Origin of the sequence: Shewanella sp. P1-14-1 (assembly GCF_001401775.1) — a bacterium.
Lineage (GTDB): Bacteria > Pseudomonadota > Gammaproteobacteria > Enterobacterales > Shewanellaceae > Shewanella > Shewanella japonica.
The window spans coordinates 1-57,671 of record NZ_LKTL01000007.1 but is presented as its reverse complement, the minus strand read 5'-3'; the positions used below and the strand labels follow the sequence as shown (position 1 = coordinate 57,671).

Genomic DNA, 57,671 nt, shown 5'->3' with positions numbered 1-57,671 from the left:
ACTGGCACTGGCGCCCTAATACTTTTTGGTTCAGTGCAATTAACGATGATAGCCATATCGCTTTTATTTGGTACACGTTTATATCTTGCCGAGTGGGTTGGTATTTTGATGGCGTTTTCAGGGTTAATTTATCTTGTGTTACCTGACGTCAGTTCACCGTCATTTAATGGCTTTATTTTGATGACTCTGTCAGGTGTTGCATGGGGAGTTTACACCCTTAAAGGGCGACATTCTCAAGCGCCAATTATGGATACAGCTTATAACTTTGCTCGTACATTACCTTTGGTTTTAGTGCTAATCATCGTGGCCTTTGATAGCTTACATTTAACTCATCAGGGGATAATATTGGCTGCCATGGCTGGTGGGTTAACTTCAGCGATAGGATACAGTATTTGGTATATTGCGCTAAAGGGGTTAAGTGCTACCCAAGCTGCAGTGATCCAATTATCAGTGCCGATAATTGCTGCGATAGGCGGGGTGATATTTGTGGCAGAGCCGATAACTTATCGTCTAATGATTTCATCTTTAGTGGTATTAGGTGGCATTCTGACAGTGGTAATAGGTCGATACTATTCAATAAATGCAGCAACTAAAACCACAAACGAGACAAGGTAGCCACAATCTAATTAACAAGCAGCCTGTGATGCGATATAGGCTGCTAAATGGGTTTAAATGAAGCTATTCGTGATTAACTATCTCGATATTAACTATTTCGATATTAACGACTCAGTATTAATGAGTGCCCCATAATCTTATTGCTAAACCTGATGCCCTTAAAGTGACTTGTTGACATGCTTTTTCAAAAACATAAGGCGAGCCTAAACAAATAAAGTGTTCTTTAGCACGAGTGATTGCGGTGTAAACAAGTTCTTTTGTAAGCAATTGCCATTGAGCGTTGCTGGGCTTTTGCGGTAATACAAAAGCCACTTGTTCAAACTCACTGCCTTGGCTTTTATGTACGGTCATCGCAAAGCAGGTGTCGTGGTTAGGTAAGCGAGCTGGCTGTACTTTTAATAAGCTACCGTCGGCTTTAACAAAATAAGCCATTAAGCGTTCTGGTTTTTGCTCGTCTTGTAAAATAAGCCCGATATCACCGTTAAATAAGCCTAAGTTGTAATCATTACTTTGAATGATGATTGGGCGACCTAAGTAAAACTCTTGGCTTGGCTTGATCCATTGATTTTCTTTAAGCACATTGGTCATCGCAAGGTTCATCCCATCTACGCCAAACTCGCCTGAACGCATCGCACATAAAATGCGGTATTGGTTAAAACTGTCGATAATGGCTGTTGGGCTATGTAAGTTTCCCAACGCCGCTGAGCTAGATTCAAGTTGCGTATAGGCATATTGGTTATCAAGGATCATTTGCAAGTACTGACCATAAGCTGCAACAGATACCTGTAGCAGTTGCAGACTTTGCGTATTTGCTTGGGTTTTACTCGTGCTTGCTACAGGTGAATGTCCCTGAGTTGTAGCTTGAGCCTGATGTTCAATCCAAGTGAGCTCTTGGTGACCATGCTGCCATTCTCGGCGAATACCCGCAATATCGACATAATTAACAGCACTCGCTAATAAACCAATACCTGCATCGCCTTTAAACCTGTGGCTGTGCATTAACATACAAAGGTTGTCACCAATCATAGGTTGGGGGTGAACGAATTGGCTGGTGGGTTGATGGGTCAGTTTTTCAAGCAACTGAGCTTGCTCGGCAGAGTAACGCATTTGCCAAGGCTGAGTCGCAGTGTTTGCATTTACTTGATGCTGTTGAAGGCCAGAACAGATATCAGCAAGGACTGCGCCAGCTTCAACAGAGGCTAATTGATCTTGATCGCCCAATAAAATTAGCCGTGCATTGAGTGGTAATGCACTGAGCAATTTATGCATCATGGGTAAGTCCACCATGGACGCTTCATCTACGACTAATAAATCTAATCGCAATGGATTGGCTTTATTATGGCGAAAGGTGTGAGAATTCGGAATCACGCCTAATAACCGGTGCAAAGTCGCTGCTTCTTCAGGGATACGTGTTAGCGCATCTTTAAGTTCCTGTTTACCAGTCTGTTCTACCTGACTTGCTAGCCTTGCTTTTGACGCTTTAATTGATTCACTTAATCTTGCGGCAGCTTTGCCTGTTGGCGCCACTAACTTGATGGTCAATGATGACTGAGTTAATAGCAATAATAATAGTTTGGTGACTGTGGTGGTTTTACCGGTTCCAGGCCCGCCAGTAATTACCGCTAAAGATTTAGTTAATGCGGTTGCTGTAGCCACTTTTTGCCAATTGATGAGAGGTTCATTCGTGTTGTTCTGTTTACTATTTACTTGCTCATCAAACAAATCATTAAGGTAGGCTGGCAGTAACTCAGTATTGGACACTAAGTTGATAGCTGCCATTTGATTTAGCCGTTGAGCAACTTCAGCCTCGAAATGATAGTATTTGTTTAGATACAGGCGACCATATTCAATGATTAATGGCAAATTATCTTCGGGCTCACCAACACAACTTAGTTGTTTGATTTCATCCTCTAACTGCCCATGATTAATTTTTATTTGGCATAAAGCCAGTTGTTCACATAACGGGTTTTCGAGGTTGATATCACTGATCACTAAACAACTGTGTTGGCTAGACAGTTGCTGGCTTAATAAGGCGCATATAAACAGTAAAAAGGCTTCATCTTGCTGGCTATGACTGGCATCAACATAGCTACGCTGCATTTTTACCATTTCTAACGCAAAATGTCGGTCAAGAGGCGTTATAAGACCCTGTTGTTGCCAGTGTTTGAGTAATTGTTGAATGGGGGCTTGTAATTGGAGTATTGAATTCATTTTAGCGACTCCAAGTAGGCGTCATCACCCTGTTGAAATAACCTGTCTAATGCGTCTATAAGCGCTTGAGGTGGCTTATCAAAAAAGACGCCAGATTGAGGCTCATGTGGTGTCATTCCACGTAAAAATAGATAGAAGCAACCGCCAATATGTGTATTGTAATCATACTGCGGAAGCCTTAATGCTAAGTAACGGTGCAGCGCTAAAGTGTACAAAATATATTGCAGATTATAACGATGACTGCTGATGGCTTTTGCCATTGCATGAGTATCGTAATCACTAAAATTTTCACCTAAATGATTCGATTTGTAATCGGCAATATAAAAACGTCCCTGGTACTCGAAAGTTAAATCAATAAAGCCTTTGAGCATGCCTTGTAATTCATCAAACTCAAAGCCAGCATCGTAGCCAAATTGAGATAATATTGTATTTAACCCTTGGGCTTTAAGACGAGTAATTGGTAGATAAAACTCCATTTCAACCAATGTTTGTTTTGGCGTTAGCTCACTTAAGCTAATGATATTTCCATCTGAGTTCAGCAGTTGTTGATCATTGTCGATAAAGCCGGTGAGTAATGGAGTATGCAGTATTTGCTGGTACCATTCGGTTAAGGTATTCGTCCATGTCTCTTTATCAAAACCGTATTGCTCCATGGCTTTTTCTAGTGCAGGAGCAAGTTCAATATCGGCTTTGGTGAAGTCAAATAATTCCATTACTAAATGCATAAAGCTACCCGCATTGGCGCCACGCTCAAAGGTGAAGCGATTAATGGCATTAACTTCTGCTTCAGTATCAAATGGGTTGATGTCATTACTGGGTTCAAATGCAACTTGTAGCTCTTGGCTGAAATCTTCATCGTCAGCGCCAGGTGACACTTTCTCATGAGCTAAGTGTTTTACTAAACCTGAATAGCTTCCGACACGCCAAGGCGTATCGTAACCTCGATTGAGTGTATTGGCAGCTAAGGCTTTTAAAGACGTTTGGCTGTCAACAAATACGGACTCATCGATTTGATTAATTTCAGTGATACTGATTGCACAGCGGTATAGTTCATCATCCGACTCCAGATGCAGTAATTTTTGTGCTTGCTGTTCTAGCTGTTCAAAATCGCAATCTTTGCTGGTGATGCCAAGTAAATAACCGATTGCAGTCTCAAATAATTGGCTACTAATGCCTGCTTTTAACATACGGCTGTGATTGGCTATATAGAGATAGCATACATACACAGGGCGGGTTAGGGCGACGTATAACAAGCGTAAATCTTCAGCGAGGTTTTCTTGTTTGTATTGCTCCCAACCTTCTTTGGTGCCTTCTACATCCCAAATGAGTTGATCATCTTGGTGATACAGCATTGGTGTCGGCTTTCTGCGATTGTCACGGGCTAAACTGATAAAAGGCACAAAACAAACAGGGTACTCAAGGCCTTTACTCTTATGAATTGTGACAATTTGAACAAGATTCTGCTCGCTTTCTAATCTTAACTGTTGCTCATCACTGCCTTGAGCTTCAATTAATTGTTGCTCAAACCAATTAATCAGTGCGCTACTGCCATCAAGTTCAGTGGCTTTTTGCTGCAATAACTCAGAGAGATGACGAAAATCGGTTAAGCGTCGCTCACCACTCTCATGAAGTTGACTGATATCATTCTCAGACTCAATTTTGTTGTCAATTTTTGAATGACTATGACTATGACTATGACTATGACTATGACTTTGAGACAAAAAGCGTCGAATAAGCTGAGTTTCATTAGCCAATGATAACAGTGCAGGCATGATCCCATGCCTAGACCATAATTGGTGCCATTGTGCAAAGGTGTCTAATAAGGTTTGTCGCTGCTCTTCATCTTGATTGAACTGATGAATTTGCAAGGCGTTATAACCCATGAGTTCAGTCGCCATTGCGGCTCGCAAACAGCGTTCATCTTTTGGCGTGGCAAGGGCTCGCAGAATGATAGCGAGTTCAAAAGCTTCTTGGGTTTTAAAAACACTATCACGACTTAAAAAAACTGCGCCAATATTACGCTGACTTAATGCCTGTTTCATTACGGCCGCTTCATTTCTGTCTCTCACTAATACAGCAATATCTTTAGCCACGAGTGCTTTACCATTATGATGGCATTGTCCTGCTTGAGACTCAGTGAGCAGTCGTTTAATTTCACTTGCTGCATCACCAGCGAGTTGTTTTCTAGCGGTAGTTTTGTTTAACCCGCTTTCATTTTCAGATAATAACTTTATCCGAAGAGCTGAGCGGTCATTACTCGCTTCAGTAAGTATTTTTGTATCGGCGCTTTTTGGCGTGTTAACGACATCATAAGGAATCGCATCGCTGATAAAAGGATCATCGTGCTGGCTAAATAATTGATTCACCCCATTAACCAAAGCGGTTGATGAGCGATAATTCGTTTCAAGGTTGTAATGCGATTGAGTTTGTTTTCTTGCACTAATATAGGTATGAATATCGGCACCACGAAAAGCATAAATGGCCTGCTTAGGATCGCCAATCATGAGTAAACTCAGTTTTTCTAGTTGAGTCTGTTGCTGATAAATCGCTGAAAATATCGCAAATTGAAGCGGGTCAGTATCTTGGAATTCATCAATTAATGCGACAGGAAAGCGTGTTGAAATCGCTTTTGCTAATTGCTGTGCAGTTTGTGTATTTGATGCCAACGCCATGTCGTCAGATTCTGGGTCATTTTCTGAATTAGCTTCTGAGCTAGTTTCTAAGTTAATTTCAGAGTTAGTTTCGTTAGTGGCTACAGAATGAAGCGCTCCAGCTAAAGTCATCAGTAAGTCATCTGGTGTCATTAAGTTGCGCTGCGCTTTTTGCATAGCAAATCGTAACTTAATACCCTCTTTGGCTTTAACTAAAAAAGCCGGTTTAATTTGGTTAATTAAGTCGAATAAGCGCTCGATATGATCCAATAATGGTGCTTCAGAAGGTGTGGGTATTTCACCGCCTTTATTGAGTTTAAGTCCTGATAATGCCAGCATTTCAAGTTCTTTAATTGGCGGCAAACTCGCGTGCTCAGCACTAGCCCAATGAGTTAGTTTATCAAACATGGCTGCAAGCTTGGGGTAATCATCGGCTTTTTTACCAAATCTTGCGCCGTTTAAAGGCAAGCTGTGTAGTAATTCAAGTTCTGCTTCACTATCTGCTTTCCAGCGCATTTTAAAACGAGATAAGCTTTGACTTAGCTCTGCGGTGAGCTTGTTAAAGTCTTTAGTAACAAGAGAAGTATTGGCTTGGGTTGCACCTAATAATTGCCGTAATTGCTTCGCTAGTTCATCAGGGCTACCAAACTCATTTGCAATGACTTGGGCTAATACTGGCGGTAGTGGGTAACAGGCCTCACGCCAGAAATCTCGAACGGCATGATGTAAAAATTCACTGTCATCCAGAGTAAATTCAGACTCAAACAGTAAAGATGACTCGAATGCCATATCCGATAGAATGCGCTGACAGAAACCATGAATGGTAAAAATGGCTGCTTCATCTAATGATTTTAAGGCTAAATCTAATCGCCTTAATGCCATTGAATGTTCATCGACAGGCATTTGTTGATAAAGGGCATTGACGAAGGCATCGTCGGTTTCAAGACCAAGAAAGCATTTAAACGCCACTTGAATACGCTTACGAATTCGGTCACGAAGTTCTTCTGTTGCCGCATTGGTAAAAGTCACCACCAAAATTTGTTCACAAGTTAATGGCGCTTTGTCTCTATCACCTAATAGCAAGCGTAAGTACAAACCCGATATTGTGTAGGTCTTACCCGTACCAGCACTGGCTTCGATTAAACTACTGCCTGCAAAAGGTAAAGTGAGCGGGTCAAGCTTAGTGACGTTGGTCATTAGTGGCTACCCTCTGTGTTAACACTGGTGATCTCGCTAATGTATTCATCTAACTCTGCTAATGTCCCTTTGTGATACACACTCAGCATAGGACTCAATAATTGCATCGCTGTGTGGCCAAACTCAACTTCGGTAAAGTCATCTGGAAATTGAAATAATCGTTTGTTATGGGGATCGTTACCTTCGCCAAATTCAGTTTGCTCATCTATCCATTGGCTTTGAGCTGCTAATAACTTGTCAGCATGCTCGCCTTCGGCTTCAACGTAGGCAAGGGCGGTGCGAGGCATAAAGCATAATGGTTTGTTTTGACCATTAAGGTAACCTTGCACAAATTGCTGTAGCAGTGTGTGGGCTTGAGCCTGCTTTATGGCAGTAAAGGCATGAAAATGACCGATATCTAATAGGTAACTGTTTTTTTCAATGCCAGAAGCGTTGATACAAAGATGACGTAAGTACACTCGTAAAAAGTCACGACCATGGGCTGTGCCAGGTCGGTAATTAATTTGACCTTTAGGATAAATATTATCGATACGACCGACGACATTGACTTGAATGTTTTGCTGTTGATTCAACGGCATGTGGTTAAAGCACAAATCAACATCAACTTCTCGCGTGTTTTCTTGCTCTGCGGTTAAAAATTGAATTCGACCAATTAATGGAGCGATATCTCGCTGATATTGGTTAAGCAACAAGTCATCAAAAGGACGCATCGGAAGCTCGCCGCTGGCTTTTAATTGGGCGATAAATTCCATATCTGCGTGCTCTAACTGGTTACTAATCGCACTGTCTAGCAGGGACGATTGCAGTTTATATCGCTCGAGTGAATCTAAATTAAACGGCTCATCATTATCATCAGCTTGAATACGAAGATTGAAATCTACTTTTAAGCTGCGATTTAAAAAAAATTGTGCTGGGCTACGATAAAACCGAAGTAAGGCTGAAAGCTCAAGTGTGTGTCGGCCAATATCTGCATTAGGTACGTCCACTGTTACTTGGGCAGGCATTGCTTCTTCAAGCTGCCAATCAATATCGATGGTTTGTTTAGCTGCAATAAAAGGGCGTTGACTTTCTGCGCTGGGATCATGTTGTGGCGGACACCATTGATGATTATAACTTTGCATTAATGATGGCGAGCTATTTGTCGTGAGCTGTTCGCTTGGGGAAAATAACTTAGCGTCGAAAGGCTGTAATGGCTGCTGAATAATTAGATGTTCAATAATGGCGAGGTTAGCGTCATCGTTATTGATATCTCTGCGCTGTTTATTATTCGTGAGTAAACGATAATCCGCAAAATAACAAAGCTGATAATATTCAATTAATTCAGAGACTAACATTGACGGAATACGCTCAGCGTTATCACGTTCAGAATGGCCAATGTAACTAATATAAAGTTGTTGTCGAGCAGATAATAAGGCTTCTAAAAATAGGTATCTGTCATCTAAACGACGAGAGCGGTCACCTTTCATTGCGCCGTTATGCGCCATTAAGTCAAAGCCAACAGGGTGTTGAACTCGTGGGTAAACCCCATCGTTCATACCAAGTAAACAAACGACTTTAAATGGAATGGAGCGCATTGGCATAAGGGTGCAGAAGTTAACGCTGCCCGCTAGATAACGCTGACCCACACGGGATTCGTTAAGACGCTGATTAAACCATTGCTTTAATACTTCAATATCGAGCGAACCTTGATGGCCTGCAGCTTCTAACTCATCTTTTAAGGCGGTGAGTGCTTCGCGAATGGTTTGTACTTGTTCACGTTCGTCATCATCAGCTTCAAAGAATACTTCCAGCAGTTGATAGAGTTGCTCAATACGCTCAAGCGTAGGGCAAGGGGTTGCAAGTTGAAGTTGGTATTCGTCAATGGCTTCTAAAAAGTTGAGTAAAAACCCTAACGTTTGCGCTGACTGTCCTTCAACCCCTTTAACCAGCAAAGTGTCATGATAAATGGAGGACTCATCATTAAACGCGTAGCCTTGAATTAACCGTGTAATACCAAAAGCCCAAGAGTTTTGATTAAAGCCTGGCACGCCCTGTTGAACGCGGGTGTGTTCATCACGCCCCCAGCGAACGTTAGCATCATCTAACCAGCGCCTAATAAGCTGTAATCCGTCATCGTCGAGTTGAAATTTACGTAAAATGGCTGGCACTTCAAGAATGCTAACAATCTCAGTTAAGCCAAAGCGGCTTTGATTAATATTGAGTAAGTTTAAAAAACTATTGATTAATGGAGATTCTTGCGCAGCACCTCGGTCAGCTATGGCATAAGGAATATAGCGATTTCCATGTTGTTGCTGACTGTTTCCTGTGCCAAAAACAGCGTCGATGTAGGGGGCGTAAGCGGCCACATCTGGCATCATGATCACAATGTCTTTTGATAATAAGTCGGCATCATTTGATAATAAATGTAAAAGGTGGTCGTGCAGCGTTTCAACTTCTCGCAATGGACTATGACAGCTGCGCAATGTGATGGAATCGTCGCTTGAGTGCAATGTTCTTCGAGCTTCGGTGTTTTGATAAAAATGCGCATCTGGCCCTAATGGCTCACCTAAGGTTTCCATTTGCAAAATATCATATTGCAAACCATGTAGTAGGCTTAACTCATCGGTGGATTGGCTGGGTTCAACATAACAATCATAACTAAAATCAGTGTGCTCTGCAGGTAGCGCGAGCATTAAATCTAATAGCTCACGGCCCATTTTTCCGTTGTTCGCTAAGATAGGGTTACCGACTTCAAGTTTTTCTTCCCATTGCTCGCCTAGCTGCTTTTTATTGGCATACTGAAGCGCCATGCGAGCACGGGCTTTCGGGTCAACAATATCCCCCCAGTAATGCTGGCAAGGGCTGAGTGAGAACATAATAACTTCAATACGTTCTGCAAGGTGATATAGCACTTCTAACGTTTGCGGAGGCATAGATGAAATACCAAATACAAATAAACGTTCAGGTAGAGATTCGATTACCGTATTTGGGTTTTGCAGTGCTGTAATTAAATCTTGATGCAAGTTAGCTCTGTGATACAAACTGGCATTAACTTGATGTTGGTTGTATTCAATTAATGCTCGCCATAGTTTAGGTTGCCATAACTGATTATCTTCAAGAGACAAAGGATGCTCATTTTGCTCCCAGCCAAGTATCCAGTGTGGACGGTATACTAAATATTGATCGAATATATCGGCTATTCGACCACATAATTGGTATAGCTTCATCGCATCAAAATGTTGTTGATGTTGAGCATATAAAGGTGAGAGTTCATTGCTAGTCGTAGTGGGTTCGACTAATGTACTCGCTTGCTGCTCAAGGTAAGCTTTTAATGGCGCAAAATCTTCATCCGTTAATAACTTGGGTAACAAGTCCATTAACTTCCACGTCATTGCAGCTTTAGTAAAAGCATTGTCTTTTGGAACATCAGGTAAGAGTTCGTGGCATAATTGCCAAGTAAAACTTGAAGGCAATGGGAATGAAAGCGCTGCAGCAATGCCATTGTATTTAGCGACTTCAAGCCTTAACCAAGTCGACATACCTGGGCTTTGTACCAAGATATGTTCACTGGCCAGTAAATGCGTTGAATCAAGTGGAATTGCCAACATTTTAGAAAGTTGTTCCGATAACACTTCCATCTGATTTGATTGAATTAATCTAAGCATAACTGACTCGAAAGCTGATGATAAAAACCATTCTAAGAGGTTGTTATTAGGTTTGAAAGGCTTTTATAGCTGCGGATATTTAAAAGCTAAATAATTACACTAATATCTTTGTTCTTGATGTCATTAGTATGTGGTTTAAACTGTATTTTCCTATACTAATGGATTATATGGGCTACCAGTTTATGAAAACGAGGACCTACATCAACTTTCACTTAATTAAATATGGCAGTTAATTCATTTTTATACTTATGTATCAGTTATGGAGTAACTTATATATCGAAGTTTAAGTTTTTAAATTATGACGTTTATTAGTGTTTGTTGATTTTTCTTGGCTATTTTACTGTGTTATCGACTTTCTATGTAGAATAACGACACCGTAATGTCTCTCTCATATAAATGGCTATCAAATCAAAGCTAATACAACCTTGAAAAGTCAACAGGAGTTAGTCACTAGATTAAACGTTTATAAGACGACGTGACTAATAGCTGTTAAGTGAGGGTTAGATACGTCATATTGCATTGGTTGATAGGAAATTAGTGGCATATATTAATCTTAGTTTTATGGTGAAGTATTTTTATTTCATGTAATTATCATGTGGGAGATTAAGAATGTGTACTCGTATTATTTATCAAACTAAATCAGGTAAATTCATTACTGGGCGTGGTATGGACTGGAATGATCCTAAATCAAAGTTTGCTGTGATAGCAATGCCTAGAGGAACAGCACAAACGGGTGGAGATGTTGCGAACGCGCTATCTTGGACATCGAAATACGGTTCAGTGTTTACTGCAATGTATGATTCATCTTCCTCAGACGGTTTAAATGAAGCTGGTTTAGCTGTGAACGCACTTTATTTCACTGAAGCAGATTATGGTGATTACACCAAAACTGAAAAGCCTGTTATTTCGGTTGGAGCTTGGGCCCAATATTTTCTTGACAATTTTGCTACTGTTGATGAAGCGGTTTTAGCGATGCATGAGCCAGCTTTTGTAATATACGCACCATTACTTGCAAATGGTCGCCCAGCTACAGCACATATTTCTCTGACAGACGAAAGCGGTGATTCTGCAATTTTTGAGTACATAGATGGTGAGTTGACGATTCATCATCATCCTAAATATACCGTGATGACCAACTCTCCTACGTTTGAAGAGCAATTAGCAATTAGCAATTAACAAATATTGGAAAACGGTTGGCGGTAATCGAATGATCCCTGGAACAATTAATGCTGCTGACCGTTTCGTAAGAGTAGATTATTTCCTGAAAAGTACTCCAAAGTTTGAAGATGGAAAAAGCGCTATAGCTGCTGCAATGTCAATTATGCGCTCTATAGGGGTACCGCTAGGCATGGAAGATCCTGACCATCCCAATATTTCTGCGACCTTGTGGCGTTCATTAGCTGATCATAGTAATAAAAAGTACTATATGGAGTCTTCATCTCAACTAGGTTTATTTTGGGTAGATTTAAAGCAGTTAAACCTTAATGAAGGTGCACCAATTGTTGGTGTTGTTTTGGACTCAGCTGATAATAGCTTCGGTGATGTGAGTAAAGATCTACAACCTATGCAAATGATTTCTTGGATGGTGTAAAAATACTTTTATTCTAAAAATGTCATAAGTGACCTATTGCATCTTAATTTGGCCTGAATTTTAAATTTCTAAATTCAGGTCAAAAATGTAAAGCTAAATTATTAAATATAAGTTTATCTTGGTAGATGTTGTTTGATGCTCTAATCTGCCAACTCACTTATAATCCAATTTTTACTTTACGAAAGTAGCGTTTAAACAATTTCTGATGTTGCTGGGCTTGCTTATCATTTAATACTTGATATTGCAGTGCGATAAAGTGTTCGGTCATTTTATTAAAATCAGCAGCTAGTTGTGGCTGCTCTTGATGAATAGCTTGATGAATAAAGTTTGCAAATGCTTGTGGAGGCATTGTTTCTCTTGGGTAGCCCTTGTCAGCAAATTTTGAGCAAATATGGCTATAGCGTTTAATTAATGGATCTTGTTTAGGCTTTAATGTAAACACGCCTGCATAATACGCAATAACCAGTGCGATGATACTAAAGCTCACAATCATTAAGATAATGATTTTACTGGTATTGACCTCACCTAGTAGTTCACTTAGCACTTGCTGTTGACGTTCCTCATCGAAACCTAAAACCCAAACACTCCAGTAAAAGTCTAAGCTGGCTAACTGTAGACGAATGTCATTTAACCAAGGTATTTCTTTTACTCGCAAGCTGGTAAAAAGACTATCTTGAAGGTAACTGTCTTGACCTGTAAACATGGCATCGAACCCATCCAAGATCCGCTCAGGTGCAATCATCGCAGTCGGGTCTAACCTTATCCAACCTCGGCCTTCAATCCATACTTCAGTCCAAGCATGTGCCATATATTGATAAATACTGTAATAACCGGCTTTGGGGTTGTATTCACCACCTTGGTAACCTGCCACCATACGTGCAGGTATTCCGCTGGAGCGAGCCATAAACACTAACGCTGATGCGTAGTGAGAACAAAATCCTGCTTTGTTTTTAAATAAAAAATCATCCACTTGATTGTTGCCCAGAGGCGGTGGACTCAAGGTATAAAAATAAGACTGTTGATTAAAATACTGCATCATAGCGTTAATTCGAGGCAGTGGTTCAGGGTAATCTTTTACGAACTGCTGAGCTAAAGCTTGAGTCTGAGGGTTAGTTTCTTTCGGCAGTGATAGATTTATCCGTTTGGTCAGTGGTGTTAGCACAGGCTCAAGCATACTCAAAGGATAAGATGTCACGCGGTAACTGAAACGTTGGTCAATATTTCTAACGGAATATAAGCGAAAGTCATCCATTTCAACAACGTGATCCGTTTCTGAAAATGCTTGATCTAAGCCAAATAACCATTTCTGATAAGTCGGCTCAGTGATCACTTGATAATTAAGCGAATTGGATTGATCGACTTGAGCTGGCATCGCTCTTTGGTTGCGGTCGCGATAAGCTCGCTGCTGCGCATTTTTACGCAAGTTAGCTTGTTTCCACGTTTTACCATCGTAATTCTCCATTACAAGGGCACGCCAATATAACGCCTCATTAGGGATAAGTTGGATCTTGCTGGCATTGGATGCTTCGTTGTCAAAACCCACTCTAAATGCCAAATCAGGTGAGCGCGTCAGTTTACTGATATCGCCCAATGACACTTCATCAGATAAGCCAGTTGTCGCATTTTTCATGCTGGGCGCTAACCAAAGAGGGCCAAGGCGAGGAAATACAATAAAAAGCAAGATAGCCAAAGGAAGGCTTTGGAGTAACACTTTAGCGCCAAAGCTGAAGTTTATTTTACGAGTTGCATGTTGATAAACACTGATAAGTACACAGGTATTGATTAGCGAAACAAAGAGTAAGTGCACCGTATCAAGCATGCTTTGACGCTCTAATAAGGCAAAGGCAATGAGAAAATACCCGACTAGTACAACCACTTTTACATCACGTATTTGGCGCATTTCGATGTATTTTAAGGCGTAACCAAGTATCAATAAATTAACGAGTGCATTGAGCATACCGATTTCTTTTGACACTAAACCTAATGTTATCGCTGCGCCAATAGCTAGACTGGTGACCAGCAATTTAGGCGGGGCCGCGACTTTGCCAAAATAAATGCCGATGCGCCAAACAAAGCATATACAGCAAATACCAATGCTCCACAGTGTGGCGTCTTGGTATAGTGGTGATAATACCAAGGCATTAGTCAGTAACAGCCAAAATAAGGTGTTACGGCTAATATTCTCATTAAAATCATCGCTAATTTTCATCGAGTTCACCTTGTGTTGAGCGGGTAATATCTCGATAACCATAACTTGCTATCAATTGCTGGCATTGTTTTCGGTGTGACTCGCCGCTGTCTTGTTCGATGATTTGATTATCTAACGCTAAACCAAATACTTGATGGGCTTGTGATAACGCGTTGACCTGCCACGCTAATTTACTGAGCTTATGTTCAAGGTCATCACCTTGTGTGTCAGCTAGGCTTAACCATACGGGTTTACCTTCTGGCTGAGCGAACTCTTTACTGAGCATACCACGCCCTTGCGCCCATTGTTTCCATGCCACTTGCTTTAAGGATTCACCTTCAACATAAGTTTTCAACCCTTTGTAATCATCAACCCCTGGTTGTAATTTACCGTGTTCAAACTCGGTATTATTGTCTTCATCTAAACTGGTAAGCGAAACGGTTGTTTGCAATGGCTCAGAGAAAATGAGCTGCTCGATGTTTAAATCAACATAGGACCAAGCGCGAAATAAACCCAATGGGAAGTTAGAAGAAACTTGAATACGACCTGGATTGAATGGTCCTCTATTTTGAGGCGAATATCCGACCGTTGCGTTGAAGGATTCACCGACATCACCAATACGAATATGGCGCTGCTGAGCAAAGTTTAAACAAATTTGCTGGTGGTTTGTGTGGCTTAAATCCTTTTTTTGTTTACTCGAAAGTACAACCGGAAATGCCAAACTGGTGTTCGCGATACTCTCTGGCGGCATAGGCGCTGTTAATGTCAACCCTGCCAGGTTTTTATAACTGTAAATGATACACGTATGCAGCACACTTGCGAGTAATAAGCTTAAGCCAATGACTAGGTTGTTTTGATAATTGGTGCCGAATAAATAAAGTACGACGATTAACATAAACCATGCGATACCAAAGGCACTCGGTAGGATAAAAATGCTTTTATGGCTTAACGTCACTTGTTGGTTGGGTGGGATTCGACGTGTTAACCAACGCGCCCAACGCTGCTTTATCATTTTAGGAATAAAGCGAGAATACCACTTGGGCGGAGTTTGATAATGAGCAGTATTACCGATGTTCTTGTTCATTATCACTAACTAATTGGATTAACGTTAGCCAATATTTGATCTGAGATAGCTTGGCCTTGTATAGGGTTATTATTACGAATTCGATGCTCGGCTACACAATGAAATACTGCTTGAATATCTTCCGGTACCACGTAGTTTCTTTGATGCATAAATGCCCACGCTTTGGCTGCATCAAGTAAAGCGATGCTGGCACGGGGGGATAGGCCATTTCCGTCTGCTTGTTCTCGAGAATATTGTGCTAAATGAATTAAATATTTAAGTACAGCATCCGATGCACTGACTTTTTGCACGAGTGATTGAAGAGTAATGAGTTCATCCGGCGTAAAACATTGCGGCATAGTGGTAGCGGTGTTTTTGGCCGTATCACTTTTTAACATTTCAAGTTCAGCTTGTTCATTTGGGTAGCCAATTGAAATGCGCATCATAAAGCGATCTAATTGCGACTCTGGTAATGGGAATGTTCCTGATTGCTCAATGGGATTTTGCGTTGCGATAACAAAAAAGGGTTGGGGAAGGGCATGGGTTGCACCATCTAAAGTAATTTGCCTTTCAGCCATTGCTTCAAGTAAGGCACTTTGTGTTTTAGGGCTTGCTCGGTTGATTTCATCAGCTAATAGCATCTGATTAAAGATCGGCCCAGGATGAAACTGAAATTCTTGTGTTTGTTGCTGATAGATAGAAACACCAAGGATATCAGCAGGTAACATATCACTGGTAAATTGAATTCGTTGATAGCTCATACCAAGTGAGGTCGCAAGTGCTTGAGACAAACTGGTTTTGCCCATGCCTGGTAAATCTTCAATGAGTAAGTGACCTTTTGCAAGTATACAGGCGACGGCCAATTTTATTTGCTGAGGTTTTCCTAATAATACCGTTTCTAATTGCGATAATAATTGTTGTAGTTTTGACGCAGGCACGCATTACTCCATTAGTTAATTGGCAGTAACATTATACTGCCAGTAACAAATACATCGAATTGATTACGTTACCTTGTCGTTAAATATAAGGAAAGGATTTAACAAGTTTTAAGACTGAAAAAGTGTAATTTAGTATGCAAATGCCATTTCTTGTTCACTAAACATACTGGCGTTAATGTTTTTATTATGCTGATAAATCATTCGGTAACTTAAAACAGCCTGAACATACTCTCGAGTTTCTTTAAATGGAATCGTTTCAATAAAGCTCATAACATCCAGCGTCCCATTGGATTCTTTAAGCCACCGAGTCACTCGATGCGGTCCTGCATTGTATGCGGCAGTGGCTAGTACTCGATTTTGGTCAAACTGTTTTAGTAATTGGCTGTAATAGGCACTCCCTAACTGCACATTATAATCAACTTGATAAAGCTGAATTTTGTTCTTAAAACTGAGTTTGTTTTTACGAGCGGTTTCTTTTGCAGTTGCAGGCATGAGTTGCATTAATCCTCTTGCTCCTACACCGGATGTCGCATAAGGGTAAAATGCACTTTCACGCCTGGCTATGGCACGTATCTCATCAATATCGACTTGGTACAGTTTACTGGCTTTTTCAAATGAGTCTTGTGCTGCATTAGGGAACCTAAGTTGCAAGCTGTTCCATTGTTTCGCTTGAATACTGGCCTCGACACTGTAATCAAACCAACCTTGCTGTAAGGCATATAAACCATATTCAGCTCGCATGGCATTGTCATGTCGTCGTAACATGCTTACCCATTCACTTCGAGCATCTCGGGTTTTATCAATTGCAATGAGTTCAACTATTCTGGCCATTGCTGGGTCATCATTGATTTTAGCGGCAAGCTTAGGATTGGACTGTAACTTATCATCGTTCATCGCAAGCGGTGAGTTGATTGATTGCGCCGCATGGAAACCATAAAAATTACGAGCTTTGCTGAGTTGTTCTATTGTGGTGTTTTTTTTGGGGGTGTTGTTTGTATCAATAGATGCCATTCTGGCAGACCAATATTGCCAACGGCTGTCATCAATCACATCATCACTGAGTAAGGCAAGGTAACGTTTTATGCTGTCATTATCTTGTTCACTGATGGCCCATCGTAAACGTATTTGGAATAGATCATCTGAATCTAATATGGGCAAACTGGCATCAATGTGTTCAAGTAAATCAGCCTCTTTACGGATTAGTGCTCTTCTTACGATGTATCGGTTAAGTTGCTGACCCTTGATGGCAGTAAAGCGATTAGCTTTATCATATTTGTTATACAGTTTTACGGCTTGCTTGAGATCTTTTCGAGCAAGCTTTCTAAGGCCTACATTGACAATATCACCAACGATAGGTGAGTTTGATGAAAACTTTTTTGTATAGCGTAAGCTATTGGGATCTCGATAAACTGAAATCAGTAAGTCAGCTTCTTTCTTGTTTTTGGTTATTTTTCTGGCAAGGTATTGCGTTAAACCATATTGATTTTCGTTGAAGCTCAATAGCATTCTTGACCAAATTAATGCCTGAGTCCGTTTTCCTGCTTTAGTCCATTCACTAAAGAGGACGTCACACTCTTTTGGTCGTGAACGGCCATAAAGCCACATGCGCTCAGCACCATCCAAGGCGGATTTTTTATTGCCTTGAGAAAGTTGCGCTCGATAGTAATAGCATTGCAATGCAATATCGTTAGGCGTGTTTGGAGAAATGGTTAAAAAATTCTGCCATTGCTTTCGTTTCCCTGCATTTTTTAGATAACGGTAGCGTAGGGTGTTATAGAGGGGCGTTTTCTTATATTTCTCAATAGCGATATGGGCATCTTCGCCGTTTAGCGACAGGATGTCACTTCCAGTTTCATGGTAGTCAAGATAGACATTTAATGGATATTCACCAAGTTTTTTCCGCAGCGCCTGGTAGGTTTTCATTTGTTTTTTATCGAGTGCTTTACGGGCATCAAGATAAAGTTGTTGCTCAGTGGTATAAGTTGTTTTTGCAGCCGAAACCGGCAAGCTAAGCCCTGCCATTAACAGACAAATAAATACACTAACTAAAAAAAACACACTGTTACGCATAATAATGAGAACCTCCGTCCCAGTACGACATTGTTGCGAAACCAATTGTTACGAACGTATTTTAATTAAACTTTTCTTACTCAATGACTTCATCTACTCATCGGATATTAGAGCATGTTTGTACATGGCTTTTATATCATGCTTAAAGGTTATATTAGTAACGATGATGAGCCTTTAAATACTAGCTCATCATTATAAACCTGCATGATAATATTCACTTTTGAGTCGCTGTGAGCTGCTGTTATAAAGTGCTGCTCATTTATTCAATTACTCGCTACTCTTTTGACTCATCTAACGCTTTATTAATTAATTGCGGGTCAAGGTTTTTACTGGTTTCAACACCTAATTTTTGCATTACGTGAGCTTGTCTAATTAGGTTACCTTTACCTTGTGACAACTTACTCATGGCTTGCTGATAAGTTTTATCTGCAGTGTCTAATGCGCGGCCAAGTTTATCCATGTCTTCTACATAGCCACATAATTTGTCATATATTTTCGCGGCTTGCGAAGCGATAGCCTGGGCATTTTGATTCTGATATTCATAACGCCAAATATTGTTAATCGTTCGAAGTGCGACGAGTAAATTAGTTGGGCTGACCAGCATAATATTATGATCGAGTGCAAAGCTGACTAAACTCGGATCTGACTCTAACGCCAGTAAAAACGCAGGCTCAATTGGAATAAACATCAACACATAGTCGAGGCTTTTTAAGCCATGCAGCTTGTGGTAATCCTTTTGACTTAAACCTTTTATATGTTGGCGAACTGATAGCGCAAGCTCTTTAATTGCCTGTTGCTGTACTAATTCATCCTCGCTATTAAAGAAACGTTCATAGGCTACTAATGACATTTTTGCATCAATAACGACATCTTTTTGTTCAGGCAGGTGAACGATAACATCCGGTTTAAATCGCTTTCCGCCATCATCTTTTAAGTCTTGCTGAGTGTCGTACTCGTGTCCTTCACGTAAGCCACTTTCTTGCAGAACACGCTCTAATATGACTTCCCCCCAATTGCCTTGCTGCTTGTTATCGCCTTTTAAAGCCTTAGTTAAATTTATCGCGTCTTGGCTCATTTTAAGGTTAAGATCTTTGAGGTGATCGAGTTGGTGCTTTAAGGCACTTCGCTCAGTTTGCTCTTGAGTAAATGACTCTCGGATTTGCTGCCTAAATCCTTCTAACTGTTGTTTTAGCGGCCCTAAAACCCCATCAATTTGTGTCACATTCTGTTGTTTGAAGTTTTCACTTCTTTCTTCAAATATGCGGTTAGCAAGGTTTTCAAATTGTAACTTTAATCGTTCTTCTGCACTTTCTAGTAAAGCTATTTTGTCATTGAGCGCTGCTTTTTCAGTGTTAGCTTGTGATTGGATGCTTTGTTGCATCGCATTTGATTTAGACAGAGCCAGTTGAGTCTCCATAAACTTACGTTGGCCGTCGCTAAGCTGCTGCTCTAGAAGTGGTAACCTTTCAGCTTGGGCTTCAAGTTTTGAAAGTTGAGCAATTAAAAGTTCTGCTTTTTCTCTAGCACTATGCAGCGCGAGTTCTTTGTCGTCGATTTGTTGTTGAAGTAATTGCTGTTTTATCGCTATATCAGATTCAAACTGCGCCATTTCAGCTTGGAGTTTGTCTCGATGTTGCTCCCATCGTTGGCGGGTCAAACGTTGGTTAAGTAGCGCACCAATTAATAACCCTAAAAAGGCGACAGCACAGAGGGCGATGATTTCAGCAATGGATAAAGAGGTAGGAAGCGTCATGAATACGGCCAGCTTAAAAATGAATGCTTAAGATTCTCATGGCAGTGCACATGGCGCAAGCCAACATCGAGTGATTTCATACTTAAGCGCTTAATTAATAAACTCAATAGCTTAAAAACTGTAAACTATTTGAAATTAATTGCCGTATAAACATGTCTAATAGTTTAACAGTAGAATGACTTTGTAGAATAGGTTTGCTTTAGGAGGCGTTATGGTCGCAAAAAAAGGGTTCACAAAAGGCATTGCCAACACGCCAAGTTGGGCATTAAAAGAAAACCAAGTAACACCAGAGCGGGTATTTGCTGATAGACGCAACATTGTAAAAGCACTTGGTTTAGGCGCGTTAGGAGCAAGTCTACCTGGGCAGGTTCAAGCTGGGTTATTTGACTTATTCGGCAGCGAAGATAAACCTGCTTTTGCTGTTCAAGGGCTTGATTACAGCAAGCCAAGCCAATTTCAAATCAGTGACATACTGACGCCAGAAGATAAAATTACTCGCCATAACAACTTCTATGAATTTGGCACGAGTAAACAGGACCCATTTGAAAATGCACAAGGTTTTCAGGTCAATCCTTGGGAGCTGCGAATTGAAGGTTTAGTGGATAAACCATTAACACTTGACTTAAATGACCTGACGACCAAGTTTGATTTAGAAGAGCGCATTTACCGTCTTCGTTGTGTAGAAGCTTGGTCAATGGTGGTGCCTTGGGTTGGTTTTTCGTTAGCTGAACTATTGACCATGGCTGGAGTGTCAAATAAGGCAACGCATGTTGCATTTGAAACTTTATTTGACCCAGTTCAAATGCCCGGTCAGAAAAATCGCCTAATGGGAGGTGGGATCCACTACCCATATGTAGAAGGTTTAACCATTGCAGAAGCAATGAACGAGTTACCATTCCTTGCTGTTGGTTTATATGGAAAAACTTTACCGCCACAAAATGGTGCTCCAGTTCGTTTAGTTCTACCTTGGAAATACGGGTTTAAAAGCATTAAGTCTGTAGTGAAAATTCGAGTAACAGATAAGCAGCCTCCTACCAGTTGGAACCAACTAGCACCCCATGAATATGGCTTTTATGCCAACGTGAATCCACAGGTTGATCACCCTAGATGGTCACAAGCGACAGAGCGCAGCATTGGTGAAGGCGGTTTATTCTCTGCAAAACGGATTCCGACGCAAATGTTTAATGGCTACGCAGAACAGGTGGCTGACTTATATAAAGATTTAGATTTAAGGAAGTTCTATTGAAGCGGTTAACACCTAAAGGTCTATTTTGGATAAAAGGCTTACTGCATGTGAGCTTTTTATCTCCAATAGTGTATTTAGTTTTATTAGTTATGACTGACAATGCTGGTGGCGATCCAGTGCAATACATCATCCATTTTACTGGGATGGGTGCAATTAATTCGTTAATCATTACCTTAGTAGTTTCACCATTAGCTAAATTTTTGAAGCAAGGGGTGTTACTGCAAACTCGGCGATTAATTGGCTTGTATGTTTTTGTATATGCGAGCTTACATATTGCTGCTTTTATTAGCCTTGATTTACTTTTTGCATGGGGTTATTTGTTACAAGAAGTGGTTAAAAGGCCGTATATTTTAGTCGGCGCGGTGGCGTTGATTATTGTAGCGCTTTTAGCTTTGACCTCGTTTCAAGCAATAAAACGTAAAATGGGAAAAGGTTGGCAGCAATTACACAATTGGATTTATGTTGTCGCGATTTTAGCGCCAATACACTTCTATTGGTCTGTAAAATCAGAAATCATCGAGCCGAGTATTTATTTCGTTCTCTTTGCGGCTTTATTGTGGCTAAGAAGAAGTCAGATTAAAAAATGGCTGTTAAAACGTTAGTTATGTCACCGGTTTAAGCGTTGATTTATTAACTAATGTGGCCAATTGATTTTTAAAGATACAACACCGACATTGCCGGTGTTGTTTTATATAGCAAACCCTATTTGCTATTGGCGCTATAGGCGCGGTTTAGTTTAACCCTTTTGTGCCAAGCTGGTTATTTAAATAATCATAGTCAGATTAAGCTTGAATGTGACTTGTTCAGACTTTAGCGAAATAAACAGTTTTTGGCTCTGGGTGGGTTAACCAGCCCATTGAAACAGTAACTTGCAAAAAGGCTAAAGGCGATAACTGAACCCATGATAATGGCGAGTGTATGCCAAGGTTCATGCATTGTTATCCGCATATCAATATATTGGTAAGTTGATACGCCCCAAACCATCACAGTCGCTACGATTAAGCCTAATTGAATGACTCGGGTAATAATATTGTTCTTAAGCAATAATAACCAAGGTAGCATGACGCAAGTGATTGCAAGTGGCATTTGTCCAAATCGAAGAAAATGCGCTGCAAGTAATACATACGCTAATGAAATGAATATAATTCGCCACCACATGGTTCTGCTCTCCTAATTATTTTGATTGTTGCTGACGCAATATATCGCAATCAATTTAGGTTGTTCTGTCGAAGTGGTCACATAATATCGCAGCGTAGGTGATACAGGTCAAAAAACAGCAATCTTCTTAGTGACAGCTAACGAGAAAAACAGCGTGTGGGTCGTCAATATTTTATTAATATGAAGATTTACTATGAATGGTATTAAGTGTAAGAATTGGTCGGGATAACAGGATTTGAACCTGTGATCTCTTGTCCCCCAGACAAGCGCCTTACCGGACTAGGCCATATCCCGATGACTTTACTTCTGATGCCTAAATAAACTAACAACTCGTCATTTTAGGCGCAACTTATTTTTAAATAAAAAAGGTTAATTGACTGATATATAGTCAATTAACCTTTTGTTAAGTTAGCTCTTAATCACTCAATTTATAGCGTATTTTTATCACGAGTTATTGATTATATAGCCGTCGGCCTTCACGCATGACTTGAATTAACTCTGGTGCGCTCAACTTGCGCTTGAGTCGTTTGTCATAATTAATATCATATATTTGATATTTACCGTGACGATCTAAAACGGTGATTTCAGCATCTTGATAGATGGCAAATGTACGACTATCTCCAATATAGACCCAGCTTTGTTCACTTGGCTGCAATAAGCTGTAGCCAGAACTGTAATCTGTAGATGGATTATTACAATGTAAGATTTGGCTCATAATAGTCGGCACTATGCCGTAATGACTGGTGCGGTATGTGACTGTGTCTGCAGCGGCTTTTGGCCAATGCATAACAAAAGGTACTTTTACGTTGCCAGGGGATAAATTCTGGTTAACCTCAGATGGATTACTACTAAACACTTGGCCATGGGTACCTGTAATCATCACGACCGTATCTTTATCAACGCTATCAATTAGTTGATTGAGTTGCTGGTCGATAAAATACAATGACTGTCGGTATTGGTTATAAAGTACTTTTTCTGCAGGTTTCAACATTATGTGAGGCTTAACGGTTTCGATACCTAAAAAGCCAATAGGCGTGTCATAATGTTTTGGAGCCGTGAGGTTCACAATTGAAAACCAATGTGACTGCTGCGATGCTTGCCAATTGACGAACTGGGCCACATTTTTACTATCTGTTTTAGCACTGCCTTCATCGCTATGGTTGATAAACGGTGTTAGCTCATCAAAAATAGCGCGCCCGATAAACGGATTAGCATTATCTTGCGGTAAGAAAATAGCTTGCTGATAACCTGCTTTGGCAAGGGTTTGTGTCATAACAGGTGCAGTATGATAAAACTCTTTTCTGTCACCATAGTTGCCCTGAAGGCCATACAGTATTGAAAAAATTCCCGTCTTAAACTGATTCCCACCACTAAAATGGTCAATGAATTGTTTGTTATCAGTCTGATATTGCGTCAGAAACGGCATGGTTTGTTCATTCACCATATCTGCACGTAAACCATCGACAGAGACTATCAATACATTAGATTGCTGCTCTTGGATTAATGGCGTTTTACATTGTAATGGCTTAACAGGGTAACTCAGTTTACGTGACTTAGTTTGGTAGCGATTATCTTCTATATTGGTACCTTCAATACCATGGCTTTCCATGAATGACCGTGCAGTAGCTGGGTATGATAAAGGGTAAGTATCATCAAAACGGGTAATTTGTGTTACGTCAGATGCATCAGCCCAAATATGAACTAAATGGCTACTGATAAAGCAAATACCGACAAAAGCAATCGCTTTATTACCAAGCTGTTTCTTCTCCAGCTTTTCGATGCGTTTCCATATGAAGTTAGCTGCTGTTAGCTCGATTAATATAATCGAGATGGGAGTCACTATATAGGAGGTACTTTTTAATAATGCATTCAGATCTGTCCAAGCTAAATCAAATGCGAAGGGGCTTAGATGAATACCATAATCGTCATAGACAATTGTGTCATACAATAAGATACATAAGCCTAGGCTCGCGACGAGGGCGGCGTAGCCTCGTAAAATTTTAGAATAAGGTAATAGTAACGTGACAGGAAAAAGAAAGACTACATAAACAATGAAAGCTAAAAAACTGAAGTGACCAATGGTGCTAACGGCAAGATAGCCCCAACCAATAAAGGTTTCAGGGTAACCCACACTACTGAGGTAACGGGCACCGACTATCATAGCTAAAAAGCCATTAAAGAAGGCAAACCAGTGACCCCAATTAACGAGGCGCGATACTTTATCGCGAGTCATTTGTTTTTTGCGCTCAACCATGCGGAGTTGTTTTCCTAATCCTATCTTTATCAAAGATATGCTTCAAAGCTAACATATCCTTGATAAATTAAAATACCTTTTAATATGGCTTAGTCAGCCTTTACTGATTGTGCCAATGCTTTTGCAAATTGTTCAGCAACCTGTTGACGAGATTCGCTAGGTACTTTGTTCTCTAGTAAATGTGAAACACAATTACCTAATACCATCAGACTTAAATCAGTCGGTGCTTGATGCTTGTTGAGTACTGCTAATAACTCAGTAATTAACGCTTCAACTTGGGTGTTGGTATATTTAGATTGGATAGCCATAATCAGAAAAGTTCAAAAAGTAATGAATTAGCCGCCTATTATATCGGATTTCATATTATCTTGCTGTAGTTTATTGTGGTGAAAATAGCGTCGAAATTTAGCAATTTAATGGCCTTGTTAAGTACAAATTGAAATAAATATAGCGGTTGAGTTAACTAAAATTGGCACTTGAAGCTATTGGCATTTTTCGTAATATTTTTTGAGACTTTTTTAACGTGTCTGTTATGATATTCAGCGCTATTTCGCTTCCATATATTACAGATTCAGTTAGGGCTTATGAGCATCAATATCGAACAAGCAATTATCCACGAAATTTCCCAAGACAGTCAGGGTCAACTCAGTTGTCGTTTAAGACCACAACCTCTACTAAATAGCAGTGCTGTAGAAGCGATGCTAGAAGAGTTGCATCAAACCTATACGGGTAAAGCTGGTAAAGGCTTTGGCTTTTTTGGCACACACGGTGAAGATGGTGAAGCCAACCCTGCTTTTTCTGACGCATTAAATGAATATCGAAGCGGCGAACTAGGATTTGTTGAGTTTAGTAGTGCTGCAAGTAAGTTACTTCAGGAAGAACTTGCGAAATATGACTTTAGTCAAGGCGGCTTTTTGTTGATGTCTTGCTATACCAGCATGACAAGTGATTATTTATTCGTGGCATTGTTAAACGCAAAATCGTCAATGACGGTGTTAGATGATATGGAACTATCGCAAAACAACCATCTTGATTTAACGAATGTTCAGTTGGCAGCTCGAATTGATTTAACAGAATGGCAAGCAGATAAAGATTCACGTAAATATATTTCGTTTGTACGTGGTCGTGCGGGCCGTAAAGTGGCAGACTTTTTCTTGGATTTCATGGGCTGTGTTGAAGGCGTGAATACTAAGGCGCAGAATAAAACATTAATGCACGCAGTTGAAGACTTTGTCGCCAGTAGTGAATTGACTAAAGATGAGCGTCAACAATGTCGTGATAAAGTGTTTGATTACTGCAGTGAGCGTGCCGATGAAGGCGCTGATATCGAAGTAAAAGATTTGGCTGATGAATTGGCCGATTCTGGTATGGATTCGTTTTACGATTTTGCTTGTGGCGGCGCTTACGAGTTAGATGAGGAGTTTCCTGCCGATAAAGCCAGTTTACGCACCTTAAAGAAGTTTTCGGGTACTGGTGGTGGCGTTACATTGAGCTTTGATGGCGGCCATTTAGGTGAGAGAGTTATCTACGATCCTATTTCTGACACCATTCTTATTAAGGGTGTTCCTGCTAACTTGAAAGATCAGTTAGATCGCCGCCTTAAAGGTGAATAAAGAAACAATATTCAATTAAAGCGCCCATATGGGCGTTTTTTTTTGCATTTATTATATGCATTTAACGATTTCGGTACATATAAGAGCTAATTTAGGCATAAATACATTTAAAGATTTAAATTTGAATTTATTTAAGTACACTAGCCGACAAATTTAAACCTAATATTGATAGTTATGAAAATATAACTATGTGGGGGATACATGATTACTGCCTATGTTTATAAAAATCGCAAGTTAACTGTTCACGAACTGAATGTTCAAGACAGTATACCCGAACAAACATTATGGTTAGACATGTTCAAACCCAATGATGATGAAAGGGAATGGTTGAGTCGGTTTTCGGTCGAGGAAGTTCCCGACGAAGAAGACATCAACGAAATTGAAGCCTCGGCTCGTTTTTTCCAAAGTAAAGATGGATTGCATATTAATTCGTTATTCCCGCAACGTGTTGGCTCGGATGTGCGAGCGATTAACGTATCGTTTAACTTGAGAAAGGATTTCTTACTGACTATTCGTGAAGATGATGTCGGTTTGATCCGTTTATTACGCAACTATTTACGTCTTGGCCGTTTGGATGCCACCACGCCTCAAGGCTTAATGCTAGAGCTGTTTCATCTAAAAGTGGATTACTTGTCTGATTTAATTGAAGACGTTTACTCTGTTCTTGATGATGTAAGCGAAAAAGTGTTTGATGATGAAGAGTTAGATGAAGTATTCAAAATGATCACGCTGCAAGAAGACTCAAACGGTAAAATCCGTCTAAGTTTGCTGGATACTCAGCGTTCATTACGATATATCCAACGTTACTACCGCGATCATTTATCTGAAGAAAATATCAAGGATATTCGTGAGATGTTGTCGGATATTGAGTCGTTAATGCCTCATAGCCAATTCATCTTTGATAAGTTGAATTTTTTGCTCGACGCAGCCATGGGCTTCAGTGGCATTCAGCAAACCAAGATTATTAAAATATTCTCGGTTGCCGCCGTGGTGTTTTTACCACCAACGGTAATTGCAAGTAGTTACGGAATGAACTTTGTTAATATGCCAGAGTTAGATTGGCGTTTTGGTTACCCAATGGCGATAGGATTGATGTTAGCTAGTGCCGGTGGTACATATTTATTCTTCAAGCGAAAAGGCTGGTTATAAAACCTATTTAAGTCCTTTGTTAATATTAAAAGCCATTAGTAACGTTAAGTTATTAATGGCTTTTTTGTATCTGTTAAATAGATTTTTATGCTTGTTTTAATAAGGATTACCCTTGGCCAATACCATAGCTTATGCGCTCTCTTGGGCTTAAATATTTTAGAATATTTTCGGGTAATGCTGATATCGGCAAACATCGTGCAATACTGATTTCTTCGCGTTCTAAGTCAATGATTGGTGCTTGTTCTTTTGGAACGAGTGCGTCGTATAGCATGATTTGAGGGTATAAAATCTTATTTATATTTACAGACATCACCATGCCAAATTGACCGCTTGAAAGCTCTACAACACTACCAGGTGGGTAAATACCAATGGTTTTGATTAAGGTGCCGACATATTCTTGATTGAGCTTATCTTTATAGTTTTTATAAATATAACCTAAAGAAGCATAAGGCGTTTTCGCTTTTGTAGTCTTAGTGCCGTTACACAAATCATCATACTCATTGACTACCGTGATAAGTTGGGAGTATTTATCTAACTCATCTCCTTTAAGTCCTTTGGGGTAGCCAGAACCGTCTAGAAACTCATGATGATTGGCTATCATGGGTTTAGCTTCTTCAGGAAAAGTATCGGCAATTTTAAGGAAGTTGAGACTCATTAAAGGGTGCTGCTTTATAAGGTTTTGTTCCGGTTTATTTAAAGGAGCTTGTTTATTCAGTACATTGCTAGGAATTTTAAGTTTGCCAATATCATGAAATAGGGCACCTAAGCCAATTTGCTCAATCTCTTCTCGTGACCAATTCAAGCTTTTTGCTAACATCATGCAAAGCACTGAGACATTCAGTGAATGGTGATATATTAAATCGCCAGGTTTGACATCACCCATAAGATGTAACACTAAATCATCAGAATTAAGCAGCATAGTGGTCATCGAGCTCACCATGTCTTTAGCATCGTTGACAGCGTTTAATGGTCGACTACCGAGTTTTGAGATACTAGAGCGCATAATTGATAATGAACGGTCAAACTGTTGCTCAGTCTTTTTAAGTCCTCTTCTAAGCTTCTTTTGGGTTTCAATTTGATCATGTTTGTACTGATCCATTTCAAGCTTGAGCTTATCGAGAGAAGCAGTATCTGTAAGTACTTCTTTTGCATCTTTAGCGGGTTTATCACGTAACTCAGTGTCGCTTTTAGTGGGCACGAATAAAACGGTTTCGATACCTAAACTTTTAATTAAATCGATTTGAGACTGACTTTTAACCTTGAAACGACTAAATAGAAATGGGTGATCCTTCCAAGATACAGGCAAGCAAATAAAATTGCCGACTTGGATTTCATCGATTGAAACTTTTACTGTGTTTTTCATAGGTTAAAACAGGTACCTAAATTTATTTTTGTTATTATGTAGCTAACCATCTGTACTCATCCCTTTTGCTAATCGACAGTTTCCATGGCAGCATATTACCAAACAGATATAAAAAGTGCTTATTTAATATGGATTTTATTGAAGTCATACCAAATGCGTTAGATGAAGATTTATGCGATCGATTGATTGCCGCTTTTGAACAGCACCCAGGAGTCATTGAAGGTAAAACTGGTCAAGGTGTTGATAAGGCTAAAAAACATAGTTTTGATTTAACCTTAGACATTCATGCTGATTTAGCGCCGCTAAGAAATGAAATTTTACAATTAACGCTTAAGCATGCGGCTTCATACTTTACTCAATATTCGATGGCGTTAATGGGAGCGGTGTCAGTAGCTGTCGCTGATGAGCATGGTCAAGCAGTGACTTTACAACCCAACAATTTCGATGCTTTAGGTGCGCCTCGAGCAGAAGCGCTAACCAAGTATTTGTATCGAAGTGGCAATGTAAATTTGCAAAAATATCCTATGGGGCTAGGGGGCTACCCTCATTGGCATTCTGAGCATTTTCCGCAATCTGGTTCACATGAAGCTTTACATCGAGTACTACTTTATATGTTTTATTTAAACGATGTGGAAGAGGGTGGAGAGACGGAGTTTTTTTACCAACAGAAAAGCATTAAACCTAAAAAAGGGACCATGGTTATTGCCCCAGCGGGTTTCACGCACACCCATAAAGGTAATAAGCCAATCAGTGGTGATAAATATATCGCCACCTCTTGGATTATGTTTAATCGGGCAGAGCAGCTCTATGCACCATTAAACACTAAATAGTGTTTATTGTTATTGAGGGGGGATTTTGATAGTAAATTTAGCCCCTTCAAGCTCACTTTCGGTGATTGATAATAGACCATGGTAACTACTGACAATTTCGTTACACACAGCTAAACCGATGCCTTGACCTGGTGATTGGGTATCGGCGCGCACTCCTCGTTGAATGATGCGTGCTTTTAATGATTCATCAACGCCAGGTCCATCATCTTCAACACAAAGGATTGAATGCCCCTCACTATCAATTGTCGCAGTAACAATAACTTCACTAATACAAAGCCTGAATGCATTTTCCATTAGGTTGCCACACAGTTCCATTAAATCCCCTTTATTAATAGGAAAGTTAATTTCAGAATCGATGTGACTGCTAAATTTGACGTTTTTTTCTTTATAAATCTTGAACAACATTTGCGACAACTGTTCAACCATTGGTTGAACCGGTGTTTGTTCTTGAACGAGCCCTTGACGACCGACTAAAGCACGTTTCAATTGATATTTTACCAACTGATCCATCTGCCCCACTTGCTGCATGATTTTTTCACTGGCATCTGATTTTGACAACGTCGCGTCATCAGTTATTGCATGAACAGCGGCAAGGCGCGTTTTTAAACTATGGGCTAAGTCATTCATGGCATTCTGGTAACGCTCTTGTTGCGCACTCGATTGCGATAATAGTTGGTTTAATGCTTGAGTTACCCCTTCTAATTCTTGTGGGTAACCATCTGACAGTGATTTTTTGTTGCCGTCACCAATAGCTTGTAATTCACTTTTGAGCCTCGTCAGTGGGCGCATTCCCCAATAGGCTGCACTAATCAGTAATATAAATGCAAGTAACATGACGACGCCAAGACGCAAATAAGTCAACTTTTTAAAACGTTTAAAGTCGTTCTCTACGGTGTCAGCTTCTTTTAATACCACCATATTGTATTGGGTTTGATTGAGTTCAACGGGCAGTAAATAGGCAAAGTAGGAACGATTATCTGACATGTTTAGAAAGTAAGGGGGATTGGAGTCGACAATAGATTCAAATCGTTCACATATATTGGTTAACCCAGCATCGGTAGCGAGCGATGACGTCCATACGTCTGCAAAGTCTTGACTACAGCTGGCCATCATATAGCGTTTTTGCTTATTGTTTTCCATTAACCAATTATTATTGGCTGGAATAAGGTCGTGTTCACGCAGCTCAGCTGCAATTTGCGGCATTTCAGCGATAAGCTGAGCCGTTTCTTTATTGTAACTGTTTTGCGCATGAAGAATGGTTACTGACCATGCAAGGCCAAAGCCTACCAGTGCGATGATAGTTAACGAGGTAATAAACATCCTCGTGAGAAGGCGTTTTTTGGGCTTAAACCTTAGCTGCATGGTAGGTTAAATTTATATCCTTGACCGCGGATGGTAGCGATTGGGTTATCCATACCGCCTTTATTAAGTTTTTTTCGAATACGGCTGACCATGACTTCAATGGTATTCGGGTCGCCTTCTTTGTCACCGTAAACGACATCAAGTAAACGTTGCTTGGCTACAACTTCATGGCAGTGACGCATGAGGTATTCAAGAATTAAATATTCAAATGCAGTAACTTCCATAACCTCAGCATTTAGCGTGACTTGTTTTGCCGCTAAATCTAATTGTAGTGGCCCACTACTTATGGTCGGTTTTACAAACCCTGCGCTTCGTCTTACCAAGGCGTCAAGTCGAGCAACTAACTCTTCTTTTTGGAATGGTTTGACTAGGTAATCATCTGCACCTGCATTTAATCCTTCAACCTTATCTTGCCAGTTAACTCGGGCCGTTAGAATAAGAATAGGCGCTTTAACATCGGCATTACGGATATCAGATATGAGTGTCATACCGTCTTTATCAGGCAGGCCTAAATCAACAATAGCGATATCAATAGGGTAATTGGTTGCTTGATAAAACCCTTCTTTCGCAGTCAGTGCCACTTGTACTTGATTACCTAATTCAGATAATTGCACATTTAAGTGGTGGGATAAAATTGGGTCATCTTCTATTACCAAAATTCTCATAACAAATACTCTTTGGTGAAATCGTAATATTTCTTTGCATTAAATGATCGCTTAAGAAAAGTACAACGCGATAGGCATAGTGGCATCTTAGCCCGACGATACTTAACCTTAACTGACTGTAATCTGTAATTGTTTATCAGACAATAAGTTGATTGATTAAATTCGTTAAAATAGTGATTGAGACACCCATAAATATAATGCCTGTTATAGCATCAATGAGCAGGCTGCCTTTAGCCATTTTATGTTGTATCTGCGGTTTTGTAAGAATGATAGCAAGAAAACTAAACCAACAAAGGGAAAGCGTGAATAATAGACTTGCCGAAGCTACTTTTGTAGCTAGTGTAACCTGTGGTGTGACTAGAACAGTAAAGATTGTGATGAAAAAGATCAAAGCCTTAGGGTTAAGCAAATTTGTATAAAGCCCAATTTTGAATCCTTTAGCTGATGAAAATGTTAAATGTTCTAAATCGTTATTATTAGGTTGATTGGCGGCTTTGTCTTGGGTTTTATGCTCAAAAGATGATGGTTCACTGAAATTTTGTTCTTCGTTTTTAGTGTTTTTTTTGAATGATGATAATGCAGAAGATAAAGCACCAAATCCCATCCATGCAAGGTAACAGGCTCCAATAATTTGCACTGCAAAATAGGCAAACTCAGATTGACGGATCATTAAGCTGATACCTAATAGTGAAAGTAGACTATGTATTAGTATGGCGAGGCTAATACCAAAGGCACACATTAATGCAATACGTCGTGGTTGCTGTGTCGCTGTTTTGACTATGATAGCAAAGTCTGGTCCAGGGCTAATAAGAGCTAGGCTGTGTATAACAGCGAGAGTCGATAGAAGAGCAAAATCCATTTAAATTCCATTTGAGTATTTGTTAAACCAAGTTTTATATGAACGCATTTTTATCTGAAAACAGTTTATATGGTCATAGATTAACGATAAAAAAGGCAAGGTGTCTATTATATGAGCCTTATACGAGTCATATACGAGTCATATACGAGTCAAATATGAGTCAAATATGAGTCAAATATGAGTCAAATATGAGTCAAATATGAGTTATTTGGTATTGATTGTTTTGTTTCTATTTTAAATAATAAAAAGGGCGCCTTTAAGGCACCCTTTCGTATGCAAAATTAAGCTTACTTTGTATGAAGTCAAAGCAAAAGTAAATTACTCATTAAGCGTTTTTAACTTGATCTTCAAAACTAGAGCCAACTTTACCTGCTTGAGAATCATTGAAAGTTTCTTCGCTGAATTCGCCTTCAGATTTCGCTATGACTACAGTCGCTACGGAATCACCTGTTACGTTTACCGCAGTTCTTATCATGTCGAGTAAACGGTCAACACCAATAATTAACGCGATGCCTTCAACTGGTAAGCCAACTTGGTTCAGTACCATCGCAAGCATAATTAAACCAACACCAGGAACACCAGCAGTACCAATAGACGCTAAGGTTGCCGTTACAACCACAGTGACATAATCCATTAAGCTTAATTCGATACCAAATACCTGTGCAATAAACACCGTCGCAACACCTTGCATAATCGCGGTGCCATCCATGTTGATGGTTGCACCCAAAGGCAAGGTAAATGAAGCGACTTTATTATCAGCGCCTAAACGGTGTTCACAGGTTTCGATGGTAACAGGTAGCGTTGCATTGGAACTTGCAGTACTGAATGCAAATAATTGCACGTCACGCATCTTGCGTAAAAACATAAACGGATTAAGACCAGTAAATGTTTTTAATAAGGTCGGGTAAACGACTAATGCTTGAACCAGCAGTACAAATATTACTAAGAAGAAATATTGAACAACACTGCCTAAGGTTTCTAATCCTAAGGTCAGACTTAATTTCGCCATGAGGGCAAAGACACCATAAGGCGCAAGCTGCATGATTAAAGTTACCACGCGCATAATCACTTCGTTTAAGTCATTAAATAACGCTGATACTCGAGCGCCACGTTCGCCAATATGTGAAATTGCGAAACCAAAGATAACGGCAAAAATAATGATTTGCAGCATGTTACCTTGGCTCATGGCTTCAATTGGGTTAGTTGGCACAATGTTGATGACAACTTCAGACAGGCTAGGTGCATCTTTTGCGCTAAATTCCATTGCTGAGGATGCAAGGGACGCATTACCTGGGTGGATAATAATGGCTAACGTTATAGCGACTGTCAGCGCAATAGCGGTAGTGAACATATAAAAAGCGATAGTTTTACCACCTAAACGACCCAGTTTGGAGGGGTCGCTCAATGAACTGGTTCCGCATACTAGTGATACAAACACTAATGGGACGACTAACATTTTTAAACTGGAGATAAATATCGTACCAACGACATGTAAAATGCCTTCGGTAATATAATCCTTAACGAATAAGCTTTCAGGAAATAAATTTCTCAAAATTAATCCGAGAAGAATACCCGCACCCATACCGATAAGTATTTTGCTTGTTAAACCAAGCTTACTATTTTTATTCAAAACCACTTCCTTCAATCTTTATCATCAATTTTTTGATGATTATTATTTTTTATCTTTTAAAGCGTAGCAGGAAAATAAATCATATGAAACGGCATAAAAGTTAAAGTTTTTAAGGAAAAATGCCGAAGAAAACATTAGAGTAACAAGAAAGTTACGATATTTTTATGTAATATCGACCGGTAAGTAACTATTATAAATCATAAGTACGATTTTAATGTAACAGGGAGACTGACAATGAGGTCAGCACAAAGACTATTTTTAGCGCTTTTAAGTTCGATTTTTCTTTTTGCTTGTAGTGGTGGGGGAAGTATTTCAGATGATGGAGGCGGGGGAACAGATCCTGTTGAAGTCATCAGTGTAGAATTAACATCATCTGTGGCAGATGGAGCTGAAGTTGATGCAACAACTGGTGCAGTTTTAACTGCAACCGTGACAAGTTCAACTCAAGGCGCAGTCTCTGGGACATTGGTCAGCTTTGTATTAAACAATACAGACTTAGGGACATTTAGTAACGAAACAGCGACAGCTGTAACTAACTCTGATGGTGTTGCTACTATCTCCATTTTTTCAGCAAATATTGCAGGATCGGGTAGTGTCGTTGCTTCTACAGCAGATGGGGACTCTAATGCGTTAGCGATAACGATGAAAGGGGATGGTAATGGTGGTGGAGGAGCAAATGTCACGACTGTTGAATTGTCTTTGTCTACTAATGTTATTTCAGCTATTGAAGGGTCGACTTTAACTGCGTTAGTTTCAAATTCACTAACTGGTGCACTCGAGGGTGAATTAGTTACATTTGCATTGAACGACGCAAATTTAGGTAGCTTTGATGTAACAACAGCTACAGCTGTTACTAATGCTGATGGTATTGCTACAATTAAGTTGTTTTCAGCTGAGATTGCTGGTTCGGGCTCAGTATCTGCGACAATTGAATCAGGTGAGACTGATAATGCTGCATTTACCATGGTAGGTGACGGTGGTGAAGCAGGAGGTGGTGCTTTAGTTACCTTACAGTTATTTAATTCTAATGGTGATGAAGTCGATACTATTAGTACTCTAGTTCCTGGTGTATTAGTGGCAACTGTAACAGGTATTAATAAGCCGACAATTGTTTCTTTTTCTTCTGAAATAGGCGATTTACCAATTACATCTGCTGTCACTAATGAAGAAGGTAAAGCATCTGTAGACATTTATGCAGGAAGCTCATTGGGAGCAGGTACTGTAACTGCATCTTTAGCATCAGGTGAAAAAGGTGAAGTCATCGTTGTTGTCGGTGCGACAAATGTAGAAATGGGTAGTGGCTCGCCATTTGAAGAAGGTGTTGCAGAAGTTAGTACTACTGATTTATCTGCAGGTGGAACAGCAACAGTTAGTGTTCTTATTCAAGATGAAGATGGAAATCCTTTTAATCAACCTATTGATGTTAACTTTTCATCGACTTGCGCTACAAGTAATCCTGCTCAAGCACAATTAAGTACACCAGTTTCTTCCTCTAACGGTATGGCGACGTCAACATATCTTGCGCAAGGCTGTGTAGGTGAAGATCAAATTAATGTAACCGCAAATGCAGGCGGTATAAGCTTATCTGCTGTTGCGACGATTAATGTTCTTCAATCGGATATTGGTAGTATCGTATTCGTTTCGGCAGAACCTGAAAATATCGGTATTCTTGGAACTGGCGGTATTGAGTCTTCAGTTGTTAAATTCCAAGTATTAGACAAAAACAGTAATGTCGTTGCCAACCAGGCAGTAGATTTCTCTTTAAATACTGTTGTGGGTGGAATATCGATTGACCCAATAACTGCAACTACAAATAATGAAGGCATTGTGCAGACTGTTGTAACTACAGGTACAGTATCTACTTCTGTTCGTGTAACAGCTACAGTTGATAACGGGGCTGTTCCAGCTATTTCAAGTCAGTCTAAGCAACTGATTATCTCAACAGGGATACCAGATCAAGACAGTTTTTCATTATCTTCAACTATTCGTAATGCAGAAGGTTGGAATCATGAAGGAACTGAAGTAGAAGTGACAGCTCGTATGGCAGATGCTTTTAACAACCCAGTGCCAGATGGAACGACGGTTTCATTTACTACGGAAGGTGGTTCAATAGAAGATGCTTGTCAGACTATAAACGGAGCTTGTTCAGTAACTTGGACATCACAGCTGCCAAGGCCTGAAGGAAATAGTTTCTTTAATGCTTTGGGAGAACAGATACGTAGTCCTCAAGCAAAGTTAAAGTGTTATAAATTGACAGATAAGTCAGAAGATGCGACTTGTGAAGAAGACAATATTGTTTACGGAAACTATTATGGTCAACCTTATGGCGGCCGCGCAACAATTACCGCTACCGCTATTGGCGAAGAGTCTTTTCCTGATTTAAATGGTAATGGTCGCTTTGATGCTGACGAAATGAATGAGTTTTTAACTGGTACAGATGTAACTGGTGAAAAATTTGATTTAGATGATGCATTTAATGATTACAATGAAGATACCGTATTTAATCCACAGGCTGAAGATGCAATGAAAGGCCTTGATGGTGGTGCGCTTGAAGAGTTGATTGACTTCAATGTTAATACTCTTTTTGATACGGCTGATGGCTTATATAATGGCGTATTATGTTCAGATCCTGTTCATGCCGGCTGTGCAGATGGTGTCAGTAACTCTAAGTCTCTTTTTGTTAGACGCAGTATAGTGATTGTTATGTCTGGCAGTGAAGCTATCGCTACTTTGCCTACTGAAGTCGAAATTGAAGACGAAATAATGGGTGAAGACGAAGATGGTAATCCTATTAAAGTTATCAGAGAACATGTATCTGCTTATTATGATGCTGATGGTTCATTAGTTAGCTTCCCTATTCAAATAATAGGAAAAGGTGCAGCAAGTGTTCACTTTACTTTGTCAGACATCCATAACCAGCAGCTTCCAGCAGGTTCAACAGTCAAGTTTGCTGCTTCAGCTGGTTCCGTAACAAGTACGACCGAATATACTTGGCCTAGCTCTAACTATAATGGTGGCCGTTCGTTCTCTGTATCATTAAAAGGTGAAGATGAGCCTAATAACGGAACATTCAGCGTTACAGTTGAAACACCTTTAGGAACTGTTACTGAGGTTATCTCGATACCAATCAATATTATTTAGCAAGCACTAGTTAAAAAAATGCCGCTCATTGAGCGGCATTTTTTATGACATAATTCAAACTATGAATTATTTTTGGAACTGATAAACACTGCCAAGTTTTAATATCTGTGTTAATTCATCTAATGCGGTACGAGATTCAATAATAAGCTGTGGGTCAGCTAAGTCTTTAACTTCTAGACGGTCACGATAATGTTTCTCAACCCAGTTATTTAACTTATTAAATAATGCATCGTTCATTAATGTGTTTTGATTGACGGCAGATATTTCTAATTCACTCATTGCTACGCGTAATCTTAAACATGCTGGTCCACCGCCATTTTGCATGCTTTGCTTCACATCATAATATTGGACCTGCTTAATTGGGGTTCCTAAGGTGACTAACTCATTTAAATACGCGTGCACAGCTGGGTTTTCTTGGCAATTGGTTGGGGCAATAATTGCCATTTCGCCATTTGGTAAGGTAATAATTTGCGTGTTAAATAAATAACTTTTTACGGCATCATTTATAGATACTTGTTCAGTTGAAACTTTTACGAAATGAACATCAGTATTCATTTTTTTACGTATTTCATCAAACTTAACATCAGTATTTAAAAATGCTTGTTCATGGTAAAAAAGAACATTTTGGTTGCCTACTGAAATCACATCATTATGAAAAACACCTTGGTCAATAACGTGAGGGTTTTGCTGCATGAAAACACAACTTTCTTCATCTAGTTGATGCAGGCGAGCTACAGCTTGTGATGCCTCAAGTGTTTGTCTTGCTGGGAATTTAATCGGTTTTACCGCATTAGGATTGGTTGACTCTTGGCCGTATACAAATAACTCAACCCCTGAATGACCGTAATCATTACACAGACGAGTATGGTTTGCAGCTCCTTCGTCACCGAAGCTTGCGTGCTCAGGTAAATGTTGATGATGCTTAAAAAAACGTTCATCTTTAAAAGTTGCTTTTAGAATATTACCTGTTGTAACAGGTTCAATGCTGCGATGAAGCTTATCAACGAGATTTGCTGGAGTGAAATGCACTTTACCGTCTCGGGTATCGGCACTAGGTGAAACTGTTGCGGCGTTTGCTGTCCACATAGAAGATGCACTGCAACATGCGTTGAGTAATGCAGGTGCTTGCTTAGCTGCTTGATTTAGCACTTCTGCATCAGAGCCAGAGAATCCCATGCGTCGAAGCGAATAGATATCAGGACGTTCTTGAGGTGCTAAAACACCTTGCACCATACCTAAATCAGCTAATGATTTAGCTTTTAATAAGCCTTGTTTTGCCGCTGCCTTAGGATCTGATGCTTGCGCTGCGTTACTATAAGAGGCTACATTACCAAAAGATAAACCTGCATAGTTGTGCGTTGGGCCGACTAGTCCGTCAAAGTTCGCTTCGTAGTGCTTCATTTATTATCCTTAAAATATTTATTATTGTAATTATCGCGTGATTTGCTGATAGCTACAGCAAGAATATTGCCAGTATACTGATGAAATAGGGGTTAACAAGCAGTGACAATTGTCTCAAAAAATGAAAAAGTGACTAAACATGCACAAGTTTTACTTGCTAGACCCTAAATAATGAAATATTACTTTTTATTAACGCAATATTATTTTTTCTCCTTTTTTATAATTGATTAAAAAATGGCTCGCTGGACACATATTAGAGTTATTTACTTGAAACATTCGTCTCAACACTCTATATATGGAACCAATTTATATCTATCAGAGACTTTTTGGCGCAAATAAAACTATGGGTAAATCGCTAGTTATTGTCGAATCGCCGGCCAAAGCCAAGACTATTAATAAATACCTTGGTAAAGAATTTATCGTTAAATCGAGTGTAGGTCACATCCGTGATTTGCCTACATCATCATCGCCTGACAGCAAAGTGGCAACCAAAACGCCAGCTGAAGTCAGGAAAATGTCGCCTGAAGAAAAAGCCAAATATAAGCAGCAACGTGATAAACGTGCGCTAGTGGCTCGTATGGGGATTAACCCTGAAAAAGGCTGGGACGCCAAATATCAAATTTTGCCTGGCAAAGAAAAAGTCGTTAAAGAATTAAAAGCCCTTGCAGAAAAAGCTGACCATATCTATCTCGCAACCGATTTAGATAGAGAGGGAGAGGCGATTGCATGGCACTTACAAGAAATCATTGGTGGCGATGAGTCTCGTTACCAACGTGTTGTTTTTAACGAGATTACTAAATCAGCGATTCAAGATGCATTCAGTGAACCTTCTGCTCTTGACACCAATATGGTTAATGCCCAACAAGCACGTCGTTTCCTCGATCGTGTTGTAGGCTTTATGGTCTCCCCGCTACTTTGGAAAAAAGTGGCTCGTGGTTTGTCAGCTGGTCGAGTTCAATCGGTAGCTGTTCGATTAGTCGTTGAACGTGAAGGCGAGATTAAAGCATTTGTTCCTGAAGAGTTTTGGGATGTACATGCGGATTTAGCGACATCTCAAGCTCAGAAGCTTAAAATGCAAGTGGCTAAATTCCAGTCGGCCGCTTTTAGTCCAATCAATGAAGCGCAAGCGCAAGTTGCTTTGGATGCGCTAAAAGGTGCTAAGTTTGTTGTTACTGGTCGTGATGACAAAGCCACGTCAAGCAAACCATCTGCGCCGTATATAACGTCGACATTACAGCAAGCCGCGAGTACTCGTCTTGGTTTTGGTGTTAAAAAGACCATGATGATGGCACAGCGATTATATGAAGCTGGTCATATTACTTATATGCGTACCGACTCAACGAACTTGAGTAAAGAAGCGGTTGATGGTGTACGAGATATGATTGCCAATGATTACGGCAACAAGTATTTACCTGAACAACCTATTCGTTATGGTAGTAAAGAAGGCGCTCAAGAGGCTCATGAGGCTATCAGACCGTCTAATGTGATAGTTCAGTCTGCATCCTTAACAGATATGGAAAGAGACGCTCAGCGTCTTTATGAGCTTATTTGGCGCCAATTTGTAGCATGTCAGATGACTCCAGCTAAATATGATGCAACTCGTTTAACGGTCACTGCGGGTGATTACGAATTAAAAGCCAGTGGTCGTACATTGAGATTTGATGGTTGGACAAAAGTGCAACCGCCAATGGGTAAAAAGAACGAAGAAGATAATACGTTACCAGTAGTTGCTAAAGGGGATGTATTAGATCTTAAGGACTTATTGCCTAAACAACACTTCACAAAGCCGCCTGCACGCTTTAGTGAAGCATCATTAGTAAAAGAACTTGAAAAACGAGGCATTGGTCGTCCATCGACTTATGCGACGATTATTTCTACCATTCAAGATCGTGGTTACGTTAAAGTTGAAAACCGTCGCTTCTTTGCTGAAAAAATGGGTGAAATTGTTAGCGACCGTTTAGTCGAAAGCTTCAGTGACATCATGAACTTTGATTTTACCGCCAGCATGGAGCAAACGCTCGATGATGTTGCCCAAGGTAAGTTAGAGTGGAAAAAAGTGCTTGATGGGTTTTATGCTGAATTAACTAAACAGCTTAAACAAGCTGAACTCGATCCTGAAGAAGGCGGTATGCGCCTTAATGAGATGGTACTTGCTGAAGATATTAAGTGTCCAACTTGTGGTCGCCCTATGGGAATTCGCACTGGTACAACAGGTGTATTCCTAGGTTGTTCAGGCTATGCTTTACCGCCAAAAGAGCGCTGTAAAACCACCATGAATTTAACACCTGGTGAAGAAGCCGTTAGCGATAATGAAGATGCTGAAACGGATGCATTACGCGCTAAACATCGCTGTGGTAAATGTGGCACAGCGATGGACAGCTATTTAATTGACGAAGGCCGTAAATTGCATGTCTGTGGTAATAACCCAACGTGTGACGGTTATGAAATCGAAGCGGGACAATTCAAAATTAAAGGCTATGAAGGGCCGATCATTGAGTGCGATAAATGCGGCAATGATATGGAACTTAAAAACGGCCGATTTGGTAAGTATTTTGGTTGTACAAATACCGAGTGTAAGAATACCCGTAAACTGCTGAAAAGTGGTGAAGCGGCGCCACCAAAAGAAGACCCTATCTTCTTACCTGATTTAAAATGTACTAAATCAGATGCGCACTTTGTTTTACGTGATGGTGCTGCTGGTATTTTCCTTGCGGCAAGTACTTTCCCTAAATCTCGGGAAACACGTGCGCCATTAGTTGAAGAGTTGGTTCGCTATCGTGAACAACTTTGGCCTAAATATCAGTTTTTGGCTGATGCGCCAGTCACTGATGATGACGGTAATAAAGCTGCTGTTAAGTTTAGCCGCAAAACGAAAGAGCAATACGTTGCTACTGAAGTGGATGGCAAAGCGACTGGATGGACATCTAAGTTTATCGGTGGCAAGTGGGTGAGTGAATCTACCAAGAAAAAGCCAGCTAAAAAAGCAGTCAAGAAAAAAGCTTCATAGCTAAGGCGTTAATCGCTAAGCTTGTTTCAATCACTTTTATATAAATGGAACCTTCGGGTTCCATTTTTTTTGTGAGCAGCAACCACAGCTTATGGTTAAATATTAAATGAATACCTTAGATCGAGGAGATTTGTTCCCGCTTAGGAGGATATTAGAGCCTAGAAAATCAGTTATTCCATAGCTTTTAAGTCAACTAGGGTTAGTTTTACATGAGAGGGAGGCAGGCTTGGTAAAAGGGTATGTTGTGAGTCACTCTATATTAACGTAGTGAATAACACGCAGATATAAAAAAAAGCCCCTGGCGAGGCTTTAAATAGGGGGCGGCGGATTTATTATCTCACCAACTACTTTGTTATCTCACCAACTACTTACCATTTTTTCTTTGGCTGGAATAACATATCAATATCATCTTCGTCATTCTTAGGTGTATTGACCGTTTCTGGAGTGACTTGTTTTTGCTGCGAATTTATTTCTTCTAATAGCTCTTTTGCTTCATCCACTTTACGACTAATGAATGGGTCGTTTGGTGTTTTGGCTTTAATCGCTTGTAGGGTTGCCAGCGCTTTAGAAACCATTTGTTTTGAAGATCCAAATTGCTTTAGCGAATTAGAAGCTCTTGCTCTTGATAGCATTGATTCGACATTAATGCGAAGCTGATAGCTGTCTATTCGGTTCTCTGCATCAGTAAATACCTGAGGTTCAAGTTTACCTTTGTTATTTTCAGCTCTCACAATCGCTTTTAATTTTTTCAGCATCTGCACCAATTCTAAAATTTGTTTGTCATTATCAGGCAGACGGAAATTTTCAATTGCCAGCGCTTGAGAAGGGCTAGCACTTAATGTGGTTATTTGAGCTTGAATATCAGATAGACGACGCTGATAGTCAAGTTGTTGCGGCTGATTTTCCAGATGTGTTAGCGAGACTTCTAAGGCTTCATTAATACGTTTATAGAGAACAAGGATTACACTGCTAGGAAAAGAAGCGAGCCCAGTATTTGATAATACGGTTTCTGTTTCATCAATAATGGCACGTTGGCGTTTAAGCTCCATTCTTCGTTCAGCTTCAGCGCGTTCTTTTTGTTGCTGAATGACGCTAATCCCGATAATGAGGATAAATAGTGCGCCTAGAAGGATCAATACCAAAGTAAAGGTCATATGGTTTCCGTTCAATTGTGTGAAAGCAGAGTGGCTGGTTACCACTTTTATTTAATTAATTGATTATATCTTAGCGCATGTCATCGCTTGTGTCGTACAAAAAGTCATTCAATCTGTTGATAATTGCGAGATGTGTCGACTCTGTGAGCAAGGGTAACATTACAGGCTGAGAACATGCAAAATTCTCAATCTCGTTATTACTATTTGCATTAATAAACCAGATGGACTATAACATTTAGCTATAACAGTGTGTTGGTTTGTATCAATGTTGTTTAGTCTCAGATCAGAGTGAAGGTCGTATTATGAAGTTACAGCAATTAAGATATATCGCAGAAGTGGTGAAGCATAATTTAAATGTATCAGCGACAGCTGAAGACCTTTATACCTCGCAACCTGGGATAAGCAAACAAGTTCGTATGTTAGAAGATGAACTTGGTATTCAGATATTCGGACGTAGTGGTAAACATTTAACCCACGTCACACCTGCTGGGCAGCTAGTGATTGATATCTCAAATGATATCCTAGGAAAAGTCGAGAGTATCAAAAAGGTTTCTGAAGAGTACACACAACCGAATCAAGGTGAGCTCAACATTGCGACAACTGATACTCAAGCCCGTTACGCGTTGCCGCAAGTGATTAAACCTTTCATTAAGCGCTACCCAAAAGTTAATCTCCACATGCATCAAGGCACGCCATCTCAGATCAGTGAGCAGGCAGCAAGAGGTGATGCGGATTTCGCCATTGCGACCGAAGCAATGCATTTATACTCAGATTTAATTATGTTGCCTTGCTATCATTGGAATCGTTCGATTGTAGTAACGCGTGATCATCCTTTGGCTAATCGTAAAACACTTTCAATAGAAGATTTAGCAGAGTTTCCTTTAGTCACTTATGTGTTTGGTTTCGATAAAGCCTCTGAGATTGAAAAGTCGTTTAAACGAGCTGAACTAGAGCCAAGAGTCGTATTCAGTGCCACCAGTGCTGATGTATTAAAAACCTATGTGAGGCTTGGCTTAGGCGTAGGGGTGATTGCTTCTATGGCGATTGATCCCGTGATAGATAAAGATTTAGTTGCTATTGATGCGAGACACCTATTTGCCCATAGTACGACTAAAATAGGTTTTAGACGTGGGAGTTTTTTACGAAGCTACATGTATGACTTTATGTATAACTTCGCGCCTCATTTAACCCGAGATGTTGTTGAAAAAGCTGTAGCATTGAGAGATCAGCAATTAATTGATGAGATGTTCGCAGGAATGGAGTTGCCAGTGAGGTAATGATATTTGCCATAAAAAAATCTCGCAATAGCGAGATTTTTTTATGGCATCTTGATGCAAATACAGGGTTAATCAGGCGCGTATCCATGAAGGCCAATTTTCTCACCATCAAGGAAAGCGCAGTTATCATGCATTGTTAACCGCTTTAAGCTAAACCATTTAACGACTAACGGATAAATGGCATGTTCTTGTTCATGTACTCGACTAGATAATGTTTCAACAGTATCTTCATCATATACAGGTACCTTAGCTTGTAATATCACAGGGCCAGCATCAAGTTCTGGTATCACAAAGTGAACACTCGCGCCGTGCTCAGTATCTTTCGCATCAATCGCTCTTTGATGCGTATGTAAACCAGCATATTTAGGCAATAATGAAGGATGGATATTAATCATTTTACCTAAATACTGGCTAACAAACTCATCTGATAAGATCCGCATGAAACCAGCAAGTACAATTAAGTCAGGCTGATAGCGCTCAATAACAGTTTGTAAGCGCAAGTCATATTGCTGACGCGATTCATCTTTACGGGCTATAACGCAACTAGTATCAATTTCACTATGGTGAGCTCGAACTAAACCGTAAGCATCGGCTTTATTACTAATAACACCGACGACTTCAGCATTGACGTTATCATCACAACCATCAATGATGGCTTGTAAGTTACTTCCATTGCCTGAAATAAGAACAAGAACGCGACAGCATTCAGACATTTAATTAATCTCCACTTGCTCTTCGTCACCTTGACGATTAGCAATTTCACCGATTAACCATGCATTTTCACCTTCAGCTTTAAGTAACGCTAAAGCTGATTCAACTTTTTCTGCAGGAAGAGCGATAATCATACCCACACCACAGTTAAAGGTACGGTACATTTCAAATTGTTCAATGTTGCCGTTTTCCATTAACCAGTCAAAAACGACAGGCCATTGCCATGAGTCACCTTTAACGACGGCTTTGCAGTCATCTGGCAATACGCGTGGGATATTTTCCCAGAAACCACCACCAGTAATGTGTGCCATTGCATGAACTTCAGTTTGCTCAAGCAATTTCAGTAATGGCTTAACATAGATTTTAGTTGGTTCTAATAAGTGCTCGATAAGTGGCTTACCGGCTAGATCTTGCTGCGGATCGGCTTTGCTCACTTCTAATACTTTACGTATTAACGAGTAGCCATTTGAATGAGGCCCTGTTGAACCTAGTGCAATAAGTGCATCGCCAGATTGTACTTTTGTACCATCGATGATTGCTTCTTTTTCAGCAACACCAACACAAAAACCTGCTAAGTCGTAGTCTTCGCCTTCGTACATGCCTGGCATTTCAGCCGTTTCACCACCAATTAACGCACAACCAGATTGATGACAACCTTCAGCAATACCATTGACAACAGAAGTCGCTGTTTCAACGTCGAGCTTACCTGTAGCGTAGTAATCGAGGAAGAATAAAGGCTCTGCACCAGATACGATTAAATCATTGACACACATAGCAACTAAATCAACACCAACAGTGTCATGCTTTTTATAATCAATAGCTAAACGTAATTTAGTACCAACACCATCAGTGCCGGAAACCAGTACAGGGTGCTTGTATTTAGTCGGTAGTTCGCATAATGCGCCAAAACCGCCTAAATTGCCCATGACTTCAGGACGATGAGTGCGTTTAACCGCAGTTTTAATGTTGTCTACTAATGCATTACCAGCATCGATATCAACGCCAGCGTCTTTGTAACTAAGTGGTGTAGGAGTGCTCACGGAGGATCCTCTAGGGTACATCGTTTTATGGGATTTTATGCGGCGGTATTCTATCAGCTTGTGAATGCCGTCGAAAGTCATCATTTGGATTTATACGTTTATGAAAACAGTTTTCTGTAATAGTTTTAGCTGGTTAGCGTGAGATTGTTTGCAATTATGAAACTTTATGTTTTATATCGAGGATAAATAAACTAAGATTTGAACAATTTGCAAAAAATATCTCATCACTAGGAGTGCAAAATGAAAGTCGTTGAAGTAAAACATCCGTTAATTCGTCACAAAGTGGGTTTAATGCGCGAAGCTGACATTAGTACTAAACGTTTTCGTGAGCTGGCAACGGAAGTGGGTAGTTTATTAACTTACGAAGCTACTGCGGATTTTGAAACTGAAACAGTTACGATTAATGGTTGGAATGGCCCTGTTGAGATAGAACAAATTAAAGGTAAAAAGGTCACGGTTGTACCAATTCTAAGAGCTGGACTTGGCATGATGGACGGCGTGCTAGAGCATATGCCCAGTGCCAAAATCTCTGTGGTAGGGATTTACCGCGATGAAGAGACGTTAGAGCCGGTTCCTTACTTTGATAAACTTGTCAGTAATGTAGATGAGCGTGTTGCGATTGTTGTTGACCCGATGCTTGCAACAGGCGGCTCGATGATTGCGACTATCGATTTACTTAAGAAACGTGGTTGTGTTTCGATTAAAGCACTTGTATTGGTTGCTGCGCCAGAAGGGATTAAAGCATTAGAAGCTGCGCATCCAGATATTGAGTTATTTACTGCATCTATTGATGATTGTTTGAATGAACAAGGTTACATTTTACCTGGTTTAGGTGATGCTGGAGATAAGATTTTCGGTACTAAATAATCAAAGAGTCATTTGATGTGTTGTAAAAAGGGAGCCATTGGCTCCCTTTTTTGTATTTATATTTTATCTACTACAATACCATTGCAGCAATCCAGCCAAAGGCGATCAAGGGAATGTTGTAGTGAATAAACGTCGGAATAACACTGTCACGAATATGATCGTGTTGACCATCCGCATTTAAGCCAGCGGTAGGGCCTAATGTAGAGTCTGAAGCTGGTGAACCCGCATCTCCCAATGCGGCAGCAGTGCCAACTAATGCAATCGTGGCAGCAACAGAAAATCCAAATGTTAATGCTAGTGGCACATAAATCGTGGCGATGATAGGGATGGTTGAGAATGAAGAACCAATCCCCATAGTAATTAACAAGCCTACTACTAACATCAATAATGCAGCTAATGCTTTATTATCTCCAATAATGTCACCAAGCGAAGCAACAAGAGTGCTCACTTCACCCGTTGATTTTACGACTGCAGCAAAGCCTGCAGCTGCAATCATAATAAAACCAATGTTGGCCATCATTAGCACACCTTGATTAAACATGTCTTGTCTAACGTCAGGTTTGATAATTCCAGAGAAACGAAAAATGATAAAGCCTGTTAAGGCACCGAAAATCATTGAGTCAGTTTTGAGTTGCACAACCAGTGTTGCAACTATCGCTACTAACGATATTAAAATGGTTTTCTTATTAATACTGATTTCTTCTTGCTCAACAGTAATATCTTTTGCTTCGTATATTCTTGGTTTTCGATAAGTGATGAATACCGCAGTCAATAAACCAGCAATCATTCCGAGTGCCGGCAGTAGCATAGCAGCAGGGATCTGTTCTTTTACGGCTTCTAGGCCATTATTGTTTAAATTGGCTAATAGTATGTCATTTAAAAATATGCCACCAAAACCAATTGGTAGAATCATATAGGTCGTCACTAAACCAAATGTGATAATACAAGCGACAAGGCGTCTATCAATTTGCAGTTTACTAAGCACATGAAGTAGCGGCGGGATAAGGATCGGGATAAAGGCAATATGAATCGGCAAAATATTTTGCGAGCTAATCGCCATTAATAAAATTGAGGCAAGTAATAACCAACGAACGACCAAAGTATTGGTGCTGTTAGGCTCTTTACCTACTTTTTTAATAATATTATGCGAAATAAGGGTCGTTAAACCTGAATGCGATAACGCGGCAGCAAAAGCCCCTAGCAAAGCATAACTCAAGGCGATTTGCGCTCCGCCTCCTAAGCCGTCATTAAAGGCTCCTATTGTTTGGTGAATATCAAGTCCACCAACTAAACCCGCTACCATGGCGCTAACCGTTAGTGCAATAACAACATTCACACGCATGAGACTTAATGCAAGCATTAAGGTGACAGCAATTACGACTGCATTCATATTTAAGTTTTCTTATTTAATTTTTATTTAGATAGACATAGTGCAATCATTCTTGTCTGTATAAAACCTCATGTCCAGTTTATCTCGGTTGAGTTTACGAAAACTGAATGCTTGTAAGTAGGGTTTATCATTGATGTAACAAGGCGTGTAAGGATGTTGAAAATTTTTTTAGGAATAAAAAAGGATTGATATGGAGTATTTTTCATCAAGTAAACCATATTTCATCTTAAAAGGCTTATGTCTTTATTCAATTAGCGGTAAGGTATAGCGCAATTATCCTACATTCGTCGTGTTAATCGTTAACACGTATGTGAGCTATCTCGCATATTGTATTTGTTTGGGTATAATGCTTATCAGTTTTAAACAGGTATTGTGTTAATTTTTTTCAATCCATAGATGGAGATTTAAAATGAGCGTATTAGTAGGCCGTCCGGCCCCAGATTTTACTGCCGCAGCGGTTCTTGGTACTGGTGAAATCGTTGATAGTTTCAATCTATCTACCGCGATTAAAGGTAAGCCAGCAGTTGTTTTCTTTTACCCGCTAGACTTCACTTTTGTTTGTCCTTCAGAGCTGATTGCTTTTGATCACCGCATTGAAGAGTTCACTAAACGTGGTGTTGAAGTTATCGGTGTTTCAATCGATTCTCAATTCTCTCATCACGCTTGGAGAAAAACTGCCGTTGAAAAAGGCGGTATCGGTGAAGTTAACTACACATTAGTAGCTGACGTAAAACATGAAATCTGTAAAGCATATGACGTTGAGCATCCAGAAGCCGGTGTTGCTTTCCGTGCATCATTCCTAATTGACAAAGAAGGTCAAGTTCGTCACCAAGTGGTTAACGACTTACCACTAGGTCGTAATGTTGATGAAATGCTACGTATGATTGACGCATTACAATTCCACGAAGAGCACGGTGAAGTATGTCCTGCTGGTTGGGAAAAAGGCGACAAAGGCATGACTGCAACAACTGAAGGTGTTGCTTCTTACCTAAAAGATAACTCTGACAAGCTTTAATATTCGTTTGTTAGACATAAAAAAAAGCTGCCTCGGCAGCTTTTTTTTATTTATATCAATCAGCTTTCTGATGTTTCTTTAATTGATTCTTCTTCGTGCTCTTCGCTAACCATTGGCCAGCCGCCTAAAGTCTTCCATTTATTGACGATGTAGCAAAATAACTCAGCAGTGCGCTCTGTATCGTACAAGGCTGAATGAGCCTCTTTATTGTCAAATTCAATTCCTGCCATTTTACAGGCCTTTGCCAACACTGTATGACCAATTGCAAGCCCAGCAAGCGTGGCGGTGTCGAATGTGGCAAACGGGTGGAAAGGTGAGCGTTTTAAATCGTTTCGTTCTATGGCTTTATTAACAAAGCCAATATCAAATGCAGCATTATGGGCCACGATAATACAACGATGACAATCAGCGGCTTTCTGCGCTTTTTTGACATGCTTGAATATTTCTAGAAAAGCTTGCTTTTCTTCAACGGCTCCACGCAATGGATTTGTTGGATCAATGCCATTAAAAGCAAGTGCTTCGGGTTCTAGGTTAGCGCCTTCAAATGGTTCAATATGAAAGTGAAGTGTTTTATCTAGTTCGATAAAACCATCATCATTCATTTTAAGGGTGGTAACCGCTATTTCTAGCAACGCATCAGTGGCGGCATTAAATCCAGCTGTTTCAACATCAATAACAACAGGGAAGTAGCCTCTAAAACGGTGTTTGAATTTATTTGCGTCGCAGATATCGCTCATTAAAAACCTCTTTCTTTAATATGGTGGCTATTATGCTAAAAGAGAGAGCCAGTGTCATGTGTGAATGAGTAAATTCTACGCTAAAGAAACATAAAACGATGCCGATAGAGTATTGTGACTAGCAAACAGGGTGTTTTTTATGTGGCGTAAGGCAATTCTAGTATCAAGCTTTTGTTTAGTAAGTTCTGCACAAGCAGACTTACAGCATTATGTTGCATCATTAGATAACTCTATGTGGCGCATTAGTGAAAACAGCCCAATTGAATGCCGTTTAGAACATGATATCCCTGATTATGGCAAAGCTATTTTTACTAGCAAAGCAGGTAAAGATTTAAACCTTAATTTTACCTTAGATATGTGGAACAAGCCCGATCAAGTGACTAATGCTGAGTTAATTAGTAAAGCACCTCAGTGGCGTCCTGGCGTAAATGAAAAAGCGATCACTAAACTTAAATATCAAAAACAATTTAATGGTGAAGTCCCAAAGAAAGCGGCTTGGTCAATGTTGTCAGAATTAAGTAAAGGCATGCAACCGACTTTTTACTACGCAGATTGGTATAATCAATCTGACAAAGTCGCTGTAGGCTTATCTTCGGCAAATTTTGGTGGTGAGTACCGTCAGTTTCGTTCTTGTTTAGCGACGCTGTTACCTTACGGTTTTGATGATATAGCGTTTACCGTGCTCAATTATGAAGAGGGTGGAACTAATTTAACCCGTTTTTCAAAACAGCAGCTGAAACGTGTTCAAGAGTATTTATCCTATGATTCTGATGTAGAGTTAGTGTTTGTTGATGCTTATACTGACAGTTATGGTGGTCGCTCTGTGAATCAAAGGGTGTCACAGCGTCGTGCAGACACAGTTGCAGATCTTCTTGTTGCAAGTGGCATTGAAGAAAGCCGTATTCATAAGACGGGTCATGGTGAACGTCGTCATGTTGCATCTAACGATCTTGTTGAAGAAAGAGCACGTAACCGCCGCGTAGTGATCAAAATTTCCAAGAGCATTTAAATTTCAATTTCTGCCTATCACGACTCTAGCAGCCCCAATCTCTTTCAAGGCTTAACTCAGCGTTAAGCCTTTTTTGTTTTCTAAGCCATTGATTGAACATCATGATGGCTGCACCACAAAGTAAGTTGCATTCTAATGAACTGTGACTCATTAGAATAAAGTCGATGATAAATTTAAGGTAAAAAAAAGCCCACTTAAAATAAGTGGGCCAAACAATTTGTATTCACAAATTCAAGGAAGGAAGTCAAGCATAAGAACCAGGGATAAGTTGAGGTATTGGGGTACATCAACTAGGAGTTCTTGGTTTTCAATAACTAAATAAGCTATGTCCTGAAAACAAGATGAATTTTAGAGAGTTTACTCTAAGGTGACAAACTAGAAAAATTACAGATTCAGATTAGTATTTCTAATCCATTACAATGTCGTTAAATTTTTACTAATCACAATAATTAAACCAGAATACCTAAAATGGCCGTTTATATTCATTCGTTATGCATATTTAATTGTTTTTGTGCTTATTTCAATTGATGTATAAATGTTAAATTTACAATTCTACTAACAATACAAAATAATTTAATAATAAGAAATACTGCTGAATTCCCTTGTTAATAGGGTTTTTAGTGCTTTGGTAAGGGATAGGGAAATCGTATCTTTAGTGACTAGCTAGAATTGAAGTCTTCGTTAATCTTTTTATAATTTTTTGCTATACAGAGAACAAAGTTGAGGTCGCTCTGTATAATCAACCCGCTTTTTGTGCGGATATTAGTCACCTATATGACTTTGTATCCTTTATCACTATATCCACAAACAACAGCATAAGTAACTTTTTAGCACTATATATTCTTATCCAAATGCTCTTTTGGGAAAGTCATCGCAGAAATAACCGATTGAATGACCGATGTGTGTATAGAATTTTTAGTACTCCTTTAACTAATTACCCATCAAATTATTTACGCATCACTATTGATAAACTCTCATTACTCATTACTCATTACTCATTACTCATTACTCATGACTCATTACTCATGACTTTTTCTAAAAATGAAAATTAATCATTCTTGCTGTCTACTGTGACTTAACGATTTTATATGAGTGACTTATAAATTTGACTAATAAACACACTGGAAAACGTTTATGTTTGTTCTCTAGTTTACTTTGTTAAACATCCCCTTTATGTAATGAACCTCCTTCAATGGTTAACTCGAATGAGGAACGCTTAAAAGTTAAATGTTTGTAAATGAATCAATAGCTAACATTAAACATTCTTCATTTATTAGGCATATCGCTGCAAAAGCCCTAAGTTTAATGGCAAATTAATCATCGCTCTTTAAAATAAACCTTTTATAGCTGTGTCCTTTTATTCACAAGCGTGGTGGTACTCGGTATAGTAAGCCATCTTTTATTACGCAAAATTCACAATCGCTAATTATGTTTACATGGCCAATTTCAATTTATTATGAAGACACGGATGCCGGTGGCGTTGTGTATCATTCTAATTATTTAAATTTCTTTGAACGAGCAAGAACTGAATGGCTTAAATCGATGGGAGTAGTACAAAGCACACTTTTAGCTGATGATATTGCTTTTGTGGTTAAGCATGCTGAGTTAGATTTTCGAATTGCAGCTAGGTTTGAACAGAACTTATTTGTTGAATCAAAGGTCATAGAATTAAAAAAAGCCTCTTTGGTATTTAAGCAGCGTTTGCTTGACGATAACGGTGACTGTTATTGTGAAGGAACCATTATTGTTGCTTGTATCGCGCTATCTCGTATGCGCCCAAGAGCTATCCCATTAAATATTGTGCAGGAGTTTAATCGTGCAAGCTGAAATTTCTTTTATAGGTCTTTTTTTAGAGGCAAGTGTCCTCGTCAAACTGGTAATGCTGACCTTACTTTGTCTATCAATAGCATCATGGGCTGTTATTATTCAGCGCAGGAAGTTATTAAACTCAGCTCGTGCTAAATCAATTAAGTTTGAAGACACATTTTGGTCAGGTGTGGATTTAAATAAACTCTACAAAGAATTATCTGCGCGAAGTGAAGGGGTTTCGGGACTGGAAGCGTTATTCGTTGCAGGATTTAAAGAGTATTCTCGTTTGAGTCAAGCAAATAGTAAATCACCGGAAGCCGTCATGGATGGTACATCTAGAGCGATGCGTGTGAGTTTATCTCGTGAAGTTGAAAGACTAGAAACCCATCTACCTTTATTAGCTACCATTGGCTCAACCAGCCCATATATTGGTTTATTTGGAACGGTATGGGGCATTATGAATTCGTTTATTGCCTTAGGTGCAGTTGAAAACGCAACCTTAGCTATGGTCGCACCAGGTATTGCTGAAGCATTAATTGCAACTGCAATGGGTTTATTTGCAGCGATCCCTGCCGTAATTGGTTATAACCGCTTTTCGACACAAGTTGAAAAACTAGAAATGGCGCATGTAAACTTTATGGAAGAGTTCTCTAACATATTGCAACGCCAAGCCTACAGTGAGAAGGAAGCGGTGTAATGTATCAACGTAAGCGCCGTCGTCCGGTCGCCGAAATCAATGTTGTTCCTTATATTGACGTCATGCTGGTGTTGCTGATCATCTTTATGGTCACAGCGCCTATCGTGTCGCAAGGCGTAAAAGTAGAATTGCCACAAGGCGAAGCTGAACCTTTACCTGCAGAAAGTAAACCACCAATCGTTGCTTCTATCGATGAATTTGGTGAGTATTTCTTAAATGTGGGGAGTGGTTCAAGTGATGATCCGCTGTCTTTGGATGAGATCTCTATCCAAGTTGGTGCGATGATCCAGCTAGAGCCAGAAAGGCCAGTCGTTGTTAAGGCTGATAGAAGAATTCCTTATGAAAATGTGATTCAGTTAATGGTCAGTCTACAGGGCGCAGGTGTGCCTGCTGTTGGCCTAATGACTGATTCACCTAAGGAGTAATTCAGTGGCTGTAAAATCAGAATTAACCTTACCTATTACTATTTCAGCTGGCATTCATATTGGTGTTATTGTTGCGTTAGCTCTTGGTATCAGCTTTGAAGACAAGCCAAAGCACCTGCCTCAAGCGCAATCATCTGAGCCAGTTGTGCAAGCTGTTGTCGTTGATCAACAACGTATTAATGAACATGCTGAAAAACTCAAAAAACAGCGAATTGAAACGCAACGTAAAGAGCGTGAACGTCAAGAAGAGTTAGATAGGCAAGCACGCAAAGCGAAGGAAGAAGTTAGAAAAGAGCAGGAGCGAATAAAACAGCTTGAGAACCAACGCAGAATAAAAGAACAAGAGACATTAAAAGCGAATAATGCAGCTAAGGCTGCAAAACTTAAAGAAGCTGAAGAAAAAGCGAAAGCTGAAAAAGCAGCGGAATTAAGAAAGCAAAAAGAAGCTGAGCGTAAAGCTGCGGAGAAAAAAGCCGCTGAAAAACGTAAAGCTGAAGAAGCTGCGGCAGCGAAAAAGCGTGAAGAAGAACGTAAACGTAAAGAAGAAGCTGAACGGAAACGCAAAGCTGAAGAAGCTGAACGTGCTCGTCAAGAACGTGAAATGGCTGAAGCGATGGCAGCTGAGCAAGTCGCTTTATCGGCAACACGTTCAAAGCAAATTACGTCAGAAGTCAATAAATATACAGCAATGATTAAATCAACGATTCAACGCAATTTGGTGGTTGATGAGTCAATGCGTGGTAAAAGTTGCCAAGTACTTATTCGACTCGCAAAAGATGGGTTTGTGACGGCAAGCCAAACGTTAAGTGGCGATCAAGTCGTTTGCCGTGCTGCGAAAGCTGCAATTAATAAAGCGGGGCGTTTACCCGTTTCTTCTGAAGAAGATGTTTACAATAAAATGAAAGAAATTAATTTAACCGTATCACCGGAATTTAATTAAAGGAGTCACATGAAGATTTTGGCAAAATGGTTAACAGTTTTTGTATTTTTAACCAGTACCACGGCAAATGCAGCGCTAGATATTGTTATTACTGAAGGTGTTGATGCCGCAAGGCCCATTGCGGTTATGCCTTTTGTATGGCAAGGAACAGGGCCAGCGCCAACACAAATTAGTGATGTTGTTACAAGTGATTTAGCTCGTAGTGGTACATTTAGTCCATTGGATGCTCGCAGTCTACCGCAAGCGAATATCAGTACTGTTAACGAATTCATTGCAACAGGTTGGGAGCAAACGGCTTCAGATGCACTCTTAGTCGGTTCGATTAAACCTTATGGTACTAATCAGTACTTAGTGAGTTTTGACTTAATCGACTTAGTCAAAGCGCAGTTGCAGTCTGACAAAGGTCCAGTACCTGCAAGTGACTTATTATTGGAAAGCCGTGAAACGGTAATAAGTGAGTCGCAATTTAGACAGTATGGTCATCGCATCAGTGACATCGTGTATGAAAAGCTAACTGGAATACGTGGTGCCTTCTTAAGTCGTATTGCTTATGTGGTTGTGAAACAGGGGGAGAAATCACCGTATCACTTGATGATCGCTGATTATGACGGATATAACGAGCAAATGTTATTGCGTTCGCCTGAACCGTTAATGTCACCGACTTGGTCTCCTGACGGACGTCGTCTCGCTTATGTGAGTTTTGAGAATCGTAAAGCAGAAATATTTGTTCAAGATATCTATACTCAAGAACGTATTAAGGTGAGCTCCCATAAAGGTATTAATGGTGCACCAAGCTTTTCGCCTGATGGTAAAAAGTTAGCTGTTACATTATCAAAAGATGGACAACCTGAAATTTACGTGATTGATATAGCGACAAAGGCACTTAAACGTGTGACAAATCACTACGCTATTGATACAGAAGCATCTTGGATGCCTGATGGAGAGTCATTGATTTTTACTTCAGAACGTGGCGGCAGACCTCAAATTTATCAAGTTAAATTGAGTACTGGAAAAATCTCACGTGTGACGTTTGAAGGTGAGTGGAACCTAGGCGGTACTATCACTCCTGATGGACGTAGTATGATTTTTGTAAATCGTACTAATGGTAAATTTAATATTGCGAGAATGGATCTTCAAACTCGCTTTATGCAAGTGCTTACTTCAACTCAACTTGATGAGTCACCAAGTATTGCACCTAATGGAACCATGGTTATCTATGGTACAACCTATCGCGGTAAGCAAGTATTAGCAGCGGTATCTATGGATGGACGTTTTAAAGCAAGACTACCAGCAGGCCAAGGTGAAGTGAAATCGCCAGCCTGGTCTCCATTTCTATAAATTTTAATTAAGGATTACCCATGAATCTGAATAAGTTGTTTAAAGCTATGTTAGTTGTTGTACCTGTAATGGCATTAGGTGCATGTAGCACAACTTCAGAATCTGAAACTGACGCAAGTGGTTCAACTAGTGGTTCTACTACTACAACCACTGGCGGTGAATATGGTTCTGGTGGTGTTGAAACAGGTGGCGCAGCGCCAATCTTAACTCCAGAAGAGCAGCAGCGTATTGAGCAAGAAGAATTACGTGCTCAAAATATTATTTATTTTGATTTTGACCGTAGTGAAGTACAAAGTGAAAATGCTGCAATTATACAAGCTCACGGAAACTATTTAGTTGAGCACCCAAATGTACGTGTATTAATTGAAGGTCATGCTGATGAGCGTGGCACTCCTGAATACAATATTGCGTTAGGTGAACGTCGTGCTAAAGCTATTGCTAAATACTTACAAGGTATGGGTGTTCAAGCTAGCCAAATGAGTGTTGTTAGTTATGGTGAAGAAAAGCCATTAGATTTTTCACGCAGTGAAAGTGGTTTTGCAAAAAACCGCCGCGGTGTTTTAGTTTATTAATCGCGAAGAGTAAAAGCGATAACGGAAGGCCGGCTATGCCGGCCAGTTTAGGAGTTTATTGATGAAACATGCTGTTTTAGTTGCTGCGATGTTTGTAGCTGCAGGTGCTAATGCTGCCCCTGCACCTGTTCAAGATATTGCAGGCGGGTCAAATGATGATCGACTATCTCGTTTAGAACGTATTATTAAAGCAAAACAACAATCTGAATTTGAAGCGCAACAACGTTTAGATGCATTACAACGTGAAGTTCTTGAGTTACGTGGTATTACTGAACAGCAAGATTATCAAATTAGTCAAATGTTGCAGCGCCAACGCCAGCTTTATGAAGAAATTGCTAATTTATCAGCGAGTGCAGCGTCGACCACTGTCTCTGTCGCTGATACTGCTACATCTGCTGGTACTCAGTCTACTCTAGGGGAAACTGCAAGCTATGAGCAAGCCGTGAACCTTGTATTGAAAGAGCGTAAGTACGATGAAGCCATTCCGGCCTTTAGTGACTTCATTAAACAATACCCAGATTCCACATATGCTGCCAATGCCAACTATTGGTTAGGCCAGTTGTTATTCAATAAAGGTACTTTTGCTGAAGCTAAAGTTGCATTTAATACCGTGGTCAATAAATATCCTAACTCTAATAAACGTGGTGATAGTTTAGTTAAGTTAGGCATGATCGCTGAAAAAGAAGGTGACAGTGCGACAGCGAAGACATTCTATAACCGAGTGTTAAAAGAATACGCTAATAGTGCCTCCGCAAGACTTGCTCAACAACAATTGTCGGCTTTGTAAGCCTAATTTAACTAAAAAACAGCCTCTTAGTTTATTTTTAGTGCAAACGGCAAAAAAACCATAAATTGCACTTGCATGCGAAGATGAAAAAGGTATTATAGGCGCCCTCAGAACGGAGCGACGTTCTGAGGTCATTAAACAGGTTAGATTAACTTAGTTAGATGACAGATTGATTGAACTCTATTTATAGTCTTCACTTAATCTAAGAAGCAGAAATGGGTCGTTAGCTCAGTTGGTAGAGCAGTTGGCTTTTAACCAATTGGTCGAAGGTTCGAATCCTTCACGACCCACCACTTTTCTAAAA

General features: G+C 39.9%; 43 protein-coding genes and 2 tRNA genes (1 of these 45 running past the window's edge). 22 read left to right on the top strand and 23 right to left on the bottom strand.

Annotation, left to right across the window (positions count from 1 at the left end; genetic code table 11):
- Positions 1 to 615 carry the 3' portion of a DMT family transporter gene (locus tag AN944_RS06680; RefSeq protein ID WP_235530864.1) on the top strand. 348 nt of this gene lie to the left of the window's left edge, so only the last 615 of its 963 coding nucleotides appear in the window; its start codon lies beyond the left edge, outside the window; it ends in the stop codon at positions 613 to 615.
- 117 nt (positions 616 to 732) lie between these two features.
- Here AN944_RS06680 and recD read toward each other — a convergent pair whose 3' ends face one another.
- Genes recD through recC form a run of 3 tightly spaced genes read right to left on the bottom strand, consistent with a single transcriptional unit; the run spans position 733 to position 10,318 of the window.
- Entirely contained in the window at positions 733 to 2,826 is a 2,094-nt protein-coding gene (gene recD / locus AN944_RS06675) for an exodeoxyribonuclease V subunit alpha (RefSeq protein WP_082419937.1), read from the bottom strand.
- The gene (recB, locus tag AN944_RS06670) at positions 2,823 to 6,674 is read right to left on the bottom strand and encodes an exodeoxyribonuclease V subunit beta (RefSeq protein WP_055023827.1); all 3,852 of its coding nucleotides are present in this window, start codon (positions 6,672 to 6,674) and stop codon (positions 2,823 to 2,825) included. Before recB ends, recD begins: the two co-directional genes overlap by 4 nt.
- Positions 6,674 to 10,318 carry an exodeoxyribonuclease V subunit gamma gene (gene recC, locus AN944_RS06665; protein WP_055023826.1) on the bottom strand — a complete coding sequence of 1,215 codons (3,645 nt, stop codon included), beginning with the start codon at positions 10,316 to 10,318 and terminating at the stop codon, positions 6,674 to 6,676. Before recC ends, recB begins: the two co-directional genes overlap by 1 nt.
- A gap of 609 nt (positions 10,319 to 10,927) precedes the next feature.
- Between recC and AN944_RS21960 the strand changes: the two genes are divergently transcribed.
- Together AN944_RS21960 and AN944_RS21955 are read left to right on the top strand one after the other, a co-directional pair.
- Positions 10,928 to 11,494, top strand: coding sequence for a linear amide C-N hydrolase (locus AN944_RS21960; protein ID WP_200913364.1), 567 nt, complete (start codon positions 10,928 to 10,930; stop codon positions 11,492 to 11,494).
- 31 nt (positions 11,495 to 11,525) lie between these two features.
- Entirely contained in the window at positions 11,526 to 11,909 is a 384-nt protein-coding gene (locus AN944_RS21955; protein WP_200913363.1) for a linear amide C-N hydrolase, read from the top strand.
- A gap of 157 nt (positions 11,910 to 12,066) precedes the next feature.
- On the opposite strand, the gene AN944_RS06655 is transcribed toward AN944_RS21955, so the two are convergent.
- The 5 genes from AN944_RS06655 to rmuC form a co-directional block, all read right to left on the bottom strand.
- Positions 12,067 to 14,118, bottom strand: a complete 2,052-nt coding sequence (locus AN944_RS06655) for a DUF3488 and transglutaminase-like domain-containing protein (protein WP_055023825.1) — start codon at positions 14,116 to 14,118, stop codon at positions 12,067 to 12,069.
- Positions 14,108 to 15,181 (bottom strand): DUF58 domain-containing protein, encoded by a 1,074-nt coding sequence (locus tag AN944_RS06650; RefSeq protein WP_055023824.1) that lies wholly within the window; start codon positions 15,179 to 15,181, stop codon positions 14,108 to 14,110. Before AN944_RS06650 ends, AN944_RS06655 begins: the two co-directional genes overlap by 11 nt.
- Positions 15,182 to 15,186: 5 nt before the next feature.
- Positions 15,187 to 16,098, bottom strand: coding sequence for a MoxR family ATPase (locus AN944_RS06645; protein ID WP_055023823.1), 912 nt, complete (start codon positions 16,096 to 16,098; stop codon positions 15,187 to 15,189).
- A gap of 129 nt (positions 16,099 to 16,227) precedes the next feature.
- Positions 16,228 to 18,168 (bottom strand): transglycosylase SLT domain-containing protein, encoded by a 1,941-nt coding sequence (locus AN944_RS06640; RefSeq protein ID WP_055023822.1) that lies wholly within the window; start codon positions 18,166 to 18,168, stop codon positions 16,228 to 16,230.
- A gap of 274 nt (positions 18,169 to 18,442) precedes the next feature.
- The gene (rmuC, locus tag AN944_RS06635) at positions 18,443 to 19,921 is read right to left on the bottom strand and encodes a DNA recombination protein RmuC (protein ID WP_055023821.1); all 1,479 of its coding nucleotides are present in this window, start codon (positions 19,919 to 19,921) and stop codon (positions 18,443 to 18,445) included.
- A 211-nt stretch (positions 19,922 to 20,132) separates the two neighbouring features.
- Between rmuC and msrP the strand changes: the two genes are divergently transcribed.
- Positions 20,133 to 21,167: a protein-methionine-sulfoxide reductase catalytic subunit MsrP gene (gene msrP / locus AN944_RS06630; RefSeq protein WP_055023820.1), complete on the top strand. Its 1,035-nt coding sequence runs from the start codon at positions 20,133 to 20,135 to the stop codon at positions 21,165 to 21,167.
- Complete coding sequence (gene msrQ / locus AN944_RS06625; RefSeq protein WP_055023819.1) at positions 21,164 to 21,769, top strand: protein-methionine-sulfoxide reductase heme-binding subunit MsrQ; 606 nt, start codon at positions 21,164 to 21,166, stop codon at positions 21,767 to 21,769. The genes msrP and msrQ overlap by 4 nt, the downstream gene beginning before the upstream one ends.
- A 208-nt stretch (positions 21,770 to 21,977) precedes the next feature.
- On the opposite strand, the gene AN944_RS06620 is transcribed toward msrQ, so the two are convergent.
- The 4 genes from AN944_RS06620 to AN944_RS06605 form a co-directional block, all read right to left on the bottom strand.
- Positions 21,978 to 22,325 carry a hypothetical protein gene (locus AN944_RS06620; protein ID WP_055023818.1) on the bottom strand — a complete coding sequence of 116 codons (348 nt, stop codon included), beginning with the start codon at positions 22,323 to 22,325 and terminating at the stop codon, positions 21,978 to 21,980.
- A 217-nt stretch (positions 22,326 to 22,542) separates the two neighbouring features.
- A tRNA-Pro gene (locus AN944_RS06615) sits at positions 22,543 to 22,619 on the bottom strand.
- Between the two features lie 157 nt (positions 22,620 to 22,776).
- On the bottom strand, positions 22,777 to 24,579 hold the full coding sequence (locus tag AN944_RS06610) for a DUF3413 domain-containing protein (RefSeq protein ID WP_055023817.1): 1,803 nt from the start codon (positions 24,577 to 24,579) through the stop codon (positions 22,777 to 22,779).
- 89 nt (positions 24,580 to 24,668) lie between these two features.
- Entirely contained in the window at positions 24,669 to 24,887 is a 219-nt protein-coding gene (locus AN944_RS06605; protein ID WP_055023816.1) for a YejL family protein, read from the bottom strand.
- A 276-nt stretch (positions 24,888 to 25,163) separates the two neighbouring features.
- On the opposite strand from AN944_RS06605, the gene yejK reads away from it, so the two are divergent.
- Both yejK and corA read left to right on the top strand, forming a co-directional pair.
- Complete coding sequence (gene yejK, locus AN944_RS06600; protein WP_055023815.1) at positions 25,164 to 26,192, top strand: nucleoid-associated protein YejK; 1,029 nt, start codon at positions 25,164 to 25,166, stop codon at positions 26,190 to 26,192.
- Positions 26,193 to 26,393: 201 nt separating this feature from the next.
- Entirely contained in the window at positions 26,394 to 27,341 is a 948-nt protein-coding gene (corA, locus tag AN944_RS06595) for a magnesium/cobalt transporter CorA (protein WP_055023814.1), read from the top strand.
- 106 nt (positions 27,342 to 27,447) lie between these two features.
- Here corA and AN944_RS06590 read toward each other — a convergent pair whose 3' ends face one another.
- On the bottom strand, positions 27,448 to 28,704 hold the full coding sequence (locus tag AN944_RS06590) for a DUF3391 domain-containing protein (RefSeq protein WP_055023813.1): 1,257 nt from the start codon (positions 28,702 to 28,704) through the stop codon (positions 27,448 to 27,450).
- Between the two features lie 128 nt (positions 28,705 to 28,832).
- On the opposite strand from AN944_RS06590, the gene AN944_RS06585 reads away from it, so the two are divergent.
- Positions 28,833 to 29,534 (top strand): 2OG-Fe(II) oxygenase, encoded by a 702-nt coding sequence (locus tag AN944_RS06585; protein WP_055023812.1) that lies wholly within the window; start codon positions 28,833 to 28,835, stop codon positions 29,532 to 29,534.
- Positions 29,535 to 29,543: 9 nt separating this feature from the next.
- On the opposite strand, the gene AN944_RS06580 is transcribed toward AN944_RS06585, so the two are convergent.
- From AN944_RS06580 to AN944_RS06565, 4 genes are all read right to left on the bottom strand, one after another.
- Positions 29,544 to 30,896 carry an ATP-binding protein gene (locus AN944_RS06580; RefSeq protein WP_055023811.1) on the bottom strand — a complete coding sequence of 451 codons (1,353 nt, stop codon included), beginning with the start codon at positions 30,894 to 30,896 and terminating at the stop codon, positions 29,544 to 29,546.
- Positions 30,887 to 31,561 (bottom strand): response regulator, encoded by a 675-nt coding sequence (locus AN944_RS06575; protein ID WP_055023810.1) that lies wholly within the window; start codon positions 31,559 to 31,561, stop codon positions 30,887 to 30,889. Before AN944_RS06575 ends, AN944_RS06580 begins: the two co-directional genes overlap by 10 nt.
- Positions 31,562 to 31,697: 136 nt before the next feature.
- Positions 31,698 to 32,420, bottom strand: a complete 723-nt coding sequence (locus tag AN944_RS06570) for a LysE family translocator (RefSeq protein WP_055023809.1) — start codon at positions 32,418 to 32,420, stop codon at positions 31,698 to 31,700.
- Positions 32,421 to 32,745: 325 nt separating this feature from the next.
- On the bottom strand, positions 32,746 to 34,050 hold the full coding sequence (locus AN944_RS06565) for a dicarboxylate/amino acid:cation symporter (protein WP_282098390.1): 1,305 nt from the start codon (positions 34,048 to 34,050) through the stop codon (positions 32,746 to 32,748).
- A 234-nt stretch (positions 34,051 to 34,284) separates the two neighbouring features.
- Between AN944_RS06565 and AN944_RS06560 the strand changes: the two genes are divergently transcribed.
- Positions 34,285 to 37,191, top strand: coding sequence for a hypothetical protein (locus tag AN944_RS06560; protein ID WP_235530863.1), 2,907 nt, complete (start codon positions 34,285 to 34,287; stop codon positions 37,189 to 37,191).
- A gap of 66 nt (positions 37,192 to 37,257) precedes the next feature.
- Here AN944_RS06560 and astB read toward each other — a convergent pair whose 3' ends face one another.
- The gene (gene astB, locus AN944_RS06555) at positions 37,258 to 38,592 is read right to left on the bottom strand and encodes an N-succinylarginine dihydrolase (RefSeq protein ID WP_055023807.1); all 1,335 of its coding nucleotides are present in this window, start codon (positions 38,590 to 38,592) and stop codon (positions 37,258 to 37,260) included.
- 343 nt (positions 38,593 to 38,935) lie between these two features.
- Between astB and topA the strand changes: the two genes are divergently transcribed.
- Complete coding sequence (gene topA / locus AN944_RS06550; protein ID WP_055023806.1) at positions 38,936 to 41,599, top strand: type I DNA topoisomerase; 2,664 nt, start codon at positions 38,936 to 38,938, stop codon at positions 41,597 to 41,599.
- A gap of 368 nt (positions 41,600 to 41,967) precedes the next feature.
- On the opposite strand, the gene AN944_RS06545 is transcribed toward topA, so the two are convergent.
- Positions 41,968 to 42,753, bottom strand: a complete 786-nt coding sequence (locus AN944_RS06545; protein ID WP_055023805.1) for a hypothetical protein — start codon at positions 42,751 to 42,753, stop codon at positions 41,968 to 41,970.
- Between the two features lie 302 nt (positions 42,754 to 43,055).
- Here AN944_RS06545 and cysB point away from each other — a divergent pair, with 302 nt between their 5' ends.
- Entirely contained in the window at positions 43,056 to 44,030 is a 975-nt protein-coding gene (cysB, locus tag AN944_RS06540) for an HTH-type transcriptional regulator CysB (protein WP_055023804.1), read from the top strand.
- A 68-nt stretch (positions 44,031 to 44,098) separates the two neighbouring features.
- On the opposite strand, the gene purN is transcribed toward cysB, so the two are convergent.
- Together purN and purM are read right to left on the bottom strand one after the other, a co-directional pair.
- Positions 44,099 to 44,743: a phosphoribosylglycinamide formyltransferase gene (gene purN, locus AN944_RS06535; protein ID WP_055023803.1), complete on the bottom strand. Its 645-nt coding sequence runs from the start codon at positions 44,741 to 44,743 to the stop codon at positions 44,099 to 44,101.
- Positions 44,744 to 45,781, bottom strand: a complete 1,038-nt coding sequence (gene purM / locus AN944_RS06530) for a phosphoribosylformylglycinamidine cyclo-ligase (RefSeq protein WP_055023802.1) — start codon at positions 45,779 to 45,781, stop codon at positions 44,744 to 44,746.
- Between the two features lie 240 nt (positions 45,782 to 46,021).
- Here purM and upp point away from each other — a divergent pair, with 240 nt between their 5' ends.
- Positions 46,022 to 46,648 (top strand): uracil phosphoribosyltransferase, encoded by a 627-nt coding sequence (upp, locus tag AN944_RS06525; protein ID WP_055023801.1) that lies wholly within the window; start codon positions 46,022 to 46,024, stop codon positions 46,646 to 46,648.
- A gap of 70 nt (positions 46,649 to 46,718) precedes the next feature.
- On the opposite strand, the gene AN944_RS06520 is transcribed toward upp, so the two are convergent.
- Positions 46,719 to 48,038, bottom strand: coding sequence for a Na+/H+ antiporter family protein (locus AN944_RS06520; RefSeq protein ID WP_055023800.1), 1,320 nt, complete (start codon positions 48,036 to 48,038; stop codon positions 46,719 to 46,721).
- A 409-nt stretch (positions 48,039 to 48,447) separates the two neighbouring features.
- On the opposite strand from AN944_RS06520, the gene AN944_RS06515 reads away from it, so the two are divergent.
- On the top strand, positions 48,448 to 49,053 hold the full coding sequence (locus tag AN944_RS06515) for a peroxiredoxin (RefSeq protein WP_055023799.1): 606 nt from the start codon (positions 48,448 to 48,450) through the stop codon (positions 49,051 to 49,053).
- A gap of 59 nt (positions 49,054 to 49,112) precedes the next feature.
- Here the strand turns inward: AN944_RS06515 and rnt are convergent, their stop codons facing one another.
- The gene (rnt, locus tag AN944_RS06510) at positions 49,113 to 49,790 is read right to left on the bottom strand and encodes a ribonuclease T (protein ID WP_055023798.1); all 678 of its coding nucleotides are present in this window, start codon (positions 49,788 to 49,790) and stop codon (positions 49,113 to 49,115) included.
- A gap of 139 nt (positions 49,791 to 49,929) precedes the next feature.
- On the opposite strand from rnt, the gene AN944_RS06505 reads away from it, so the two are divergent.
- The 9 genes from AN944_RS06505 (at position 49,930) to AN944_RS06465 (ending at position 57,660) form a co-directional block, all read left to right on the top strand.
- On the top strand, positions 49,930 to 50,799 hold the full coding sequence (locus tag AN944_RS06505; RefSeq protein ID WP_055023797.1) for an OmpA family protein: 870 nt from the start codon (positions 49,930 to 49,932) through the stop codon (positions 50,797 to 50,799).
- Positions 50,800 to 52,224: 1,425 nt separating this feature from the next.
- Positions 52,225 to 52,626: a tol-pal system-associated acyl-CoA thioesterase gene (gene ybgC, locus AN944_RS06500; protein WP_119968336.1), complete on the top strand. Its 402-nt coding sequence runs from the start codon at positions 52,225 to 52,227 to the stop codon at positions 52,624 to 52,626.
- Positions 52,616 to 53,305 (top strand): protein TolQ, encoded by a 690-nt coding sequence (tolQ, locus tag AN944_RS06495; RefSeq protein ID WP_055023795.1) that lies wholly within the window; start codon positions 52,616 to 52,618, stop codon positions 53,303 to 53,305. The genes ybgC and tolQ overlap by 11 nt, the downstream gene beginning before the upstream one ends.
- A complete protein-coding gene (gene tolR, locus AN944_RS06490) occupies positions 53,305 to 53,730 on the top strand; it encodes a protein TolR (protein WP_055023794.1) in 426 nt (141 codons plus the stop codon). Before tolQ ends, tolR begins: the two co-directional genes overlap by 1 nt.
- A gap of 4 nt (positions 53,731 to 53,734) precedes the next feature.
- Positions 53,735 to 54,670, top strand: coding sequence for a cell envelope integrity protein TolA (tolA, locus tag AN944_RS06485; RefSeq protein WP_055023793.1), 936 nt, complete (start codon positions 53,735 to 53,737; stop codon positions 54,668 to 54,670).
- 9 nt (positions 54,671 to 54,679) lie between these two features.
- Positions 54,680 to 56,008, top strand: coding sequence for a Tol-Pal system beta propeller repeat protein TolB (gene tolB / locus AN944_RS06480; protein WP_055023792.1), 1,329 nt, complete (start codon positions 54,680 to 54,682; stop codon positions 56,006 to 56,008).
- Positions 56,009 to 56,028: 20 nt separating this feature from the next.
- The gene (gene pal, locus AN944_RS06475) at positions 56,029 to 56,580 is read left to right on the top strand and encodes a peptidoglycan-associated lipoprotein Pal (protein ID WP_055023791.1); all 552 of its coding nucleotides are present in this window, start codon (positions 56,029 to 56,031) and stop codon (positions 56,578 to 56,580) included.
- Between the two features lie 61 nt (positions 56,581 to 56,641).
- Positions 56,642 to 57,367: a tol-pal system protein YbgF gene (ybgF, locus tag AN944_RS06470; RefSeq protein ID WP_055023790.1), complete on the top strand. Its 726-nt coding sequence runs from the start codon at positions 56,642 to 56,644 to the stop codon at positions 57,365 to 57,367.
- Positions 57,368 to 57,584: 217 nt separating this feature from the next.
- Positions 57,585 to 57,660, top strand: a tRNA-Lys gene (locus AN944_RS06465).
- Positions 57,661 to 57,671 lie beyond the last annotated feature (11 nt).

Bases quoted from the DNA above. Each gene is read 5' to 3' on its own strand.
- recD (WP_082419937.1), bottom strand. From the start codon at position 2,826: ATGAATTCAATACTCCAATTACAAGCCCCCATTCAACAATTACTCAAA.
- recB (WP_055023827.1), bottom strand. From the start codon at position 6,674: ATGACCAACGTCACTAAGCTTGACCCGCTCACTTTACCTTTTGCAGGC.
- recC (WP_055023826.1), bottom strand. From the start codon at position 10,318: ATGCTTAGATTAATTCAATCAAATCAGATGGAAGTGTTATCGGAACAA.
- AN944_RS21960 (WP_200913364.1), top strand. From the start codon at position 10,928: ATGTGTACTCGTATTATTTATCAAACTAAATCAGGTAAATTCATTACT.
- AN944_RS21955 (WP_200913363.1), top strand. From the start codon at position 11,526: ATGATCCCTGGAACAATTAATGCTGCTGACCGTTTCGTAAGAGTAGAT.
- AN944_RS06655 (WP_055023825.1), bottom strand. From the start codon at position 14,118: ATGAAAATTAGCGATGATTTTAATGAGAATATTAGCCGTAACACCTTA.
- AN944_RS06650 (WP_055023824.1), bottom strand. From the start codon at position 15,181: ATGAACAAGAACATCGGTAATACTGCTCATTATCAAACTCCGCCCAAG.
- AN944_RS06640 (WP_055023822.1), bottom strand. From the start codon at position 18,168: ATGCGTAACAGTGTGTTTTTTTTAGTTAGTGTATTTATTTGTCTGTTA.
- rmuC (WP_055023821.1), bottom strand. From the start codon at position 19,921: ATGACGCTTCCTACCTCTTTATCCATTGCTGAAATCATCGCCCTCTGT.
- msrP (WP_055023820.1), top strand. From the start codon at position 20,133: ATGGTCGCAAAAAAAGGGTTCACAAAAGGCATTGCCAACACGCCAAGT.
- AN944_RS06620 (WP_055023818.1), bottom strand. From the start codon at position 22,325: ATGTGGTGGCGAATTATATTCATTTCATTAGCGTATGTATTACTTGCA.
- AN944_RS06610 (WP_055023817.1), bottom strand. From the start codon at position 24,579: ATGGTTGAGCGCAAAAAACAAATGACTCGCGATAAAGTATCGCGCCTC.
- AN944_RS06605 (WP_055023816.1), bottom strand. From the start codon at position 24,887: ATGGCTATCCAATCTAAATATACCAACACCCAAGTTGAAGCGTTAATT.
- yejK (WP_055023815.1), top strand. From the start codon at position 25,164: ATGAGCATCAATATCGAACAAGCAATTATCCACGAAATTTCCCAAGAC.
- corA (WP_055023814.1), top strand. From the start codon at position 26,394: ATGATTACTGCCTATGTTTATAAAAATCGCAAGTTAACTGTTCACGAA.
- AN944_RS06590 (WP_055023813.1), bottom strand. From the start codon at position 28,704: ATGAAAAACACAGTAAAAGTTTCAATCGATGAAATCCAAGTCGGCAAT.
- AN944_RS06585 (WP_055023812.1), top strand. From the start codon at position 28,833: ATGGATTTTATTGAAGTCATACCAAATGCGTTAGATGAAGATTTATGC.
- AN944_RS06580 (WP_055023811.1), bottom strand. From the start codon at position 30,896: ATGCAGCTAAGGTTTAAGCCCAAAAAACGCCTTCTCACGAGGATGTTT.
- AN944_RS06575 (WP_055023810.1), bottom strand. From the start codon at position 31,561: ATGAGAATTTTGGTAATAGAAGATGACCCAATTTTATCCCACCACTTA.
- AN944_RS06570 (WP_055023809.1), bottom strand. From the start codon at position 32,420: ATGGATTTTGCTCTTCTATCGACTCTCGCTGTTATACACAGCCTAGCT.
- AN944_RS06560 (WP_235530863.1), top strand. From the start codon at position 34,285: ATGAGGTCAGCACAAAGACTATTTTTAGCGCTTTTAAGTTCGATTTTT.
- astB (WP_055023807.1), bottom strand. From the start codon at position 38,592: ATGAAGCACTACGAAGCGAACTTTGACGGACTAGTCGGCCCAACGCAC.
- topA (WP_055023806.1), top strand. From the start codon at position 38,936: ATGGGTAAATCGCTAGTTATTGTCGAATCGCCGGCCAAAGCCAAGACT.
- AN944_RS06545 (WP_055023805.1), bottom strand. From the start codon at position 42,753: ATGACCTTTACTTTGGTATTGATCCTTCTAGGCGCACTATTTATCCTC.
- cysB (WP_055023804.1), top strand. From the start codon at position 43,056: ATGAAGTTACAGCAATTAAGATATATCGCAGAAGTGGTGAAGCATAAT.
- purN (WP_055023803.1), bottom strand. From the start codon at position 44,743: ATGTCTGAATGCTGTCGCGTTCTTGTTCTTATTTCAGGCAATGGAAGT.
- upp (WP_055023801.1), top strand. From the start codon at position 46,022: ATGAAAGTCGTTGAAGTAAAACATCCGTTAATTCGTCACAAAGTGGGT.
- AN944_RS06520 (WP_055023800.1), bottom strand. From the start codon at position 48,038: ATGAATGCAGTCGTAATTGCTGTCACCTTAATGCTTGCATTAAGTCTC.
- AN944_RS06515 (WP_055023799.1), top strand. From the start codon at position 48,448: ATGAGCGTATTAGTAGGCCGTCCGGCCCCAGATTTTACTGCCGCAGCG.
- rnt (WP_055023798.1), bottom strand. From the start codon at position 49,790: ATGAGCGATATCTGCGACGCAAATAAATTCAAACACCGTTTTAGAGGC.
- AN944_RS06505 (WP_055023797.1), top strand. From the start codon at position 49,930: ATGTGGCGTAAGGCAATTCTAGTATCAAGCTTTTGTTTAGTAAGTTCT.
- tolR (WP_055023794.1), top strand. From the start codon at position 53,305: ATGTATCAACGTAAGCGCCGTCGTCCGGTCGCCGAAATCAATGTTGTT.
- tolB (WP_055023792.1), top strand. From the start codon at position 54,680: ATGAAGATTTTGGCAAAATGGTTAACAGTTTTTGTATTTTTAACCAGT.
- pal (WP_055023791.1), top strand. From the start codon at position 56,029: ATGAATCTGAATAAGTTGTTTAAAGCTATGTTAGTTGTTGTACCTGTA.
- ybgF (WP_055023790.1), top strand. From the start codon at position 56,642: ATGAAACATGCTGTTTTAGTTGCTGCGATGTTTGTAGCTGCAGGTGCT.